The sequence below is a fragment of the Bathymodiolus japonicus methanotrophic gill symbiont genome (assembly GCF_019721995.1).
In the GTDB taxonomy this organism is placed as follows: domain Bacteria; phylum Pseudomonadota; class Gammaproteobacteria; order Methylococcales; family Methylomonadaceae; genus Methyloprofundus.
Genome location: NZ_BLYC01000025.1, coordinates 1 through 53,108 on the forward strand (window position 1 = coordinate 1; position 53,108 = coordinate 53,108).

54 protein-coding genes, 5 other RNA genes and 3 pseudogenes are annotated in these 53,108 nt (G+C 36.0%); 19 read left to right on the forward strand and 43 right to left on the reverse strand.

From position 1 onward, the window contains the following. The 14 genes and pseudogenes from K6984_RS21710 to K6984_RS21775 all read left to right on the forward strand — a co-directional run. Positions 1 to 1,020: pseudogene (locus tag K6984_RS21710) on the forward strand (terminase); the annotation flags it as partial. 199 nt (positions 1,021 to 1,219) lie between these two features. Further along, on the forward strand, positions 1,220 to 2,893 hold the full coding sequence (locus K6984_RS21715; RefSeq protein ID WP_420831699.1) for a portal protein: 1,674 nt from the start codon (positions 1,220 to 1,222) through the stop codon (positions 2,891 to 2,893). 4 nt (positions 2,894 to 2,897) lie between these two features. Continuing rightward, entirely contained in the window at positions 2,898 to 3,158 is a 261-nt protein-coding gene (locus tag K6984_RS21720; protein ID WP_221897399.1) for a hypothetical protein, read from the forward strand. Next, on the forward strand, positions 3,136 to 3,810 hold the full coding sequence (locus K6984_RS21725) for a hypothetical protein (RefSeq protein WP_221897400.1): 675 nt from the start codon (positions 3,136 to 3,138) through the stop codon (positions 3,808 to 3,810). The genes K6984_RS21720 and K6984_RS21725 overlap by 23 nt, the downstream gene beginning before the upstream one ends. Before the next feature lie 3 nt (positions 3,811 to 3,813). Continuing rightward, positions 3,814 to 4,812, forward strand: coding sequence for a major capsid protein (locus K6984_RS21730; RefSeq protein ID WP_221897401.1), 999 nt, complete (start codon positions 3,814 to 3,816; stop codon positions 4,810 to 4,812). Positions 4,813 to 4,824: 12 nt separating this feature from the next. Further along, positions 4,825 to 5,280, forward strand: coding sequence for a hypothetical protein (locus K6984_RS21735; protein WP_221897402.1), 456 nt, complete (start codon positions 4,825 to 4,827; stop codon positions 5,278 to 5,280). Beyond that, on the forward strand, positions 5,280 to 5,522 hold the full coding sequence (locus tag K6984_RS21740; RefSeq protein WP_221897403.1) for a hypothetical protein: 243 nt from the start codon (positions 5,280 to 5,282) through the stop codon (positions 5,520 to 5,522). Before K6984_RS21735 ends, K6984_RS21740 begins: the two co-directional genes overlap by 1 nt. A 214-nt stretch (positions 5,523 to 5,736) precedes the next feature. Beyond that, the gene (locus K6984_RS21745) at positions 5,737 to 6,156 is read left to right on the forward strand and encodes a phage connector family protein (RefSeq protein WP_221897404.1); all 420 of its coding nucleotides are present in this window, start codon (positions 5,737 to 5,739) and stop codon (positions 6,154 to 6,156) included. A gap of 2 nt (positions 6,157 to 6,158) precedes the next feature. Further along, complete coding sequence (locus K6984_RS21750) at positions 6,159 to 8,243, forward strand: phage tail protein (protein WP_221897405.1); 2,085 nt, start codon at positions 6,159 to 6,161, stop codon at positions 8,241 to 8,243. Then, positions 8,236 to 8,676 carry a hypothetical protein gene (locus K6984_RS21755; protein WP_221897406.1) on the forward strand — a complete coding sequence of 147 codons (441 nt, stop codon included), beginning with the start codon at positions 8,236 to 8,238 and terminating at the stop codon, positions 8,674 to 8,676. Before K6984_RS21750 ends, K6984_RS21755 begins: the two co-directional genes overlap by 8 nt. Beyond that, positions 8,676 to 9,149 carry a hypothetical protein gene (locus K6984_RS21760; RefSeq protein WP_221897407.1) on the forward strand — a complete coding sequence of 158 codons (474 nt, stop codon included), beginning with the start codon at positions 8,676 to 8,678 and terminating at the stop codon, positions 9,147 to 9,149. Before K6984_RS21755 ends, K6984_RS21760 begins: the two co-directional genes overlap by 1 nt. A gap of 5 nt (positions 9,150 to 9,154) precedes the next feature. After that, positions 9,155 to 10,783 carry a hypothetical protein gene (locus K6984_RS21765; protein WP_221897408.1) on the forward strand — a complete coding sequence of 543 codons (1,629 nt, stop codon included), beginning with the start codon at positions 9,155 to 9,157 and terminating at the stop codon, positions 10,781 to 10,783. Positions 10,784 to 10,786: 3 nt separating this feature from the next. Continuing rightward, positions 10,787 to 16,654 (forward strand): hypothetical protein, encoded by a 5,868-nt coding sequence (locus tag K6984_RS21770; protein WP_221897409.1) that lies wholly within the window; start codon positions 10,787 to 10,789, stop codon positions 16,652 to 16,654. A 2-nt stretch (positions 16,655 to 16,656) separates the two neighbouring features. Further along, complete coding sequence (locus tag K6984_RS21775) at positions 16,657 to 17,163, forward strand: hypothetical protein (RefSeq protein WP_221897410.1); 507 nt, start codon at positions 16,657 to 16,659, stop codon at positions 17,161 to 17,163. Here K6984_RS21775 and K6984_RS21780 read toward each other — a convergent pair. From K6984_RS21780 to K6984_RS21815, 8 genes are all read right to left on the reverse strand, one after another. Continuing rightward, positions 17,160 to 17,504 carry a hypothetical protein gene (locus K6984_RS21780; RefSeq protein WP_221897411.1) on the reverse strand — a complete coding sequence of 115 codons (345 nt, stop codon included), beginning with the start codon at positions 17,502 to 17,504 and terminating at the stop codon, positions 17,160 to 17,162. The two genes, K6984_RS21775 and K6984_RS21780, sit on opposite strands and share 4 nt — an antisense overlap. Positions 17,505 to 17,516: 12 nt before the next feature. Then, a complete protein-coding gene (locus K6984_RS21785; protein ID WP_221897412.1) occupies positions 17,517 to 17,768 on the reverse strand; it encodes a hypothetical protein in 252 nt (83 codons plus the stop codon). A gap of 96 nt (positions 17,769 to 17,864) precedes the next feature. After that, complete coding sequence (locus K6984_RS21790; protein ID WP_221897413.1) at positions 17,865 to 18,452, reverse strand: hypothetical protein; 588 nt, start codon at positions 18,450 to 18,452, stop codon at positions 17,865 to 17,867. Positions 18,453 to 18,456: 4 nt separating this feature from the next. Further along, positions 18,457 to 19,248: a BstA C-terminal domain-containing protein gene (locus K6984_RS21795; RefSeq protein ID WP_221897414.1), complete on the reverse strand. Its 792-nt coding sequence runs from the start codon at positions 19,246 to 19,248 to the stop codon at positions 18,457 to 18,459. A gap of 577 nt (positions 19,249 to 19,825) precedes the next feature. Further along, a complete protein-coding gene (locus K6984_RS21800) occupies positions 19,826 to 20,176 on the reverse strand; it encodes a hypothetical protein (protein WP_221897415.1) in 351 nt (116 codons plus the stop codon). A gap of 455 nt (positions 20,177 to 20,631) precedes the next feature. After that, positions 20,632 to 21,414 carry an RHS repeat-associated core domain-containing protein gene (locus tag K6984_RS21805; protein ID WP_221897416.1) on the reverse strand — a complete coding sequence of 261 codons (783 nt, stop codon included), beginning with the start codon at positions 21,412 to 21,414 and terminating at the stop codon, positions 20,632 to 20,634. Continuing rightward, positions 21,414 to 22,262 carry a hypothetical protein gene (locus tag K6984_RS21810; RefSeq protein WP_221897417.1) on the reverse strand — a complete coding sequence of 283 codons (849 nt, stop codon included), beginning with the start codon at positions 22,260 to 22,262 and terminating at the stop codon, positions 21,414 to 21,416. Before K6984_RS21810 ends, K6984_RS21805 begins: the two co-directional genes overlap by 1 nt. After that, on the reverse strand, positions 22,259 to 23,191 hold the full coding sequence (locus K6984_RS21815) for an RHS repeat-associated core domain-containing protein (RefSeq protein ID WP_221897418.1): 933 nt from the start codon (positions 23,189 to 23,191) through the stop codon (positions 22,259 to 22,261). The genes K6984_RS21810 and K6984_RS21815 overlap by 4 nt, the downstream gene beginning before the upstream one ends. A gap of 151 nt (positions 23,192 to 23,342) precedes the next feature. On the opposite strand from K6984_RS21815, the gene K6984_RS21820 reads away from it, so the two are divergent. Next, complete coding sequence (locus tag K6984_RS21820; RefSeq protein WP_221897419.1) at positions 23,343 to 23,681, forward strand: hypothetical protein; 339 nt, start codon at positions 23,343 to 23,345, stop codon at positions 23,679 to 23,681. Between the two features lie 37 nt (positions 23,682 to 23,718). On the opposite strand, the gene K6984_RS21825 is transcribed toward K6984_RS21820, so the two are convergent. From K6984_RS21825 to K6984_RS21880, 12 genes are read right to left on the reverse strand one after another with little or no spacing between them, the layout of a single operon-like run. Further along, positions 23,719 to 24,558, reverse strand: a complete 840-nt coding sequence (locus tag K6984_RS21825; RefSeq protein ID WP_221897420.1) for a hypothetical protein — start codon at positions 24,556 to 24,558, stop codon at positions 23,719 to 23,721. Between the two features lies 1 nt (position 24,559). Continuing rightward, entirely contained in the window at positions 24,560 to 25,594 is a 1,035-nt protein-coding gene (locus K6984_RS21830) for an RHS repeat-associated core domain-containing protein (RefSeq protein WP_221897421.1), read from the reverse strand. Continuing rightward, the gene (locus K6984_RS21835) at positions 25,581 to 25,970 is read right to left on the reverse strand and encodes a hypothetical protein (RefSeq protein ID WP_221897422.1); all 390 of its coding nucleotides are present in this window, start codon (positions 25,968 to 25,970) and stop codon (positions 25,581 to 25,583) included. Before K6984_RS21835 ends, K6984_RS21830 begins: the two co-directional genes overlap by 14 nt. Next, the gene (locus tag K6984_RS21840; protein ID WP_221897423.1) at positions 25,939 to 27,333 is read right to left on the reverse strand and encodes a hypothetical protein; all 1,395 of its coding nucleotides are present in this window, start codon (positions 27,331 to 27,333) and stop codon (positions 25,939 to 25,941) included. The genes K6984_RS21835 and K6984_RS21840 overlap by 32 nt, the downstream gene beginning before the upstream one ends. Next, positions 27,296 to 29,680 carry an FG-GAP repeat domain-containing protein gene (locus tag K6984_RS21845; RefSeq protein ID WP_221897424.1) on the reverse strand — a complete coding sequence of 795 codons (2,385 nt, stop codon included), beginning with the start codon at positions 29,678 to 29,680 and terminating at the stop codon, positions 27,296 to 27,298. Before K6984_RS21845 ends, K6984_RS21840 begins: the two co-directional genes overlap by 38 nt. After that, a complete protein-coding gene (locus K6984_RS21850) occupies positions 29,670 to 30,749 on the reverse strand; it encodes a SpvB/TcaC N-terminal domain-containing protein (RefSeq protein ID WP_221897425.1) in 1,080 nt (359 codons plus the stop codon). Before K6984_RS21850 ends, K6984_RS21845 begins: the two co-directional genes overlap by 11 nt. A gap of 10 nt (positions 30,750 to 30,759) precedes the next feature. After that, positions 30,760 to 31,611: a hypothetical protein gene (locus tag K6984_RS21855; RefSeq protein ID WP_221897451.1), complete on the reverse strand. Its 852-nt coding sequence runs from the start codon at positions 31,609 to 31,611 to the stop codon at positions 30,760 to 30,762. 1 nt (position 31,612) lies between these two features. After that, the gene (locus K6984_RS34515; protein WP_263458833.1) at positions 31,613 to 32,473 is read right to left on the reverse strand and encodes a hypothetical protein; all 861 of its coding nucleotides are present in this window, start codon (positions 32,471 to 32,473) and stop codon (positions 31,613 to 31,615) included. After that, positions 32,473 to 32,679, reverse strand: coding sequence for a crAss001_48 related protein (locus K6984_RS21865; protein WP_221897426.1), 207 nt, complete (start codon positions 32,677 to 32,679; stop codon positions 32,473 to 32,475). Before K6984_RS21865 ends, K6984_RS34515 begins: the two co-directional genes overlap by 1 nt. Positions 32,680 to 32,710: 31 nt before the next feature. After that, the gene (locus tag K6984_RS21870) at positions 32,711 to 33,346 is read right to left on the reverse strand and encodes a hypothetical protein (RefSeq protein ID WP_221897427.1); all 636 of its coding nucleotides are present in this window, start codon (positions 33,344 to 33,346) and stop codon (positions 32,711 to 32,713) included. Further along, positions 33,343 to 33,960 carry an RHS repeat-associated core domain-containing protein gene (locus tag K6984_RS21875; RefSeq protein WP_221897428.1) on the reverse strand — a complete coding sequence of 206 codons (618 nt, stop codon included), beginning with the start codon at positions 33,958 to 33,960 and terminating at the stop codon, positions 33,343 to 33,345. Before K6984_RS21875 ends, K6984_RS21870 begins: the two co-directional genes overlap by 4 nt. Then, a complete protein-coding gene (locus tag K6984_RS21880) occupies positions 33,957 to 34,745 on the reverse strand; it encodes a hypothetical protein (protein ID WP_221897429.1) in 789 nt (262 codons plus the stop codon). The genes K6984_RS21875 and K6984_RS21880 overlap by 4 nt, the downstream gene beginning before the upstream one ends. Before the next feature lie 54 nt (positions 34,746 to 34,799). Here K6984_RS21880 and K6984_RS21885 point away from each other — a divergent pair, with 54 nt between their 5' ends. From K6984_RS21885 to K6984_RS21900, 4 genes are all read left to right on the forward strand, one after another. Continuing rightward, positions 34,800 to 35,147 carry a hypothetical protein gene (locus K6984_RS21885; protein ID WP_221897430.1) on the forward strand — a complete coding sequence of 116 codons (348 nt, stop codon included), beginning with the start codon at positions 34,800 to 34,802 and terminating at the stop codon, positions 35,145 to 35,147. Positions 35,148 to 35,160: 13 nt separating this feature from the next. After that, positions 35,161 to 37,521 carry a hypothetical protein gene (locus tag K6984_RS21890; RefSeq protein ID WP_221897431.1) on the forward strand — a complete coding sequence of 787 codons (2,361 nt, stop codon included), beginning with the start codon at positions 35,161 to 35,163 and terminating at the stop codon, positions 37,519 to 37,521. A gap of 281 nt (positions 37,522 to 37,802) precedes the next feature. Beyond that, a complete protein-coding gene (locus tag K6984_RS21895) occupies positions 37,803 to 38,678 on the forward strand; it encodes a hypothetical protein (protein WP_221897432.1) in 876 nt (291 codons plus the stop codon). A 133-nt stretch (positions 38,679 to 38,811) separates the two neighbouring features. Further along, positions 38,812 to 40,422, forward strand: coding sequence for a hypothetical protein (locus tag K6984_RS21900; RefSeq protein WP_221897433.1), 1,611 nt, complete (start codon positions 38,812 to 38,814; stop codon positions 40,420 to 40,422). Positions 40,423 to 40,578: 156 nt separating this feature from the next. On the opposite strand, the gene K6984_RS21905 is transcribed toward K6984_RS21900, so the two are convergent. From K6984_RS21905 to K6984_RS22015, 23 genes and pseudogenes are all read right to left on the reverse strand, one after another. After that, a complete protein-coding gene (locus K6984_RS21905; RefSeq protein ID WP_221897434.1) occupies positions 40,579 to 42,285 on the reverse strand; it encodes a primase-helicase family protein in 1,707 nt (568 codons plus the stop codon). A gap of 257 nt (positions 42,286 to 42,542) precedes the next feature. After that, complete coding sequence (locus tag K6984_RS21910; RefSeq protein ID WP_221897435.1) at positions 42,543 to 43,889, reverse strand: DEAD/DEAH box helicase; 1,347 nt, start codon at positions 43,887 to 43,889, stop codon at positions 42,543 to 42,545. 84 nt (positions 43,890 to 43,973) lie between these two features. Then, a complete protein-coding gene (locus K6984_RS21915) occupies positions 43,974 to 44,168 on the reverse strand; it encodes a VRR-NUC domain-containing protein (protein ID WP_221897436.1) in 195 nt (64 codons plus the stop codon). A 146-nt stretch (positions 44,169 to 44,314) separates the two neighbouring features. Beyond that, the gene (locus K6984_RS21920) at positions 44,315 to 44,512 is read right to left on the reverse strand and encodes a hypothetical protein (RefSeq protein WP_221897437.1); all 198 of its coding nucleotides are present in this window, start codon (positions 44,510 to 44,512) and stop codon (positions 44,315 to 44,317) included. A 21-nt stretch (positions 44,513 to 44,533) separates the two neighbouring features. Continuing rightward, an RNA gene (locus K6984_RS21925) (hammerhead ribozyme type II) lies at positions 44,534 to 44,608 on the reverse strand. 3 nt (positions 44,609 to 44,611) lie between these two features. After that, a complete protein-coding gene (locus K6984_RS21930; RefSeq protein WP_221897438.1) occupies positions 44,612 to 45,091 on the reverse strand; it encodes a hypothetical protein in 480 nt (159 codons plus the stop codon). A gap of 578 nt (positions 45,092 to 45,669) precedes the next feature. Beyond that, complete coding sequence (locus K6984_RS21935) at positions 45,670 to 45,909, reverse strand: hypothetical protein (protein ID WP_221897439.1); 240 nt, start codon at positions 45,907 to 45,909, stop codon at positions 45,670 to 45,672. Then, positions 45,906 to 46,949, reverse strand: coding sequence for a DUF2800 domain-containing protein (locus K6984_RS21940; protein ID WP_221897440.1), 1,044 nt, complete (start codon positions 46,947 to 46,949; stop codon positions 45,906 to 45,908). The genes K6984_RS21935 and K6984_RS21940 overlap by 4 nt, the downstream gene beginning before the upstream one ends. Before the next feature lie 2 nt (positions 46,950 to 46,951). Further along, complete coding sequence (locus K6984_RS21945; RefSeq protein ID WP_221897441.1) at positions 46,952 to 47,347, reverse strand: hypothetical protein; 396 nt, start codon at positions 47,345 to 47,347, stop codon at positions 46,952 to 46,954. 98 nt (positions 47,348 to 47,445) lie between these two features. Next, positions 47,446 to 47,847, reverse strand: a complete 402-nt coding sequence (locus K6984_RS21950; RefSeq protein WP_221897442.1) for a hypothetical protein — start codon at positions 47,845 to 47,847, stop codon at positions 47,446 to 47,448. Beyond that, positions 47,844 to 48,050, reverse strand: coding sequence for a hypothetical protein (locus tag K6984_RS21955; RefSeq protein ID WP_221897443.1), 207 nt, complete (start codon positions 48,048 to 48,050; stop codon positions 47,844 to 47,846). The genes K6984_RS21950 and K6984_RS21955 overlap by 4 nt, the downstream gene beginning before the upstream one ends. Then, a complete protein-coding gene (locus K6984_RS21960) occupies positions 48,047 to 48,322 on the reverse strand; it encodes an SEL1-like repeat protein (RefSeq protein WP_221897444.1) in 276 nt (91 codons plus the stop codon). The genes K6984_RS21955 and K6984_RS21960 overlap by 4 nt, the downstream gene beginning before the upstream one ends. Before the next feature lie 109 nt (positions 48,323 to 48,431). Continuing rightward, positions 48,432 to 48,641, reverse strand: a complete 210-nt coding sequence (locus tag K6984_RS21965; RefSeq protein ID WP_221897445.1) for a hypothetical protein — start codon at positions 48,639 to 48,641, stop codon at positions 48,432 to 48,434. A 48-nt stretch (positions 48,642 to 48,689) separates the two neighbouring features. Further along, positions 48,690 to 48,863 (reverse strand): hypothetical protein, encoded by a 174-nt coding sequence (locus tag K6984_RS21970; RefSeq protein ID WP_221897446.1) that lies wholly within the window; start codon positions 48,861 to 48,863, stop codon positions 48,690 to 48,692. Positions 48,864 to 49,498: 635 nt separating this feature from the next. Then, positions 49,499 to 49,560, reverse strand: an RNA gene (locus tag K6984_RS21975) — hammerhead ribozyme type II. Positions 49,561 to 49,563: 3 nt separating this feature from the next. Beyond that, entirely contained in the window at positions 49,564 to 50,316 is a 753-nt protein-coding gene (locus K6984_RS21980) for a pentapeptide repeat-containing protein (RefSeq protein WP_221897447.1), read from the reverse strand. Positions 50,317 to 50,408: 92 nt separating this feature from the next. Further along, positions 50,409 to 50,470: hammerhead ribozyme type II (locus K6984_RS21985), an RNA gene on the reverse strand. Between the two features lie 79 nt (positions 50,471 to 50,549). After that, positions 50,550 to 50,786, reverse strand: a complete 237-nt coding sequence (locus tag K6984_RS21990; RefSeq protein WP_221897448.1) for a hypothetical protein — start codon at positions 50,784 to 50,786, stop codon at positions 50,550 to 50,552. Between the two features lie 19 nt (positions 50,787 to 50,805). Then, positions 50,806 to 50,867: hammerhead ribozyme type II (locus K6984_RS21995), an RNA gene on the reverse strand. A 69-nt stretch (positions 50,868 to 50,936) separates the two neighbouring features. Further along, a pseudogene (locus tag K6984_RS22000) lies at positions 50,937 to 51,206 on the reverse strand (pentapeptide repeat-containing protein); the annotation flags it as partial. Between the two features lie 74 nt (positions 51,207 to 51,280). After that, positions 51,281 to 51,342, reverse strand: an RNA gene (locus K6984_RS22005) — hammerhead ribozyme type II. A 121-nt stretch (positions 51,343 to 51,463) separates the two neighbouring features. After that, positions 51,464 to 51,641: pseudogene (locus K6984_RS36960) on the reverse strand (pentapeptide repeat-containing protein); the annotation flags it as partial. An 821-nt stretch (positions 51,642 to 52,462) separates the two neighbouring features. Then, positions 52,463 to 52,987, reverse strand: coding sequence for a hypothetical protein (locus tag K6984_RS22015; RefSeq protein WP_221897449.1), 525 nt, complete (start codon positions 52,985 to 52,987; stop codon positions 52,463 to 52,465). Positions 52,988 to 53,108 lie beyond the last annotated feature (121 nt).

Consider the following 53,108-nt stretch of genomic DNA (forward strand, 5'->3'; position numbering starts at 1 on the left):
GCGTTTGCTGGACTACATGGAGCCACATCAAGTCCATGGTATTTATTCGATGAAGCAAGCGCAGTACCTGATAAGATATGGGAAGTATCAGATGGTGGTAAGACAGATGGCGAGTCATTCCACTTTGTATTCGGAAATCCTACAAGAAGTTTTGGTCGTTTCTATGATTGTTTCAATTTACTTAAACATCGGTGGATAACTTACACTGTAGACTCAAGAGACTCTGCAATCACCAACAAGAAATACTTGCAGACATTAATTGAAGATTGGGGAATTGACTCGGATTATATTAGGGTCAGGATATTAGGATTATTTCCTAGCGCATCAGATCTACAGCTTATTCCAACAAAGAGCATAGACAACGCTAAGGGACGTAAAATAAATAATATAGGTGATGAACCTATTATCATGGGAGTTGACGTAGCAAGGGGTGGTAATGACTTCTGTGTGATACAATTAAGACAAGGTTCAGACGCAAGGAGTTTTCCAAAGATTAGAATACCTGGCTCTGTTGTTAGAGATTCCATGAGATTGATTAATATAATATCTGAGATGGCAGAGAAGTATAAGCCAGATATTATCAATGTAGATGCAACTGGAATTGGTGGACCAATAAATGATAGATTAAAGGAAATGGGATATCCTGCACGTGAGATACATTTTGGTGGTTGTGCTACAAATAGCAGTAAGTTTGGCAATAAAACATCTGAGATGTGGTTTAAAGTAAGGGAATGGCTAGCAAATAACGGATGTATAAAGAATAATGACTCTAACCTTGCATCACAATTAGCTGCTAGAGAATACTTCCATGATACAAAAGATAGGCTTGTAATAGAGTCTAAAAAAGATATGAAAGACAAGAAAGGCTCACCAGATGATGCGGACGCTTTAGTCTTGACTTTTGCTACTAACATAAAAGCAAGAACACAAGATAACCAATCACATGATAACAAGTCCAGACTAAATAGAATTAATAAGCCGGGACAAGTTTTAGATTATAATCCATTATTCAGAGGATAATATTATGGGCGGTAGTCCACCACCAGTAGTACAGCCACCAGAAGCACCACAACAGTCTCCATTCTTTCAGTTAGGAAGAACTAGCTCTAAGAATAAGAAAAAGAGGAGGGGACTTCAGCATGGCAGTTTAATTACGGCTGCACTTGGTGATGTTACACGAGCTAATGGCGATGATAAGAAAACATTATTAGGTAGCTAGATGGTTGATTTAACAGAATCACAAAGGATAATAAAACGATTAAAGTCGTTGCAATCTATAAGACAGCCGTTTGAAGATGATTGGCGTGATTTATCAGAACAACTTTTTGGTAGTTATCCTAAGTTTGATGTTGTCAGCAAACGTGATTCTAGGGAAGAAGTAACAACTGTCATTAATAACACAGCAAAGCGAGCATTAAGAACGTTAGCTGCTGGACTAATGTCTGGTGTTTCTTCTCCTGCAAGACCATGGGTTAATTTCGTTACCTCTGATAGAGAGTTAATGGAGAAATCAGAAGTAAGAATATGGCTTAGCCAAGTTGAGTATCTTATTTCACAGGTAATGTCTAAGAGCAATATGTATAGTTCATTGCATAGTGTTTATTATGATTTAGGTTCTTACGGAACATCAGCTATTGGAATTTATGATGACTATGACGACGTTATCATGACTGAATGCTATGAGATAGGAACATACTATATAGACATAAATTCAAAAGGAATGGTTGATACTTTCTATAGAGTATTCACTATGACAGCTAATGATATTATCAATAAGTTTGGTAAGGACGCATTACCTGATAGCTTTAAATATTCATATAAAGATGACTTGGATACGTCAGAGTTTAAGATCATTCATGCTATAGAGCCGAATAAAAACATGAAGTCTAGCTCTAAAATGTCTAAGCATAAAGAATTTGTGAGTACTTATGTTTATTATGGTGTTTCATCAGTATCAGAGCCTATAAGTGATTTAAGGAACAATAAAGTATTAATGACCTCAGGTTATGACCAGTTTCCTATTATGTGCGGAAGGTGGCATGTATCCCCGGGTAAAGTATATGGAGAGCGTTCACCTGGCATGTTATCCCTAGGTGATATGAGGATGTTACAACGTGCAGAACGCAATAAGTATCAAGCACTGGATAAGTTAATTAATCCAGCGTTAATGAATGCTTCTACTACAAATAATATAGGGAGTGGTGGACTAGAGCCTGGACAGATAATACAAGTTGATAATACAAAAGAAGCTGGTTTAGTTCCTGTTTATAATGTGAATTATGACTTACCAGCAGTTATCAACGATATATATTCTATTGAAAAGCGTATTGATAGCACTCACTATGTTGACTTATTCCAGCAGATGTTACAGTCAGATAGAAGAGAAATGACTAGGGCTGAGGTTGATGTTAGATCAAGTGAGACAATGTTGTCATTAGGTCCTGTTTTAACTGGAATACATAGCGACTTACTAGGAAATATAACTGATCGGGTATTCAATATATGTGCTAAGCATGAGATATTGCCAGAAGCACCAGAAGAGCTACAAGGAACATCCCTAGAGCTTGAATATATATCTACACTAGCCAAAGCACAAAGAGCAGACGTATCGGTCACTGTAGAGAAAACAGCGGCATTTGTTGCAGGGTTATCGGAGTCATTTCCTATGGCACGTCATAAGTTAAATGCTGTGCAAGCGATTAATGAATTTAGTATTGCTGAGTCTAGCCCACCTAAAATGATAGTATCAGATCAAGATGCTATGAAAGCTTATCAGCAGGAACAAGAGCAAATGGCTCAACAACAACAACAGCAGATGGCATTAGAAGCTGCTAAAGTTGCACCCGGTGTTGCTAAGGCAACTAATGAAATGAAACAAGAAGAAGAGGTTTAGAATATTGAAAGAACAAGATTTAGAACAATCAATCATTCAAGATTGTATGAAACAAAAGATAGTTAGGGAATTTTTATCTATATTGCTTAAACAGGTTACACCGCATTATAAAGGACAAAACCCTGATTTTATTATTGCTTGTCATAATAAGAGGGCTGTTGTAGATACTATTACTGAAATAATTAATAACAATGCTCCTAGTGAGTATCTTAAATTTCTAAATGAAGAGGCTATAAAAGATTATGACCGAAGAATCAGTAAGTAACGAATCACAATCCACAGAAACAGAATCTGTATCAGATAATGCTAATGATGATTCTAATTTATTAGATACTCAAAAAGAACCTGATACATTCCTTAGTGATGATGAACAGTCTGAGGAATCATCTGGTGATGATAAAGAGACAAAGGAAGAATCTAAGGAAGAAGAGTCTAAAGAAAATGAAGAGTCTAAAGAAGAAGATAAAAAGGAAGAAGAGTCTAAAATTCCAGAGTCTTATACATTAGATGGTGGTGGTGAATTTGATGATACATTCATGAATATTATGCAACCTGAATTAAAGTCTGCAAATATAAACAATGAACAGTTCAATAGTTTTGCTAATGCAATGACAGCTTATGCTGAAAAGCGTAATAGTGAGATGAAGGAAGAGACTAAGGCAGACCCTGATTTTCAAGGTAAGGACTTTAAACCTAAAATAGCTATTGCAAACAGTGCCATAAAGCAGTATGGTGGCAGTAAATTACTGGATGTATTAGTTAGCGCGGGTGTTGCTAACAACGTTGAAATAATTAGAGCTTTCCATAAAATTGGTAAAACAATTAATGAAGATGGCGCGCCTATTAAAGGTAGTGTTCCTAAGTCTAATATTGACATGGCACAGATAATGTATCCTAACGAAACGAAAAGGAAATAAATTATGGCTACAATCGGTAATACGTTTGGAGATTTAGTAGACATGTATCAACAGAACGGTAGTATGAATTCTACTGTTCCTGTTATTAACATGCTAACAGAGCATAATCCAATGCTCATGGATGCTATTGCTATTGAGTGTAATAGAGGTTTAGGGCATTTACACACAGTTGTAACTGGTATGCCAACTAATAGTTGGGGTCGATTATATAAAGGTGTTGGTTCTTCTAAATCTGGAAAGATTCAAGTAACAGATACAACTGCATACTTGCAAGCAAGATCAGAAGTAGCTAGTGATCTGTTAATGTTAATGCCAGACCCAGCTTCATATAGACTTAAAGAAGCAACATTACATTTTGAGTCAATGAAGCAAGAGGTAGCAAGCAAGTTATTCTACGGTAATGTTGTTGGTGACCCAGATCAATTTACTGGATTTGCTCCTAGGTTTAATGATAAGTCAGCTATTAATGGTGATCAGATTATTGATGCAGGTGGTAATCAGAACAAGAATACAAGTATATGGTTTGTAACATGGTCTGATACAGCAGCAGCTCTTTTATATCCTAAAGGAACTATGGCTGGTGTTCAGCATCAAGATATGGGTGAGCAACGCGTACTAGATGCAACTGGATTGCCATACTATGTTAAAGAGGATATGTTCCGTTGGGATATTGGTCTTTCTATTGAAGACTGGCGTTATGTTGTCCGTATTGCAAATGTAGATATTGATGCTGTTAAGGCGGGAACTATTGATATTTATAAGTATTTAAGAATGGCTCACTATAGACACTGGGGAAGAACATCACCAATGGGTAAGACAGCTATTTATTGCAACACAGAGGTTCTTGAGTTATTAGATGCACAGAACACTAACTCAACTACAGGCGATAATTACATTAGATTAAGACCCGGTGAATTAGATGGTAAAGAAGTAATGACTTATCGTGGTTATTCTCTTAGAGAGTCTAATGCTTTGTTAAACAATGAAGCTAACGTTACATAAAGGAGTAAACAAATGATATTTTCAGAACAATCTATTTTTTCATTCAAGCAAAGTATACCTTTAGCAAATGATACAGCTTCACATAATGTTGATTCAACTAACACGATTGATTTAGGTCCCGGACTTAAACCGTTTAGGGTTAGAAATAATCTACCTAGAGATATTGGTCAAGGTGACCCTATCCCTATTCAAGGTATGATTGACTCAATATCACCTAACTTAACGACAAGTTTTCGTTTAATACTTATGGCTTCACATGACAATACTACTTTTGTTGAAGTGCAAACAACCTTCTTATTAACGAAAGCTGGAGATCAGTTAAGATTCAAAGAAGTTCCAAGAGGGACAAGAAGGTATCTTAAATTTGTCTATCGTTATCAGAGTACAACTGCGCCTGGAGCGAATAAGACAGCAGTTATTACATCTGGTCTAGGTACTGTTAGTGGAACACAAGGAGTAATAGCATAATGCCAGCTTATAATGTATTGCAAAAAGGATTTATTAATGGAATGCTTTATTACCCAGAGCATCCAGAACGACATACTCTTGTAACAAGAGTTAAGTTTAAGAACCCACCAGACTGGTTAGAACTAATAACAGATAAAAAGAAAATCACTAAAGCATTAAAAGAAAATGATGATTTGAGTGATTTACAAGAAGATTTAAAAGCTGGTGTTAAGATCAGTGGTGATGGCATTGAGACTTTATAATTGATTTCTCCTATTGATATATCTAATAGAGCATTAGCACAAGTTAATGAGTCTTCTATAGTTGATATAGAAGAGGACTCAATAGAAGCTCATGCATGCAGACTTTACTATGATGAAGTACGTAGAAATGTTATTAGTGATGGTAATTGGGGATTCTGTAAAGATATTCGTGAACTTAATTTATTAAGTAAAGATGACCCACTCGGATGGAATTTTGTATACAGATATCCCTATTGATTCTATAAAGTTATTAAATCTTTTCATTAAACCTAATAATTTAAATTATAGAAATAACCAGAATATTCATAATAGTCATAATGATATTTACTTTGAAGCTGGAATTAGGTCTGGCGTAAAAGTGTTATTAACAAATATTGACAATTGTTTTGCTAAGGTTCTTGTTGACGTTATTGATGAAAATTTGATGCCTCCTTTATTTATTGAAGCGATGACTTGGCGTTTATCATCTTATATTGCTGTTCCTATACTTGGAGTTGATAAGGGTAGATTAATAAGAAATGATGCTATGAGTGCATATAGTTCTGTGTTATCTATGGCATTAGAAAACAATTTTAAGGATAAACGATTACATAATAAAGAAACTGGAGGTATACTAGAAGCCAGGGGTAGATAAACATGAGAATGACACAGAGAAATTTCACAGCAGGTGAAGTTTCAGATGAAGTATCACAACGAGCAGACCTTGATTGGTATAACTCAGCACTATTGAAATGCGAGAATGCTTATATAAGGTCACAAGGTGGTGTTTATAACCGTGAGGGAACATACTTTACTGGTGAGATAACAGGACCAGACCTTCAGAACGTAAGACTAATTCCTTTTTCATTTAATAAGATTGAGTCATTTATACTTGTATTTCATAAAAATAAAATGGAGGTTATAGCTAATGATTCGTTCATTAAAATAGGAAATAACAGATTTTCTCTTCCACATCCTTTCGACAATCCAAAGACAATATCATATTCTCCTTTCGGAGATACTCTAACATTAACAGATGGTAAGCAGATTCCTCAGTTATTGAGCAGGGATAGTTCAAATGTATGGTCTATTTCCCCATTAGATTTTTCAATTCGTGTAGATAAACCAAGTAGCATAGATCTAGTGTATCCATTGGTAGGTCCTAATAGAAAAGGATATGCTTATGCAGTAACAGCAGTAGATAATCAAGGAAGAGAATCTCTTGAAATATCTGCTAGAACAGGTAATGTCCCTGCTTTAAGTACTATTCTACCTGTTGATATTCATATTAAGTCAGTTCATACTAAAGCAGATATACCTACATTTAATGTATATAAGGCATTATCTGAATTTGCTAATGTATATGGATTTATAGGTTCAGCAACCAACGATCATACTTTTGGTGATGGTACTGTTGGTGGTTATTTCCAGGACTTCAACTATGCTCCTGATATGAGTCTATCACCACCTATAGATAACTATCCATTCAATAATGCTGGTGATAGACCTTATGCTTGTGGGTTTTATCAGCAGAGAAGGATTTTTGCATCTACAGACAATAATCCGCAAGGTGTTTACTGTACAGAGGCTGGTGATATTGAGTCTATGAGAAGTTCAAAGCCTAGTCAAGCTACCGATGCTATACAGCAAACAATAGTATCTGGAACAGTTAATATATTCCGTAATATAATTGACTTAGGTGGCTTATTATTACTGAGTGCTGAAGGAGAGATAAGGATAACAGAAGGTCAGGACTTCGTATTAACGCCACAAACTTTTGGTTCAAGACAAGTATCTGCTTATGGTTCATCATCAACACGCCCTGTTATTGCTGACCAGAGTATTATAATGACACAGGAGCAGGGCGGAAGACTTATAGCTTTTGAAACGATACAGCAGTCTATAGATAGAACAGATAATCTAGTAGCAAGTGATCTTTCTATAAGGTCTAAACATTTGATAGAAGGTAAGAATATAGTTCAAATGTCTTATGCAAAAGAACCTTATAAGATTATCTGGTGTGTTCTTGATGATGGAACTGTAATTGGATTAACATATGACAAGGAAAATAAAGTATGGGCTTTTCATAGGCATACTACAGATGGATATATACAGTCAGTTGCTAGTATTCCAAGGAATAATATAACAACAACTTATTACGTTGTTCGGAGAAGAATAGGTACTGCTGATAGATATTTTGTAGAAAGACAGGTTGCTCGTGAAGATAAAGATATTAATAATTGTTTCTATGTTGACTGTGGTCTTAGTTTTAATGGAACTACTCCTGTTGACAATATAAGTGGACTATCCCATTTAGAGAGTGAAACAGTTACAGTTCTAGCAGATGGTAATGTGGAGAAAGGACATGTTGTTTCTGGCGGTGCTATAAAGTTAAGGAATAAGGCAAAGGTAGTACACGTAGGATTGCCTTATGAGACTACTTTACGTAGTATGCCTATAGCAAGTATAAATTCAACATTAAAGGGTCGTAAAAAGGCAGTCAATGCTGTTCATCTTGAGTTATATAGAACTAGAGGTGTTATGGCAGCACAAACAGGAGGGAAGTTCACTACATTAAAGCCATCAAAATATAGCGACATAGGTAGTGCAGCATTAAAGACAGGTGAGTTTACATTGAAAATAGCTAATAATAGAAATGAAACTGGAACTGTTGATATTAAACACGACTACCCATTACCTTTTTGCCTTCTATCACTAACAACAGAGTTTGATAATGAATGAATTAACTGTATTGCCTTCTACATCAGAACACTTTGATTATATTAGAGATAATCTTACAAGTGTCTGTCGTTCTATATCATTAAGTTGTGATGATTTAGGTTACTTTTATGAAGATACTGACCAAGAAAGTTTAGATAATAATAGAGCATTCACTTATCTAATTGAGGATGAACCAGTTGCTATAGTTTCTCTACCTGATAATTCAGATACAGATGTTTATATATGGGCTATTTTTACCGATAGAGCATCAAAGAATAAATATAGAATGATTAGGAATTGCAGACAGATATTAGAAAGATTAAAGAGTCAGTTTAATTTTATTAGAACTTCTTGTATGTCTGGAGATGATAAATTGTATAAATGGCATTTAGCTTTAGGATTTAGAGATATTGATACAGATATTAACGGCAATCATATTATGGAGTTAGTGTAATGGCAGAGTATGCAGCAATTATTATTGCAGCAGTATCAGCAGCAGCATCAGTTGGAGCAGCAGCATCATCGGCTGTGCAGCAAAATAAATCTGCAAAACATAATGCTGACATGCAGAGAAAGCTTGCTACAGAAAAAGAGAATGCAAATGTTAGAGCAAAGGCATCATTAAGATTAAAAATGAAACAACAGTTATCAACTCAAAGAGCAACTGCTGCTGCTAAGGGTGTGTCTCTTGACTCTGATACTTCGTTATCTATATTTGAGGGTACCGAATTAAGTAATCAATTTGAGGAGGAACAGTTAGATTATAATACAGCTAGTCAAGCAAGTTCTTTACGTTCAAATGCTGGTTTAGCAAGATTTGAAGGTCGTAATAATGCTATAAGTACAGGAATAAGTGGTGGTGGGAAATTTCTAGCTGATGGATATACTGTTGGTAGTAAATGGTACAACAAGACTAAAAGTAAATAATAATTATGCCTTTAACTATACCAATAACAGAACTTCATGAGACTAAATTCAATCCTGTATCAGGACGTAACTCAGTTGCTACTAATGCTTTTGTTAATCCATTAGAAGAATTTAGTAAGGTATTAACTAAAGAACAGCAAATTAAAGATGAAACTGACGCAAGGAACGCTGTAAATGCATACAATACCAATGCAAGTCTTATCGGATATGACCCTGAAAATGGTTATTATAATGAACAAGGCAGTAATGCTGTAAGTCAAGCTCCTTCATATCTTGAGAAGTTAAAGTTAGCACAAGAGTCTAATGGAGAGGAGTTAAATTATGCTGCTAGACAGCTATATAATGAACAGACAGATAAGTCATTAGTTAATGAGCAGGGAAGTATATTAGAGTATTCAATGCGTCAGAACAAGATTGCTGAGCTTGCGTCATTAGATAATCAAGCGACTAATGCTCAGACTCAAGCAGAGAGATTCTATGCAGACCCTAAGAAACTAGCATTACAGAATCAAGATGGACTGCTTGCTGTTATGCAGAAGGTAGATAAAACTGGTGGTGATTCAGAAGCAAGAGAAGATGCAATTAATCAATTCCAAGATACTTTCTATTACAAGGCTATGAACTCAGCACTATCTAATGGTGATTCACCTGCTGCTAGAGAGCTACTAGAACAATATGATGGATGGCTAACATCAGCTCATAGATTTGATATTAAAAGTAAGCTTGGAAAATTAGAAGAAGTAGATGATGAAAATGCAAATCTTGCTTATGCTCAATCATTTGTTGACTCAAACTTTCATCCAGGAGCATCTATATCTAGCAATGTAAATAGAGCAAAATATATTAAAAATCCAGAAGTAAGGAAGTTAGCTGAGCAGATGATGCGTAAGAAGAGTACTGATTATAAGCAGGATAAAACACAAGCTGAACTTAATGCTTTTTCGGAGGTATCTAAAATGGTTGAGGGAGGTCAAAGTGCAAGCACTATACCTAAAGCACTGCTAGCAACCATGAATCCTGCACATAGGCAATATGTACTTGATATTCCTCATTGGGGAAAAGGTAATGGAGATCTTAGTGCTATTTTGTCATCTATGCCTACAGAACAATTAAGAAAACTTGATATTAATGGACTTATGGATATTATAACGAAGGGAGGTTTAGATATAAATGGAAAGGGATTTGAACAATCACTTAAAACAATTGATGATACACAGAAAGGAGTATTAACTCTAAAACAAAAAACTCTTGATAAAGTTATGTTGAATTTTGATGCAACAGCTACAAGTGTTGGTATAAAAATTAAAAGTAAACAGCAAAGAGAGTCTTTTAAATCTGTTTATAGAATGTTAGGAGGAAATTTTGCAGATGAATTAATTGAAAATAAACTAGAAGAAACAGGAGAAGGAAGACTTACTAAAGATCAAATAATTAATATATCTTCAAGAATTGGTTATACATATCCTGATATAGGAACATTTTTCGATGGTGAAAGTAATTTATTAGAACTTCCTATGCCAATATTAGCTTCTATAATATATACCGCATCACAGAGAAAAACATTAAAAGGTGAAACTTTCGAAGAAAAGTTAGCAAGAATATATGTTAATGATTTTAAAGGTAAGGATTTATAAGCTATGGCAATGAATGTACCAGAACAAAAACCATTACCACATTCTAAGTTATCGACTCATGTAAATAAGATAGTATCTGAACCTGAAAATATAGATCAAGAGAATATAGAGCCAAATCCAAGACAGAGTCTTTTTCCTAAGAACTCAACAGATAATGATGAAGCATTCCAAGAAGCACATGAAAGTGGAATAAAACGTGATCTTGAAGAAAGCACTCAGGAAGAGGCACTACATCAGTTAAAGAATATTGAAGATTTCGACCCTTCATGGCTTCAACGTAGATCACCTGATACTGATTTTCCAAACAATAAGGATGCTGAACTTGCTTTAAAAGCACAAGTAGATATAAGGACTGCACAAGAAGACCCTGAATTTGCTACGCAGAGAGCCTTAGAGATCGAAAACGATAGGAAGCAACTATCAGCACCAGTATCTAATGCTATTGTTCGTAACCCTCAGGATACAGGTATTCTGCGTCCAGACTTTGATAAGCTTGATAGGCTGTATGAGTATCTAAATCAGAATGAATATTTATCAGGAGATACAAAGGATAGTTTTACTGAAAAAGTTACTACTGCTTATAGAAAAGGTGAGGCTATTGTAAATGATTCATATCTAAGTAATCAGGTTCGCAATACTTTATCTGCTGGTATGCCTATAACTGGAGAATTAAAATCCAAGTTAGATCAGTCTCAATTCCAGATGATGGCAGGAACAAGTGATGGTTCTTTATTATCTAATATGGCTGTTGCAACATCAGAGATATTACCTCCATTAATAGACTCTGCTCTATTTGCTGGTGTTGGTGCAATTGAAGGTGCTTCTATTGGTTCCGTGGTTGGTTCAGCAGTTCCTATATTAGGTACAGCATCCGGTCTAGGTATAGGAGCAAAAATTGGTGGAGCTATAGGGTTCGCAGAAAACACCTTTAATCAGACTTATGTTCCGGCTGCTTATGCTTATTCAAAGATGAAGGTTGAGGGTCAAACATTAGACCCACAAATAGTGAATACAGCAGCAACACTAGAAGCATTAGTTTCTAGCTCATTAGACCTTGTTCCTACAGCATTTTTATTTTCATCAGCAAAAAAGGCTGCTGGTTCTTTTGGTGCTTCAAATATAGCAAGAGAAGTTATAGAGAGCGCATTAAAAACAGATTCAGGACGTAAGATATTATTTGATGCTGTAAAGGATATTGGAAAGGCAACAGTATCTGAGTCTATTGTTGAGGGTTCACAAGAAGTAGTTATGACATTGTTTGGTGAACTTGCAAAGCAATGGACATCAGAGAAACGTGGTGGAAGTTATGACTCAGGTGATGTTGCAGAGGAGTTATTTTCACAAGAAACATTCGATAAAGCTATTGATGCAAGTAAACAGGCTATGCTTGCAACACCATTGCTTGTTGGTGTACCTACTGTTATTACATCCACCAATAGGGCAATGCAGTTACATTCAAGAGTTAATCACGAGCAACAGGAACAACAGACGCTAGACAATATAATTGACTCTGTAAGCGAACTTGAAAGTAAGAACACTAACCCCGGCAGAGATGTTGTATCTGATATATTAAAAGAATCTAGCAATGATACTGTTTATCTTGATACACATGACGTTAAGTTAGTTATTGAAGAACTAAAGCAGGATGGAGTAACACCAGAAAACTCTACATGGTTAGGTGCAATAAATGATGCCATACAGGATGCTGAAAGCTCAGGTTCAAAAATAGAAGTTCCTACTGTAACTATGGTTGATAATCTAAAACAGAAAGGAGGTGATAAGTTTAGAAACTTAATGGCACTTAATCCTGATAGTGCATCACCTTATAGAAGAAAGAAATTAAACCAAGAAGAGGCAAATTTAATAACACAGGAGTTAGATGCTGCAATAGAAGAACAAACAAGACTTGAAGACATAAAGGTTGTAACTGATACTGTGCTTGGACAACTTAAAGACACTGGTGTTCTATCAACTAATGCGGCTAAGCTACTAAGTCAGTTAATACCTGCATGGGCTGATACCATGGTTCAGGGTACAGACACAAAAGCATCTACAATGATAGAGCAGTGGGGGCTTAGAATAAAAGGTGCTTACGATGGACTTAATGAGTCTAATATAGATAATGCTCAAGGACTTTATAATACTGCAACAAGGACTATAACTCTAGGTAACACACAAGACCTATCTACATTTATTCATGAGACAGCACATTTCTTCTTCGATGTTGAGCAGACACTTGGTGACGTATCAAGAATACACCCTATGTTTCCTGCTATGGCTAGGGACTTAAACATATCTGAGTCTGATATTTCTAATGCTATTAAAGAACCTAATTCAAATAGTGAGAATTATGTAAAGGTTCAAGAGTACTTTGCTCGTAAGTTTGAGTCTTACATTATGAAGGGTGTTGCTCCAAGCCTACAACTAAGGGATGCTTTCAGGAATTGGCGACAGTGGATGCTGTTCACTTATAGTGGAAGTAATCTAGTGAATGAGTCAATAGACCCTGAAATACAGCAGGTGTTCAATTCTATGTTAGCCAAACAGCAGATGGAAAAGTCTATGGTTGACGAGCTTATGTACAATGACCTTGCGACACAAGAAGCTGGAGAAGTAACTGATAAAGCAGATTATAATAGACAACGAGCTAAAGATAGAAAGAATGCTATTCCACTAACAGAAGAGGAATCACAGACAAAAGGTATTCAAAAGATATTCAGGATACTAAAGAAGAGACAGACTAAAGAGCATAAGAAACAACAGGTTGAAGCAAAGGATCAGGCAGAAAAGAATGTTGATGCAGACCCTATGCGAGTATTAGTTTCAAAGATAAAGCAACAAGGAATAAAGTTAAACCGTAATGAAGTTAAAGACTTATTGGGAGTCACTAAGTTACCCTCAAACTTTACAGGTCTAACAGAAGTTAATGGAAGTAGCATTACAGATATAATAAGTCTTTTAGAGATAAATGGAACACCAGAGCAGATTGTGTCATCCATTAGTGAAATGAATACAAGAGAAAAGGATATAAAAAATGAAGCAGAAAGGATAACCTTATCTAAAGATGATAGGTTATCAGATGAAGCACTATATGCAGAAGCAGCTAATGCTGTTAGAAGTGGAGAGCAAGCGAATAAACTTATATCAAAATTGAACGATATAGATGGTAAGTTAGGAAGACAAAAAGACAATAGAAATGCTATTAAGCAAGCAGCTATTGACGCTATCTATACAATGAGAGTAGGTGATGTAAAGACATCAACATTTCATAATAGAGAAGTTAATGCTGCAATGTCTTATACAGGTGCAATAAAAGATGGTTCATTAGATTTTGCTGCTCACCATGCAAAAGTTAGGTTGATTAATTTCTTTATGGCAAAGGAAGCAACGAAGATTGAATCTGATAGTAAGTCTATTCCTAAGAAATTAAGTAAGTACAAAAACAAAAAGACATCAGCTAAGATAGTTAATGCTGGTCATAGTTTCTGGGATAGATTATCTGTGATGCTTGCTCGTGCTGAGATAATACCAGAAGAGTTAGCAGCAGATGGTATTAAGTCTTACTCTGCATGGTTAGCATCTAATGAGCATGGAAAGCCACCACAGGTACTATGGCAGGATAAGGTAACACCTATAAAGGATATGACTGTTGGTGAGATGTACGCATTAAATGATGCTGCTCTTTCACTTATACGTGCATCACAGACTGCTAATGATGTAATTGTTGGTAATGAGATTAAAGACTTAAATGAAGTAGTCTCTAAGATAAATGCTGAAATGGATGCTAACAGAGGAGATTTAAATCTTTCTTCTAGAGTTGGTGGAAAAGATCATGTTGTTATGGATTCTCTGCGTAGTATGCTATCAACAATAAGCATTACTCCTTGGATTATTAAAACACTATCTAATCCAAAAGGAACTGTACAGTCAGTTATGCAACTTGTATTTGACAAGCCTTTAGTTGATGCGTTAAGAAGTAAGAACTTGTTATGGAAAAGTCATGTTGAACCAATAATAAGTAATAATAAGTACAATAGCAAAGAGTTTGTAAATAGAATGGCTAGCTTACATACAGTAAACTCTTTAGCTGGTAATGAGCATTTTAACGGCACTATGACAGGAGATAAGATGCTGTCCTTTGTACTTAACCTTGGTACTCAGAAAAACATGCAGAAGCTACTACAAGGCTATGGAATCATACAGAAAGGAGAGGTCGCATCAATAAATCATCCTGTTGTAGTAGAGATAATCTCTAAACTAACAAAGACTGAGGTTGAATTTGTTCAGAGTATATGGAAACAGATGGACTCATTATTCCCTAAGCTGTCTGCTGTACATAAGGAGTATAAAGGAATAAGCCTTGTTCGAGAGGAAGGGATAGAGATGTCAACTCCACATGGAAATTTGATGGGTGGATACTATCCACTTAAAAGAAACAAAGATGTTCATGATACAACAAAAACATCAGATACTGATTCATTAATGAATGAAGATTTTAATGATAATTTATCACCATCAACTTCTTCAGTGCATGAACGTACAGACTCAGTGTACGCAGTTTCTTTAGATTTAGAAGGTGGTATATTCGGTCATTTCAATAAGGTAATTCAGTATATAAGTCATTATGGTGCTATTGATAGCATCAATAAAATAATGAGCGATAATAAGTTCAAGAAAACATTCGAGAAGTCAGCAGGTAAATCTGAGTTAAAATCGTTACAGTTATGGCTTAAAGAGGTAGCTAATCCTAGCGTTCCTGAAAATCAAAACTTTGCTGATAAATTACTTAAACATACTAGATATGGAATGACTGTAGCTATTCTTGGTGGCTCTATATTCAGAACAGCACCAAAACAGTTACTTGGATTATCAGCGGCATTAGGTGATCTAGGTCATGCAAGTATTATTAATGCTTTCAAGACTCTAGCAACTCAAAACTCTTCTGCTCTTATTGCTGATATGAAAGAGTCTAGTGCAATTATGCGTGATAGGATAGAACATAACTCTTTTGATAGAGACTTAAATGAATTAAAAATGTCTGTACGAGGACAGAGTGGACATCTATCTAAATTCAATGATGCTATGATGATGCCTATTAGGGTTATTCAGTTCTATGGAGTTGATGTTCCTGTATGGATTGCAGCTAAACAGAAGTCTTTTGATGAGTCTATGTCTAAGGGTGTAGATGCTGATAAAGCAAATAAAGACGCATCTATCTACGCAGACTCAGTTGTTGAGAGAACTCAAGGAGCAGCAGGACAGAAAAACTTAGGGTCATTGTCTAGGGCTGAAAGAAATGAGTTGGCAAAGCAACTAACACAATTCATGACACCTATGCTGGCTATGACAAACAATATCATTGATTCAGTTAGATCATCAAGGCGTGGTAGCATATCACAGGGTGAAGCTGTTCGTAGGATGTTCTATGTGGTTATGTACCCATCATTAATACTTGCTGTAGCACAACAAGGTAAAGATGAAGTTGACGACAATGATACAGATATAATAGAGAATATAGCTAATGAGACCTTAATGAGCATAACAGGTTTAGTTCCTTTAGTTAGGAATGCGGCATCATGGGTTAAAGGATATGGTGGAGGACTTGGAAGTATTGAGACTCTAAGTAAAGGTGTGAGTTCATCAGCAAATCTTTCTACTGAGTTGTATAATAGAGCTTTTGACCCATTTGAAGCTAATGGTGAGTTTAAGGAAAAAGATATAAAGAACATAATTAAATTTGCAGGTATTATGGCTCATGTAGGTGCAACTCACCAGATAACAGAATCAGCATTTGGACTTGGTAAAGCTTTAGATGATTGGGATAACAAAACGAAAGCTCAAGTAGCTAAATTAATTATGACGGGAAAATAGATATGTCAGTAACAAGAACAAATTGTGTATCGGGTCCATATATTGGTAATGGAACTCAAACGTCATTTCAGTTTGGATTTAAAGCCTGGAAGAAAGAAGATATTATTGTCTACTATAGATTTAACTCAGGACCACATTCTGGTAGACAAGTGATAATAAATCAATCTGATTATGAGGTGGTTTTTAATGCTTCCGGTATTGGAGGAACAGTTAATGAAAGGACTACTTTAGCTCCATCGATTGGAGATGAATTACAGATTGAAGGTAACTTTGCGCGTAATCAGTTATCTGTTTTTAATAACCAAGAAGCTTTATATCCAAAGACTATTGAACGTGCTTTGGATAGGTTGACATTAATAGCTCAGTACTTGAATAGAAAGGTTATTAAATGTATTCATTTACATACTATGACAGATGATACTATTAACCTACAACTCCCCCCACCAGAAGCAGGGAAAGTAATAGGTTGGAGTGCAGACGGTAAGTCCTTAAAGAACTATGACCGTTAATGATTAGTACATACTTCCTTTTCAAGTGTTTTAATAGATGTAATTACAGTTGGAAGATAAGTACAAACATCTCCTGATTTTTTAATATCTTCTAGAACTTCATGAAGAGACTTAGCCCATGCTGTACCTAAAGATAAAGGAGTTGTAATATCTTCTGGAGGGACTGGTGGACAATAAGTCTTATCAATTGCTTCAAGTAGTGTAATCAAGATGCAAACTGCCTTACAGGCTTGGTCAACTGTAATCTCTACATCTTCTGCAACTCCTTCAATAAAAGACTCAGGAGCTAAGCATTTGATAGCGTGTTGTACTGTTTCAATTTCTGATTGGATATTTTTCATTTTATTTCCTATTTAATATTTATTTTGTGAATTAATCATGTTATGTATTTCATGAACTGATTCTTTCACTTGAATTGTATCTTTAATATTATTAAAATTAATCTCTGATCCTGGATATTCTGCTCCAAATTTCTTGTCACTCATAAGTTTTCCATCTGTAATAGAAAATATACTACTTATGATTAAACATGTTTTATGTTTTGAGTAAACAATATTTAATTCATTGTAATGTGTTGCTTTTGTAACTAAAATTGATTGTTTCATATAAATTAATACTCCTATTTTAATAATTGAGTTAATCTGTCTCTTCAGTACAGCGTAATTAATCACTGTAGACGCCATCACGGCGTTTCGACTTGGTTAGCAAAGACCATAGTTAATTCTACATGGTGGATATTTGGTTGAATGACTAGCTTGGTAAATAATAGCTTGTAAGTCAACTGGTGATAATTTTGTATATATTTCAGTATATGGAGCCATTATTATTTTAGACCCAGAACCATCTTCCTCTATATATTCAATTTTGTTTATATTAATTCTGATACCCATATTAAAAATATTAGGTTTATAATCTAGTATAGATATAAAAACAGGTGTTTCATATAAACTAATATATGAATTATCTTTTTTAACGCATGAATCCTTTGATTTATTACAGTCATTACTTAAAATAATTTCCATTAAATTTTCTAATGAAACATTGACTTCTATATTATTTACTTCATTTAGTGCGCTCATAAAATATATCGCTTGATAAGCAATAGTATATTCTATATATAGTATCTCATTTACATTTAACAACCTACCATCAATAAGTTTGAAGTTTGGAGCATGAACTGTCTGAACGTATCGTGAACCAACTGTGTCATCTGCAGGTATTGATGATGGTTTTGATATAACTATTGATGATGTTAAAGCAAGTGCTAATGCAATTAATAATTTATTCATAATTTTAGTTAAGACTTTTTGGTTTTGATGCGCAACTTAGTATACTAATAATTTCATCTGTAGATACTTTTTTTCTCTTTAAGTATTCATGTAAATGATTAACTATATATTCATTTTTAAACCACCATCTGAATTTCTTTAGGTGTTCAAATGAATAGCAATATGCTTTTTGTGGATTTGATTTTGATTGATTATAGCTTTCAGGGTAAAAATGAAGGTATTTTATTTTTACATCTGAACAATTATCATCTAAACGATTATGTTTATAAAACTTAGACCAAGTTTTACCAACTGATATATCAGGTATAGCATTCTTAGGAAATCCAATATCTGAGCAATGCAATAGGTGAATTAGTTTAGTGGTTTCTTCAAACACACTGAAATACCCATCTGGAACAGAACCTTCATTACATAACATTCTATCAAGAATATGTTTGTCGCGTTTAATTGCATTTTCTTGTTTAGTAGATACGTTGAAGTAGCTGTCCTCCATTTCCTCCCACAAGTCCCACGCTTCATCAGTCCGAAGTAGTTTAGATAATCTAGCACAACCTCGTTCAGTCCATACTTGTAATCCAGTATTTCCTTTATAATCAAATACTTCCCCAAGTGTACTAGTAGTACACTTGAGATCTTCATGACTTACATTGAAAAAATGCTTACCTTCAATAAATTTTTCAGGGTTCTTTTGTAGGTTTCCTTGTAATGTATTCTTAGAAGTACCAAGAAATTTAGCTAGAACATCAAGAGTTGCAACTGTTTGGTTATTGTATTGTGGTGCTGTTAATTCTTTCATCTTTAATCCTGTTTTTTAATTGAGTACATATTATACCACATTCAGTTGGCTAGACATCGACAACCAGCATTATCTATTCTAATACCTTGAAATCCAGTGTCGCACTCTAAGCTATTGATTATTAACTACTTAATGCCTTACCGCGACACTGCGACACTGGATTCCAGAAACTTTTATTTTTTTTATTTTCTTGTCGCAATTAAGGGTCAATATCAATGACTTATCTAATCCCTTAATGATCCAGTGGAATATATTTCAGTGTCGCAGTAGTGGCGCAGTGTCGCGTTTTTGTATAATTATTGGTCAATTAGCGCGACACTGCGCCACTACTGATCCACTAGATTTAAGTGCAGTGTCGCACTCTAAGTTATTGATTGTTATTTATTTATAGAGAAACGCGACACTGCGACACTGAAACACCAAAGACTTTTATAATTTATAATTATATTAAATACTGTGGATTATAAGTATTATATTGTCATATAAGTCATTATATTAATTATAACACTGGTACTTTTTTCTTTCCTAGGAGTTTTCCGGAATCCAGTGTCGCAGTGTCGCGGTAGATTCCGAAAACCTACTTTTTTGCTTCCCATTTAATTTTAGTTTTATACTCTATGTAGTGGTCAATAAGTTCAGCTAGCATATCGTTTTCTGACTTACCGTTTTGGTTTGCTAGTAGTCTTATCTTAGCTTCATTCTCTAAAGTATTAAGTGATAATATCGAGTGATACTCTGCGAGCTTTTGAGTCTCTGATTGTGTTAATAGTGCGTTCTTTCTTTTAAGAGTTAATTCTTTGAAGGTTAGCTTATCTACAGTAACAGTTGTCTCTATCATTTTCTTGTACTCTGCCTGGCTGACGCTATCAGAGAAGTATTCCTCAAGTCCCATCCGAGCATTCATCTTTAATGATCTTGACATAGACAATAGCTGTTTTGCCTTGATCTTATTAAAGGCTGTATTGTCGTAAACCTCGACCCTTAACTCTTGACCGGTACCTGAGGACTTAATTACTGATACAAGCTTCTTAGTAGGGTCTAGTGGGCGTTCTGCTATAGAGAATGGAGCTATTGACTCTTTGTTTCAATAATGTGTCATCTTCACTTGATGCCATTTCTGCTGTAAGACTTTCAATGCTATCTACATAATTACTAGCAATCATATTACCAGTAGGGTCTGAATGAGTGATGATATTACCTGAGCCATAATTGTAATGGCTAGAGTATTGCTTCTTGCTGTCTTGAGTTAAGAACCTACAGGTCGTATGGCTTAAATGACGCGATTCTAGATAACTTAGGTTGCCTATATCATCTCTATCGATAAACATCCCAGCATGGCTGATACAGGGGGCTAATAATAATGCGTGGTATAGTTTCATGTGATTACCATTTCATATAGTGATCGACTAGTGTGTCTAAAATATCGCTATAGCTTCTTCCTGAATGCCTTGATATTTTTTGTATCTCAGTCTTTGTTGATTTATCTACATAATGCAATGTATCCCTGAACTTCTTGTGCTCTATAATATCCTCAATAGTTGCAGTGTTTCCTTTCACTGCTGCTACTACTCTTTTATACTCCATGTTGTTGTAGTACTTTGAGTTCTTTATTAATTCATGCAAATCGTATGTCTGTATTCTTGCTCCATGTAATTGCTTTTCTACTTGTTGCGTTACAGTTATGTTCATTGACTTATCAAGTGATATTAATTCCCTTGCTTTGCTTTTGTAGTAATCGTCCTGATTATCCTTTTTAAGCAGAATACCTACCTCGTCATTACTTGCCATGATGGCGTTCTTTATATTAGTTACATTAGCTCCTCTTCTCTTAGCTTTAACTTTCTTTTTATTTTCTGATATGAGTAAATCTTCTGGTTCACGTTGAGCCATCAGTTCATCATCACTTGTTGTCTGTTCATCTATTAACTTATCTAAATCAAAGCCAGGCATAAACATATTACCTGTAGGGTCTGAACTAGCGATAACATTCCCAGAACCATAGTTATAATGGCTATAATACTGCTTATAATCGTCCTGAGTGATGAAACGAGCTGTACCGTGGTTGATGTACCTATTACCTAGATACGTTAAGTTATCGATAGGTTGATGCCCTAGAAACGCACCTGACGTTATAATAGGTGCAAGCACAAGTCCTGTTATATCCATTATTCCCTACCTAGTAATTCATTGATTAATCGTTTTTTCATTTCTAGTGGGTCTACTTTATTTACTCTAGCTAAAGCATTTATTGTATCTTCTGTTTCAGGAGTATTATATTTATACAGGGCATGCTCTGCATTATGGATAATATCCTTGTCATACTCCTGCATTGTGTGTGATGTCTCTCTTTTCTTTGCATCAATGAATGCTCTAATCTTTCTTTCTGCAACACCCTCATATATTTCTTTCTGATATTCAGGTGATGGTACTGTAAGGAATCGTTCTGGCTGATTAACGAGTGCTGTAAGCTCAGCCTTTGATTCCATTGTTAATGACTGTCTGAATGAGAACAAACCTTTAGCCTTTCGAGTCGTGAACTGTTTTAGTATCTCTTGGTATTGTCTTTTGTTCTTCTCAACGTCAACCATAAGCACATGATGGTTATGTGCATAAGTTTCTTGCATCAGTTGTTCATACTCTGCATGAGTTGTTGCTAGGTTTCCATGGATAACTTCATTGTCAAACTTTAATGACTTAGATAGTAAAGGAACTTCTAATCTCACTAAATCTTCTTTGACAACTATTTCTGCATCTTCTACTACAGCCACTTGAGCATTACTTATCACATTCTCTATCTCCCACATCATCCCTGTAGGGTCTGAATAAGCGATAACTGAGCCATCCCCATAGGCATACTGGCTAGCATATTGTTTTGCTCTGTCCTGAGTAATAAATCGTGATGTGCTATGACTCATATATCTAGCGTTTAGATAACTAAGATTGCCTTCTGATTGATTACCTAGGAAAGCACCTGTCGTTACTATAGGTGCAAAGACTAATGGTATTATATTCATCTTGGTTTTGGTGGTGGTTTAGGTTGAGGTACAGGTTTTGGTTTAAGCTCGCTATATATTTGTGGTGCAAACGAGAGTCCTCCAAAGAATATAAGCTCCTTACCACTCTTTATGAGACCAATAACCCTTTTAGCCATACGCATAGGGAGTGAGTCTTTCTTTTCAGGTTCTTTATCAGTAGCCTTGTCTTTGTCGCTATCTTTCTCTTTATCTTTCTCAGCATTATTTTCCTTCTCGCTTTTATTTTCATCACCTTTAGTTTCAGTTCCATCATCATCTGGTGGTTCAGAGTCGTAACCTTCATCTGTTTCATGTTCTGGAGATTTCTCTTTAAAAGAGTTATCGGTTTCTTTAGCATCTTTATCACTATCCATTTCTCTTGGGTCATTTTCTTGGCTATCAAGATTCATATCTGAACCTGTCTCTGCGCTTTGCATTCCGTCGGACGAATCGACACTGGTTACAATTTCATTGGCTAGAGACTCTGTATTATCTACTGCGCTTCCGGCTGTATTTGCTGCGCTTGATAACCCTTCTGCTGTTGATGCAACACTTTCACTTGTTAATGCAGTGATCTCATTTACTTCACCCTCAAGCAATGGAGCTGCTGCACCATCAGATACAATTGTTATAATTATTGTTGCACCTATCCCTAGTCCAGCAATAGCTTCTGTTATGATGCTTGCAAGGCTGAATGCCTGTCCTGTAGGGTCTGAGTACTTTATTGGATTCCCTCTGCTGTAGTCGTAGTGAGAGTATCTTTTCTTTAGAGGGTCTTGAGCAAGGAACTTACCAAGCTTATTGGAATAGCATCTGTACTCCATGCACGTTACGCTTGTTCCGTCAATACTATCTTGATCTATAAACCTTGCCGCCATAGATGGTTGCATTGCTATTAAAAGCAAAGAACCTGATATTATCTTATTCATTGTTTTATATAATAAAGTTTATGTTAAATGTAGTCTATTGATATTTCACCTTGTACCATTCTTGGAATGTTAGTTATAATACTCTGCTGTTTTGTAGAGTATAAATATAAGACAGAATAAATAATTAAATTAATTAAATATAGGAACAAATATGAAAAAAGTAATAACAGCATTGGTAGCATCCTTTATCATGTCATTATCTTTAAGTGCTTTTGCTGAGGATGATGGTTACCATTACAGATACTCATGCGCAGAATCAGACCCTGAGTTTAAAGAAGTAAAGCAGATTTATATCTATAACCATAATACATTATATATGGCTGATGCAAATTCTTTCATTGCTGACACAGAAAACTGTTCTGTAGTTGCATTTATTAATGATATTTCTCAGGATAATGAGTGGGTCTTTAATGATTTTATGAAGGAAGTATTTGATGAAGCTAGGACTGTTGATGTACCAACCTACATAGAACTAAGACTTAATGAATAAAATAAATTAGTTCTCTACATTGATGACAAGGACGTTGTCAATGATGTAGTAAGAAGTAAAGCCCTGTAAATCCACCTCCAAACACAACCACACCAATACCCGCTCCAATCAAATAGCCCTTAGCTGATTCTAGTCTTGAAGCTCTTCTCTCTAGTCCCTCCTCAATCATTCTTGCACGAACCTTTGCTTTTACCTCTTGTCCAATATCAGCACTCAATGACTCTCTAAATACTTTATACATACCTGAAGTGTTCTTTGGTCTATATCTTGCTGAGTTAGTCTCTAATGATATTTTATCCTCTATATTATCAAGAGTTGATTCATGCCATCCTATGCCCTTGCTTAGTGCATTCTTAACCTGTTCATTACGCATACCTAAATGACCTTTACTATCTTTATAGTCTCCTGAGCCTTCGCTTTGAGTACCTTCATAGTTTCTATCTGTCTGTATCCATGAGTGAATATCTACCTCACTTGATGACCTTCTATGTGAAATATCATTATCTGCTTGTATGTATCCACTATCAGAGTCCTTTGCATTGCGTTTTTTATTACCAGATTTCTGTTTAGTTATATCCTCAGTTATTAATTTACGTTTATCTTCTAATGGATGTGATTCGAATACATCAAGGAAACCACTAGCATCTCCTGCCTTCATATTCCCTGTAGGGTCTGAACCATAGATAACTGAACCATCACCATATACATATTGGCTAGCATACTGCTTCATAGCATCTTGAGTAATGAACCTCGATAACTTATGGTTATGATACCTGTTATCAAGGCTCACCAAATCCCCATAATAAGGACGGTCAAGAAACTGCGCCCCTACACTTATTGACGGAGTTAAAAGAAAAGGGATTATTTTTTTCATCATACTAAGTACAAGGGTTATCTATAGTTCTAACACAAGGAGGAGGAGTAGGTGCAGGTGCTTTCTTATTACCTACAAGCTCTACAATACCGAATATAGCGCCACCAGCAACACCTAGAATTCCAACACCTATAAGCACACGATTACGTATTTTATGATTTGTAGGCGCGTCATCATATTCATACTGGTCATTTTCAATACCAACATTATTAAACGTGTCATATCCATCTGTTCCACTAGATGGATTACCAGCAGCAAGTCTATCGGTTTCAATCCTGTTGAATGTTGCGCCAGAATTAAAAACAAAGCCATCTCTCATTCCAGTTATTGCAAAACCACTTATTGGGTTATTTTCAAGAAGACCAGTCCTACTGTTAGCACTTCTACCACTGCTACCACTCTTATTAGAGCCAGCACGACCACGTCCTTGTCTTTCATTATGTATCTGTCCATGATCTAGTTCATCAGCTCTAACAATGACTAGCTTACCTTTATCTAAAGAAGCATCCGTAGCAGGCTTTGTTGGGTCTAAGAACTCTGTCAAAGGATAAGTTTCTTTAGGACCATTACTAGATTCAATAACGGCTTTACCTTTAGATGAACCAGTCTTACCAACCCTAGCAGATTTTTGAAATGGCTGTTTTGGTATAGCACCCTTAACATCTTCTTTATTAATATTTCCTTCAAGTGTATCAGCCACGTCTTCAAGAACTTCAATTACAGCAGCAGCTTCACCACCTTCTGCACCTCCAGGGTGTTTTTCTGCTGGAGCTATCTTTTTCTTCTTATCACCACCAGTAAGACCATAAGGGTCTGAACTAGCTAGAGTATTACCATTTAAATAGTTATAGTGTGAATGATATTGCTTAAATCCATCCTGTGTAATGAAACGCCCCAGAGAGCGCGAATAATGACGCTCTCCAAGGTGTGACAAGTTATGTATAGACTCAAGACCGATAAATCTTGAGCCTACATATTCAGCATTACAGTTGAATGAATAAGCAAGGAATATTAAAAGTCCTAACTTATTTGATTTCATGTGATGTTCCGTAAGGTTCATACTCGAAGTTTGATGTTGGCTTAATAGTTGAACTGTCAATAGTCATTAACTGACTGTTCAAATTATCAGGGATAACATAATCACTTGTTCCATCAGGATTAACAACTAATAAAGACTGCTTAAAAGCCTTGATACGTTTAACTGTACCTTGTTTACGTATCTCGTAGCCGTTATCAAGATAATATGCCAAGTCATCACTTACTTTGATCTGATTAAAATAACCAATGTTAGTGACTGACGTTCCATGAGTTATGCGTTCAAGTCTACCACTAGCTCCATACTCATAAGTCTCTTCACCATCACCTAACAGTCTTCCGTTAGCATCATACTTGAAAAGTAATAGGCTTACCTGCAATAACACCAGTTGCTAGTCTATTTGTCTTAGCTTCCATAACAAACGTATTAGCACCATTTTGAAGCAAGTTGTTATTAGCGTCATACTTGTACACTAACTTGCGTCTTGCGTTATCAGCAGTGACTAACCGGTTAAGTGCATCATAAGTGTAGGTAGTATCATCACCATTGTTTGACTTGGATACAATATTACCTGCTTTATCCCATGAGTACTTAACTACAGATACTGTCTTACTACCACTAGCAGAAGAGTCAACAAGAGTGCGACCCCAGCCATCAATAGTTTTAGTCATTGCCAGTTTCTTACCGTAAGAGATAAGTAATGGCTTAGAGTTAATACCATAGTTGCTAAAGCTTACTGTGCTTTTTTCTGGAAAAGACTTATCAGTTGATGCTTTATATTGAAAATTGCTCAACTCACCAGTCTTGTTATAGCTGTAGTTCACTAAAGACTTATCAGGGTAAGTAACAGAGAGTGGATATCCACCGTCATAGTATGTGTAGGCATAGGACTGTAGGTTTTTACCTGAAGAACTCCACACCTTATCTGATAGATGACCATCTTTGTTATAGTTCATATCAACCTTAACAACACCATCAGTCATACTTGTAAGCATACCTTGGTTAAATGAACCTTTAACAGCTGTGTCCCATGTGTAATCAATAACACTGTGTTGACCAACATCTGTACGTACACGATTAATGATTCTATCGTGAGCATCGTATGTATAGTCATTAGAAATACCACCTCGTGTATGCTTAATAAGCTTACCAGTTGCGCTATAGGTATAGTTCTCTTTGCCAGAATCAGGCGTTACATTCTCAATAAACTTTCTATTAGAGTCATAAGCTTTTGTAGATACAAGACCACGATAGTCAACCTCATTAACCAGATTACCTACCATGTCATAAGTACCAACAGTGCTTGTTCCATCGGCTTGAGCATTGGTTTTAGTACGCTTAACAAAGTCATGTGATTGAGTGTTTCTCACCACAACATCTTTAGACTTACCTGTAGGGTCATTAGCTTTATGAGTAACCGTAGCAACATCTTTAGAAAAGCTATGTAAGAACTGATTGATTCTATCACCTCTCACTTCTTGGGTTTTAATCCAACGCTTGTCATAAGATATTTGAATTACTTGAGCGTCTGCTTTATCAAAGTAAGGAGCAAACTTAGCTACAAGTTGTCCTGAGTCTGAGTCAAAACCAAGCTCACCACTGGTTAGAAGCTTATTGCCATTAGTTGTTGTAGTGTCTTTCCATACAGATGACTTGCCATCAACGTAACTCTTCTTGGTTAATACGCCTTTTGCAACAAAATTATCAACCGACTTGAATAGACCCTTCGTCATCAGAGCCAAAAGATACTGAGCTTACAGTGAAGTCATTAAGTTTTGTATTGATAACACTACCAAGACTATTAAGGTCATGTGTTGTAACAGCTCCATTAACAGAAGTGCTGCTCACTTTAGTTGCGAATCGTGGGTCAACAGTTGATAGAGTAACAAGTCCACCTTGATTCTGTTTAGATACATAACCGTTAGCATCGAAAGTTAAGTCTGTAACAACAAGGTTTTCTTTCTTAGGATACTTACCTGTTAAGTCGGTATAGTCTTTAGACTCTGTAGTCTGAATGACATTACCTTTCTTGTCATATACTAAACTCTTGGTTGCATAACCTTTGTTCTCACTTGAATAGACCATATCCATAATAGGATTGAATAGTCCATCAGTTGAGTACTGAGTTAATAACAAGTCAAGATCAGCATCTATTCTCTTATATGGAGCGTTGAATGCTTTATTACCTGCAAACGCATCACACTGAGTCTTATCAGTTGTAAACAGTGTTCCTGTCTTATCACCTATTGTAAAGATAGACTTACCACCATCATTAACTGTGTAACGGTAGCATTTAAACAGAGCTTCACCTCCAAGATATTGACTTGAACTCCATAATGGAACTCCCCACACACTATCGACTCCGTATGTGTATGTCTTCTGAAAGGCAATAGGTGATTCATTACCACTGTTTGAGTCCTGATAGGTTGTGCTTACCATTCCACTTTTATAGACAAGTGATACAGCAGGGTCTACCTTAGGATAACGTGGTATAGAGTTATAAGTGCTCTCCTTCTGAGTGAATGCAACACCAGTACTTAGTTGTCCAACTGTTTTGCTTAATATCTTTCCTCTTGTAGGATACGTATTAGAGTATCTTGACAAGATAAACTTATCTAAAGACTTGATAGACTCCTGAACTTTTGAGTATCCAGAGAACATCCAATCATGTCTATTGTAGATAGGAAACATATAGTCAAACGTATGAGCTACAGAGTAACCATAAGATGTACCTTTATTCTTAGTCTCTGAATAACCAGATGCTACCATTCTAACTTTACTTAAAAGTATGTTTGGATAGGTAGGTTGCTTAATGTTTGCATAGTCAACGAAAGGTGATAACTTCTCATAGTCAATGCCATAAACAAGTCCTGCTCCATTATCAATACTAATAAGCTCTTGTCTTGGTGGCTCGATAGTATTCATGAAAACACTAACATCTACTTGACCAGATTGCTGTGTAACACTTACTATTGAAGCTAAAGGATTATCACCCATACTTGATACAACATTACGAGTATGCGCTCCAAACGGATTGGTGCTTTTTCCTTTTGCAAAGGTATTACCTGTATGAATGAATGTATCAAAGTAAGTTTTTGTTGGGTCTTTAGGGTCACCATCTCCACCAAGATACTTTAATATATCTGGCTGACCATCACCATTAATATCAACAAATGTTGTATTGTGTGCATTTGCTTCATCTTCTCCAGCTTCTGTTAATGTAAACACTTGAGTAGTATTATCACCAACACCAGAGCCAGAAAGCATATCCCCGAACATATTACCTGTGTTCATGTAGATATTACCTGTAACTGGTTGAGTCTTGCTAAAGTTGAACTTAACTAAATCACTTAAACCATCATTGTTAAAGTCCAAGAACTTATAAGCTGGTAAGTCTTTCCAGTCTCCAGCACTACCCAGTGCAATATCCTTTGTTGAACCTCCATTAGGTGCAAGGAATTTACCCTGTCTATTATATAAAGGAGTGGCTAGGATACTGTCATCTGATTTTTTAAGTAAGAAGAAGTCTGATAATGTATCTTTGTCATAATCAGCAAAGTTGATTGACTGATCTACAGTAGGAATAACAGTGTTCTCAATCTGTCCATTAATGTCATCATGAGTAGGAAACCCACCAGCAACAGCAGCATAGTGAACAACAATATCATAAGTTGATGTAGGCTGATCTGTATGTGGCATCATAACTACAATGTCATGTAGTCCATCACCATTAATATCACGCCCTGTGTAAGTAGCTCGCATCTTACCTGTATCAACATACTTATTGCCTAGGTTCTGGACAATAGGGTCTGCATCAAAGTTAGGCTTACCAGCAGAGCTAAGGAAAGTTTTAGCATAAGCAATACCATCATCACCTTTAATTATCTTAACAAGGTCGTTTAAGCCGTCACCGTTTTTATCAAAAGCCATGAATGTAAAAGCATCCTCAGACTTATCAGTTGGTGAGAATCTACCCAACTCCATTCTGTCTTCTGCTAATGTAAGCTTGCCATCCTTATCACCACTAGCGAAACTGAACATAGCATTGTTGTTTTCATTACTGATAATACCAACACCATTATATCCCATCGCCGTATTTGTCCATAATAACGACTTTAACTCCATTCCAATCCTCACCATCAGATGGCATTGTTACAGTGTTATTAGCTACAAAATCAGGAACTCCGGGCTGATAGTCTTTATAGCCAAAAGTATGATCTAGGTATGACTGTTTTCCATCACCTGACGTTTTTGTTAGCTTGGTTAGCGCATAAGTATCAGAGAACTTGTCATACACAGTAGTCATGTCATAGTTAAAGACTGCTACACCTTTTAAATCCTGAGTAGTAATCTTTGATAATACTTTATCTGGTTTGAATGAATAACCACCCAGTCCAATTCTCTTTTGTTGTCTGTTAGTTTCAGACTTTGCAGTGTAAGTGAACAATACTTTTCTTGAGTCGCTCTTGTCTGCATTAAAGAAGTAATCTATTTCAGCAGGATACAGTACGTTTGTCTTGTCGCTAGGCTCGTAAGTGTAAGCAACTTGATTACCAAACTTATCTGTATGGGTTTTCATTCCCCAAATAAGAATGTCTTTGTTCTCAAATTGAACTGTTGAGTTAGCATCACCACCATAAACATCTATCGTTCCATCTGAGTTCTTAACCTCAAAAGAACATGGACCATCACCACACTTACCTTTAGCAGTGATAATGTATTTACCCATCAATTCACTTTGATATTGTGATTCATCAGCTCCATAATCACCTGCAATTACAGATAGTCTTGAGCCACTAAGGCAGAAACGATTGACTGCATAGTTATCAACACCCATGTTAATCATGATGTTAGACCACTTATTGTCTTGTCTCTTATTAAGTGAGCACATGCGGATAGCTGGTGAGCCATTTAAGCTCCAACCATTACCGACATAACTACCACCTGATTGTGAGTTATAAGACAATGATAAGTTAGGTTGTAATTTTGCTTTTACTGTTTCAATAGGAATACTGTACTTAGCAGCCCCCTTACCATCTACAGTGAACTTGCCTTTAATTGGCATATAAGGCGTAAAGTCATCAGCCCTTGATTGATACTGCATTGCCAGCAAAGGTATTGCTGAAAACAGTAGTAATATTGATTTTATATAATTCATTTATATTAACCTATTTAATAGTTATAGTTCCTACACTTCCAGAAGCTCCTGACGTTCCAGAAGCTCCTACTATTTGTCCAGGTGAACCAGACAGTCCACAATTCCTTGCTGTCTTAGAAGCTCTACCTATACCGCCTATATTACCTATACCATACCAATTCCCCTGTCCATATTTACCACCTTTAGCTGGGTAAGATTTACACAAAAATAAAGAGTTGTAAGCTGGTGGGACAGAGATTGTAACAACTCCACCGTCTCCACCATTGCCACCGTTACCACCGGAACCACCAAGTCCACCAAGTCCACCAGCGCCACCATTACCACCATTACTATTATAAGCAACGCATCCTGTATATTTACCACCATCGCCACCGCGACCACCATCGCCACCAAGTCCACCATCACCACCATTACCTCCGGCACCTCCAGCACTAATAGCGGTCATTCCATTCATAGCTTCACCGGATATTGCAGTGATCGTTATATTAAGGTTAGGGGAAGGTGAACCTTTCTCGCCATTCATTCCTTTTGAACCATCAGCTCCATTAGCACCAGCTCCACCATCTCCTCCGGGCGTTCCAGGCTCTCCACCACCGGATGAACATGTGGCGTTTGCTCCTGTTCCACCATGGTTACCATCTCTACCATGCTGTCCAGAAGCTCCATCAGCTCCTTTCTCACCAATCACTCTAATGAAAGGTGCAGCAGGATTTCCAGAGATAACAAGACTATCAATAGTAACAAATCCATCAGCTCTTACTTCAATGTAGCCTCCATCTTGAACAGTTACAGTTCCATAATGCTCGCTTACATGATCTCCTGTTAATACAAGTGGTGACTTCCCACTAATTACTTTATCCATTTTAAACCTCTGTTATGTTTATCTTACCAACAGCACCAGAAGTACCATCATTTCCATTTGTTCCTACTGTTTTTCCGGGCATGCCTGGTGTTGAACCTAACCCAAGACCATCTCCTCCGCCATCTATACCACCAGCACCACCTTGTCCTGCTAGACCTCCTCGTCCACCTAATCCAAGATTAGAGACTTTAAGTTCTGCACTGACTTTGCCTGTGTTGCTCTTAGGTACATAGACCGTAACATCTCCACCATTCCCTCCATTCCCTCCTGCACCACCATTAGCCCCATTACCACCATTACCGCCATTACCACCAAGACCAGAGTTGCAATGCTGAGTGCCACACGGCTGAACAATTCCACCATTGCCACCAGCTCCACCAGTCCCTCCTGCACCACCTTTTGAACCATTCGCACCTGAACCTCCTCTACTTTCTACTGAAATATCAATACTGTTAGTGTTTGTGATTGCTTTAATATCAATAATAACGGTAGGAGCATCAGCACCATTTAAACCACTCTGACCGACACGACCACAACCTGCATTACCAGCAGTTCCACCGTTAGCACCCTCTCCTCCTGCAACATCAACAGTTAGACAAGTACCTCTATCACCTACTCTTCCTTGCCAGCCATCACTACCATGCTTGCCATCTAGATACGGTGTTGCATCAACTCCATAAACACGTATGGTTGGCTCTGTTACTGACTTGATTACTAATTCATCAATGATTAATTTACCGTCTGCGCTTACTTCAATATAGCCACCATCATCAAGTGTAAGTTGCGATAGCCTTGCATTAACAAGGCTACCCCCTAACTTGAATGGCTTATCTTTAGTAGCCGTTATGCTAGGGTATGGCATTATTCATCACCAAAAGTTACATCAATATCTTCTGATTCATCAAGACTAATGCGCGCACTAAGTACCTTACTATAAGCTTCCATAAGTCTTAACTGCTTAATAATAAGTCGTTGCTTAAACTCTGGTAGTTGTTCGTATCTTTCTGTTTCCGAGAAGTCTGTTAATTTTATGATTTTCTCGACTAAGATTTCTTGTTCTGTAATCATTCTTTCTAGGTAGTGCATCATATTTTGTACCTTACTTTTTAGTTAATAAAATTGCTATCAGTCCACCTGCAACTATGAGCTGTAATGCAACAACACCAATAGTTATTCCAGCTTTAGTGCGTGCAGACCATTCTTTGTTCTCTTTCTTTACATTTTCTATCTTAACCTCTTTAGCGTCATAAAACTCAACATCTAATGATGTTTGTCTTGCCACTACCGGTTGTCTCACCTCCTTAGTTACTGGTTCTCTTTCAACGGTTATGCTCTCGAAGTCTCCAAACGAGAAGCTTATATTATCTGGCGTTATAATACTATTCTGTATGGTTGCTTTTGTTGCTTCATTAGGTGCATCAGTATGCTGTAAATCCTCAATTACTCCAGCACTTTCACTAGCTATTACATCATCAAGAAGTTTTATTGCATCGTCAACTACTTTATAGTTAATAGTTCCTGTAGGGTCTGATTCAGTTATTGGATGTCCACTACCATAGTTATAGTGGCTTGGGTATTGCTTATCAATGTCTTGCGTTAGAAAGCGTCCAGTTGCTAGTGACAAGTGTCTATGTCCCAAGTGAGCCGTTGACCCATCAAGCTCTTTATCAATAAACCTTGGTGATGCTATAGCCGTATTAGTCATGATAAGCAGTAAAGCTATGGTCTTCTTCATAAACTTTTAAGGTCTAGTGCTGCTAATATAATGCCTACAGTACCACCAATGGCTAATGCACCTATAACTACACCAAGTATTATCCTTCCATGTTGTGGCTCTACTGTTTTTGTGATTGTTACCTTGACCTTTTCAGGATTTCGTATGGTCATATCTTCTGGATGGTCTGCTTTAAAGTGTGGGTATATGTAGACTCCTTCTGCATAAGGATTTACATATAGCATGTTTGAAGTGACTATAATATCAGGTGAATTGCTGAGTAGCTTGCTATCTATTTCAGGCATTAGCTTAACTACATTCTCCATGATAGCGTTGGCTTTATCTTGTCCAGCTTCATTCAATAAGTCTTGGAAAACCTGTGTGAACTCTTCTATATTGAATAATCCTGTAGGGTCTGAATGAGCGATAACATCCCCAGAGCCATAAGCATAGTGGCTGGAATATTGCTTTTTAGGGTCTTGAGTTAGAAACCGTCCAGTTAATAATGAGTAATGTCTGTGATCTAGGTGGTAAACATTATTTGTATGATCTCTATCTATGAATCTTGGTGAGCTATAAGACTTGAAAGGTAGCAGGGTTATGCTTGCTATCAATAGATATGCTAATACTTTCATTTTCTATTCTCACAATTAGTGTGTCTACAAGGAGGGATATCATGACCATTTTTACCGTGGTCATCAGTTACAAGAACGTATATACCATAACTAGCGACACCTACAACAGAAGCAATAACCGCGGCAATTGCAACTTTAACTTCTGTACCAATTCCACTGTTAAGGTCACGAGCATTTTTATCTGTTATTGTTGAGTCACGTATCCCATCGGGTGTAATGCTTATAGTATCTATATCATGCTCTCTGTATTTTGCCTTTTCTCTCTTCTTGAACTCTTCATTTGCGTCAAAGTCTTCATAGCTTGTGTGTTTCTTATTACTATCATCACTTTCAGCCCCGCTATCCCTTGCATAGCCATCATAAAAAGACTCATCTTGAGATGGTTTTGGGTTCTGCCATACTGGTTGAGAAACTATATCATCTACAGTTGTTAGTTCTTTAGAGAATCTATCTGGCATTAGCTTGATTATCTTCTCTTTAATTTTAACTGCATCCTTCTCACCCATTGCTGTTAAAGCATCACCAAGGCGTTCTGAGAACTCTGCAAAATCGAATACATTTCCTTTTGGGTCTGAGTGAGCAATAACTAATCCATTACCGTAGTTGTAGTGGCTAGCGTATTGTTTCTTTATATCTTGAGTTAGAAAGCGTCCAGTAACTAAGGATAAGTTACGTTGTCCTAGATGGGATACATTAGAAGTCATATCCGAATCAAGGAATCTAGGGCTTGCGTTTGATATTAAAGGAATTAATATTGCAATTAAGCTTAAAAATATTCTATTCATCTATATTATTATGTATATAATGGATATAACTAAACCCTATCATAAAAGAAAGTAATGGCAAAATTATTTATTGAAACTTATTCTCGTTTGAGTGCTGCTTATGGTTCACCTATGCCATTAGCTCAGCAACCACCTATGCGAGCCACTGAGCTAACTATTCCTACTAATGCAGCAACTCAACCAAGCTGGGTAATTAATCGTGGTGAGTTAGTTTTAAGGGTATTACCTCGCGCTCACTGTGCTATCTTTCTAAGAACTTGGGCAGAAGGTACAGCAGAAACTACAGCAGTCGACCATCCACTAACTACACACACTGAGAACGCATCAGAATACATATCCATGCCAGTTAGAGAAGGTAATAATTTTAATTTGAAGCTGTTTGTAAGGAACGACTTGTCTTAAAGGAGTATATATCATGGCAGTATTGAATATTACAACCAATAAAACTAGAGCTGAGATGGTTACTGAGCTTACTAACTGGGCTAGTGCTACCAAGGTTGGTGGAAATGACTATGTATGGTCATGTACAGATCATATCTCTGTTCAAGCAGAGATAGATATAAGTGGATTTACACTTCTGTTTGCTAATGACCTAAGGATTGTTGCAAACCCTGGGGGAGTAATTACCGTATCAGGTAATATATTCAATACATACACTAGGAAAACATCCATATATTTAACTCATACAGCATCCTCAAGAACAGCTTTTGAGATGGTAGCTGGAACTGGACGATGGGTAGGAAAAGGGGCAACATTTTTACTTGATGGTGGTGACCTAGCATTTGATAGTGCTACTTCTGTTACACAGTTATATGATGTGGATATAATTGGTATAAGGACTACATACGCTACAGAAGCAAGACTGGGTGTAGCACCTACTGGTGAGATTAACTTATTAAGTGTAACCGGATGTTCACTTCGTTTTAGGACTGGTAGCACTTACGGTAAAATATCAATGAATCCAGATGGTAGGGGGTTTATTTCAGGTGATAGACTTAACTCTACTAAGTTACTGGTTAATAGCACAACACTTGATGGTTTTGTTGTTCAGTCAAGTTCAGCAAGAAAGTTCTCAGTACAACCTTATACTGGCTCAACTTATACCCTTAACTTTAAAGATGGTTCAGTAGACCCAGACTTTCTGGTTGGTTATCCACAAGCATCTACAGCTATTTGTCAAATACAAAGAACCATAACACTTAAACCTACAGATACAGACAATAACAATGTAAGTGGGTTCAAGTATAGAGTATCGTCTAATAGAGTAGTCAATCCCGGTGGAACTGTAACAAATAACCACACTATAATTGAAAATCAAGATGGAAATTATAATTCAACGTATGTATTAACTGCATGGAGGGGAGTTAGACCAACTGGAAGTGGAACATATAATTCATTTAGAGATCAGACTATTGATAAGGATATGAGTGTTCAATTCAGAAAGTATGGATTAAGGGAGGCTTCATTCTCAGCTAATGAATATAAATTTGCTTTTAATGCTCCTGCTATTATGGCAAAAGATGAATTCACCAGCACTAACGCAGTCATATTCACAAACTATGCCAACGCCTCACAGTTCTACGACTCTATGCGTTCAGGAGCTGCAACCCACTTCACAATACCAGAAGATTTTATCACTACAGATGGTAAGGTGATAACCATTAAAACTGGCTGGAAATTAAAGCGTTCTGCAACTGCAACTGCAACTATTGTCGATCCAACACCTAAAGAGATTATACTTGATAAAGATAGTTTCATTGCAAAGTCAAATACAGGTGTCTTTCAATTCGATACCTTTGCTGGCTTTGTTGATGATACCGTTGCAGGTCATACTAACATGCGCTTTGCTAGAAATGATGGTAAAGCTAATCTAGTTATAGAAGTGGATTGTCAACCGGGTGTTTCAGACCCTAGTGTTGGTGTATGGCCATTCTCTCTTGACCCCAATGTGCGTACTGGTATTATTTATCAACAAGTGACAGGAACAGGGACTCAAAACGTTACATTCCTTGTAGACCCTGCTGTAAAATACTACGGAATAGCGAAAGGACATAAGTCTAACCAGTCAAAACCTTTTGTTATTGAACCTACAGGAGCGTTAGGAGCTACAGCAAAAATTAGTCTGTACCCATTTCAGAAGCCTAATGGCGATAATATACTACCTAACACATTAACAACTGCACAGACTAAAATTGCAGATATGTTTATTTTTGACTCTGGTCATGTAGATATTAGATTAGCTTCGGACTTCGCATCCGACCCAAGATGGAGTGCAACCGATAAGATATGGCAATTCACAGCAGATGACTTCATACCCATTGCATGGAAAATGGATAAGATTCTAACTGCTAAAGAATATCTATTAATGCCACAGATAATATTCATTAATGAAGGTGTATTACTGGTTAGTTCTGGTGCTTCTGCCGCTATACTTGAACAAGATGCTACAAACACAGCTACAGCAGGTGGTGAAATGAAGATGTCATTAACCACTATGAGTGTAGGACGCATAGGAGATACAAATGCACGAAATACTTTTATTGATAATTCCAATGGTACTATTGACGTTAGAAGCGGTACTCCTGTATCAGTTAGTGTCAATGGTGGTTTTACAGCATCGTCTGCAACAAAACTGGATGAAACGCATCAAAGGTTAGCACTTGACCCTGCAAAGCCATTAACTTCTAAACCCGATGGCGGTATAACATCTACTGGCATTACTATAACAGCCGTAACGACTGCGGATGATGAAGTTGTGCAGACAAGGACAACATAATGCCTGACGTTAATAACTCTAAAGCATTAGCAACTATAGGCGTAATAGCGAGCGATAAAGCTATATCTATGGCTAGCTTAGGGTTGTTCGGTATTTCATCACCAACTCCACCACCTCCTGGCATTCATGAGCTTATACCGCCAGGACTTTTAATTAATGTCGGAAGACTAATGAGCTAAGGATAAATATTATGATAGTTAAACATACACCACCATCAGGAATTTCACACATGATAGAAGCTGTGGTTCCTGCCGCTAAAGATGCTGATAACCCTGGTGTTTATGATTCTAGTTCAAACAAAAATGCCTGGAACTTTTTCAAGCTTCTTTATTTCTAGCATATCAGGAACAGATACAACATCAATAGATATGGATTTATATCATACTACTGGTGGAGCTCTGACAACTCCTTCTGTCTATGCTGATTTCCCAAAGCTTTTTGCAGGTGATAGCTTTATTAATAATGATGAGGGTAGATACGAGCAAAATGGTTTTGTTATGTACAACTCATCTTCATCAGAAGTAATAGTTGAAATAATGATTATGACTAAAGGAACATTCAGAAGACCTGGTTCTGGTGGGGGTGGTGTTGCTAAGCATGTAAGCATTGATGGAACAGCTAACGTAAAAGGCAATGTTGGTATAACTGGTAAGCCAGCTATAAGTATTCCAGACCCTGTGACTGTAACAGGTAAAGTATCTATTGATGGTGATATGCCATCTAAAGTTAAGATAGATGGTGCTGTTGCTCTCGCTCCTGATACAGCGGTTACTATTAAAAGCCCTGTAACTGTAACAGGTAAGGTATCTATTGATGGCACGCTACCGTCAAAAGTAACAGTTGATGGAGCTGTGGCATTAGCACCTGATACAGCAGTCACTATTAAAACGCCTGTTACTGTTACTGGCAATGTAGCAACAACAATAACTGGTAAACCTACGGTTACTATCCCTGACGTTGTTAATGTAAAAATGTCGTCCGGCTCTATCAATGTTGACCCTGTGCCTGTCGCTACAAACTTGCAGCCCACGACTGTTGTAGTAGGCACAACAATTATTAAGTTGATCGGTGCAAGACCTAAAAGAGCGAGTATGTCTATTCAATCAGATCATGGGAAACTCAGGTGTTGTGAAAATTCTATCAACTACAGATGCTAAGTCTATTTGTGGAGCATTAACGCCTAACAGTTCAGCATCGTTTTGACTTTACAGGTGAGCTGTACGCGGTAGCAGACCAAGATAATCAGACTGTTTACGTTTCAGAAACTTACAATAAATAAGGTAACTAATCATGCCAAGCTTTGCTAGCGGTTCAAGTGGCTCTCCTACATGGGACTCAATCTCAGACTTGAAGTCTATTCCTTTTGGAAATGTTACGTCGACTTTATTCAGCTTTAATAACTCAAAACCGATAGCATCATCAATCGTTTATATTGAGTGCGTAGAAGATGATATTGGCGACAGCAAAACTAATGTAGGGCAATATAGAGTGGGTGACAGAATTGTTTGTCCTACTCTTTTTTGCGTTAATAACGGTTCAACTACTAAGGTCGTAAATCCACAAGGTGGTGCTTTAACTCTACCGCGATCAGCAGGCGGTGACCTTGCAGACAAAATCAGTGGAGTTTTCACTATTAATACAACCAATGCTAATAAATATAAACTACGGTGTTTTGCTAGCCATAGTTCATTGCCATTGAAATCTGCTCGTCCATTCTTTGACGTTAAAATACCTGTGACTAATGCAGTAATGAATGCTCAGATAAAAAAGGATGGATTTATCACTATCCCGCATACTGAAGGCATAGCACCTGATATCGTAGAGATTAACTTCATCGTATTAAAGGCGTTCAATGGATGGGTAGTAGGCTCTGTTATACCGTTGAAACATATAGGCGGTGCTCAACCCCCATTATCAGGAATAACAACTGGCGTATGGACTGTAAGCGCTGATAAAACTAATGTTTATCTTGGATGCTCTTCTACATCTATACTTATCGCTTCAAATGATGGCAAGCATACTATTGTTGATTTGTTAGGTACAACGTTCTGTAGTATGGAAGTATGTGTTAGGAAGAAATACCCTAATCCTTATGGCGTTACATTCACCGAGAAAGCCATTAATACAGTGAACGACATGCAGAGCGAGAAAATTACAGCACCTACTAATAGTGGTGAAGTATTAAGCTACGACATGATACTGATTAATAACGGTACAGGCGTTACAGCATTCACCAAGGATGAAAAGATATATCTTAACCAATGTGGTGGGTCTATAAAAACAAACTTCTCTGAGGTTAGCAGGGCATTGACTTACGACCCTAAAGATAGACTTGTTAAGATGCTATCTACTCCACCAGTTAAAGATAAGTTGCAGTTCGCTTTATACGATAGAAAGACAAAAAAAGCTTTCGACGTTATGACAGATAAAGGTGGTGCAAACTGGACGTATGTTTTCAGGTGGACGTATGAGAATAACAACACACCTTATGACATTGATACTAGCTGGATGACTCTTCCTATGTACTCAATGAGTGAGCCACACTCTGTATGGGCATCTCAGGCTCTGAATGTATTTAATGGTAAGTTTATCGTTAGTTCAGTTGATATTCTAGTAAGAATAAGAACAGACTTTGCTACAGCAGCAATGCCGGCATTATCAACTTGGTGTACATCTAGCCTAAAAGGTGGCGCGCAGGGTGAGACAGAAGGAATGATTAAAGCATGGAATAACTTCTCGATTACTTATGACAATACTCATTTCAAGATTAATGATGCAACATCTAAGGACTGTATGACGCTACCTAACTATCTTAGCAAAGGTGCTCACCCAACAGATAGTGGACTAACATTCGATAATGCTATTGGACTTGTTGAATATAGAATAGTTGGGTACAAATGAAAAAACACCCTATATAAATTTAGGAATCTATATAGGGTGCTAAAACAGGAGTGATTACTGTATGAGACAGTAGGTTTATATTATACATATTTTTCTTTAATATACTAAAGAAATATTAATAAATATTAACTTTTCTTAACTTTTCTTAACTTTTCTTTAAAAATCATAGTTATTTTCTTCCTCAACATCATCTTTAGGCTGATAAATACCAGAACTAACTTGTGATATATGAATTTCCATCCTTGCATAATCTTTCTTTAGTTCTTCTCCTAATTTATCCTCATTCTTTGACCAAAAACGCGTGGATAATGATTTAATTCTAGGTCTCTTATGTGTAGTAAACATAGATTTATCTGCTTGTAATAATTTCTTTACATGATTATCTTTAACTCCATTAAAACTATCATTATCTGAATAAATATCTATCAACCTAACAAGCTGTTTTAGCGTGAAAGACTCTACAGGAATATCATTTATTATGTCATTATAGTTTTCCTGTGCTTCACTAGTAGAGTTCCCAATAAGTCTTGCTCTTGACTCATTATGGATTGAAGTCTGAAAGTTAAAGTCTTTTAAGTCTAAACCTCTCAAATAGGTGTTCAACTGATTAATACCTCCTGTTTTTATCCAGTCATAATGGATATTTGTTACTTCAACTGTCATTTTAGGACAATCAGTATCAAATACATTAATCCTTCTATCCTCCTCAGTTAGAACAATTGCATCATGATGGTTAGACATAAAGAAAAAGTTTGTGAACACATCAACCGTATCTTTTCCACCATACTTCCTATTTACCTCAAGAGTGTTTTCTGTTAAGTAATCCCTGATCTTATCTGATACAGCATACTGTTTAGCTCCTTCTTCTCTTACCTCCTCAATAGCGCATAATATCGACTCATGAAAAAAGTCTTGGAACTGTCCTGCTGAACCATCACCACTAAGAACACTTAGCTTTGTCTTCTTAATATTACGTGAACCTATAATTGCACTTAGGCATTCTAATAGCCAACCTCTACCTGTACCATGATTACTTGATATATGAAGCGGTGTTACCTTACATCTTTTATATGGGAATTGAATAGTATAGGCCATCCATCCTATAAACCATTCTCTATCCTTCTTATCTGGAAACAAAAGCTTCATACGATTAAAGAATATATCTAGCTTATCAGTCCCTTTATCCTCTTTCAGTTCTGGCATGTGAAAATTATTAACCCATTGAATGCCTTCGTGCTCATACATTCTTTCTTTTCCAGGGTAATAGCGCACACCCCTTGCACTTAATCTATCTTCATGTTTTAACCAAAGTTTAGATAAGTCATGAAACTTTCCTTTTCCGTTTTCATCATTAGTAAATAGAGTCTCATTAGCCCTAGAAGAGTTAAACTCTTTTAAGCTACATAGAGACTCATGTGCTGGCATTTCAAGGTCAAAAACACCATCCCCCTTCTGTATATGAACATATCTCTTAACATATTTATCTAATTCCTTATAAGTTTTTTTAACAATATCTAAATCTTTGTTTATATTAGTTACAGTAGCCAAGTTATTACTTGCAGGACGTTCATAAGGCTTCATGTCCGTATCCTCTTTAGTTAGGAACGCACAGTCTATAGATGTTATTGACTGTTCATCTGAAAGCCCTACTTCCTTTGCAACTACTAATAGTTCATTCCTACACACTTCATATAAATCTTCTCTACCATTAACATAAAGATATTGAAAGCTTAATGCAGATGCTTTATTTAGTTTTTTACTTCTGTGGTTTCCTTTTGATACAATTACTTCTCTTAATTGCTTTTTAAGCATTTCATCAACATGATTATCTTGACTATCTAATTCTTCTTCTCCTGTTTTCATTATTCTAGTCCTGTTTTCATTTATTATTATTGACCAATATATTCATCACTATACTGTTCAGCCTTTCGTTCTCTTTAAATATAAACTCTGTAATCTTCTCTCTAACTAAATACGAAATTCCTACGCCGTTATTTGTACAGACATATCCTCTAGCTTTTCTAACCGTTTGGGTAGATAGTTTTGTAGACTTCATTATATATGCAGGTGAGTAGCAATCTAAGAAATCTCTAATCTCTTTATCGTTCAAAAGTCTCATTTTATTTATACCTCAGTTGTTTTATAAGTTTGTTTTGTATCTCTGATTTTTTTTTCAATGCAGTCATAACATAAGTATCTAACTTTCCTTTAGCTATAATATGTATTATGCGTACTTTATTTTTCTGTCCTTGCCTGTATAGCCTGGCATTGAACTGCTCATAAACATCTAATGACCAGTTAAGCCCAAACCATACGACTATTGACCCTCCGAATTGTATGTTTAATCCATATCCAGCACTAACCGGATGACCTAACAACATCTTTATCTCACCCTTGTTCCATCTATCTATCTCCTTGCCTGTTCTTGATATAGTTACAGACTCTTTAAACTCACTCTGTAGCCTTTCTAAGTCGCTCTTGAAGTTATATGCAACGAGAATATTATCGTCCGGATAATCATCTCGTATCTGTCTTAAGGAATTTATCTTTTCATCATGAATGATATGATATTTATCATCCTCATAATAAACCGCACCATTACAAAACTGTAAAAGCTTATTGCCAAGAACTGCTGAGTTTGATGCAAATATATCCTTTCCGCTATCTAACTCATAAACAAATGTCTTTGATAGCTCTTTATACATTCCATTAATTTCTGGTGTAAAGTCTATCTCATAGGTAATATTTTCACGTTCAGGCAACTTTATATGGTCTTTTGCTTCCATACTTATACACACATCTGATATTAATTCCTGTATCTCACCCATTGCCTCAGGCTTCAATAAATAAACATGCTTACAGTAATGAGCTTGCGTGCAAAATCGTCCCCTGAATGTTGTTATATTCTTACCTAGTCTTTTACCCCCATCTATTAAGTAAAGTTGTGACCATAAGTCCATATGTCCATTAGGAGCAGGTGTTCCACTAAGTAACAATAAGCTGTTAAATGAGTCGGTTACTTTCTTTAATGCTTTCAAGCGATTAGACCCATGTGATTTAAATGACGTAGATTCGTCGATAATGCACATATCAAAACCACGCATTAAACCGTTTTCAGTCATCCATTTTATATTCTCCCGGTTAATTATATAAATATCTGCTTTCTGTTTAAACTTATCCATTCTTATGGATGGTGAGCTACCGGTGCAAATAACCACTTTTAAGTGCTTTAAATGCTCCCATCGTTCTGCTTCCTGCTTCCATACTGTATTACATACCTTTAAATGCCCTATAATCAATACTTTAGTTACTAGAAAATCATCTAACATGTCGCTTGCAACTGTTAATGATGTAAGTGTTTTGCCTAAACCCATATCAAGAAAAAGACCGCATTTCTTTCTGTCCTTTGCATACTCTATAGCATTAACCTGATATGGATGAAGCATACTCCTGTTAAGTAGTGTCATTATCTGCTAAATTCATTATGATGCTTAAATATTTGTACTGCGTAATCATAATCATTAACCAGATAACAATACATGCCATACTTACTACATAATTTTTTCCATGATATGCTTCTGAGCTTCACTCACAACACCTTTTTTTGTCTTGAACTCTATAAATAATGCTTTACCATCTTTATAAAACACTCTATCTGGATACCCTTTTGAGTATGTCTTAACATTCCCCCATCCCTTACTCTCCGCATAATCACATACTTTCTTTTCAAGTTTAGATTCTTTCATTTTAATTTCCTGTTTTAGTTAAATATCTTTTGCTATCTCTTGGATAACATAGTCCTTGCAGATAGGTTGTATGGTATCTTTTTTGCACCATATATTTAATGCTAACGTTTCAACTACAGTCTCGCCCTTATCTCTCAAACTATTCATTAATGAATCTGATACGTCCCAGAACTGATAATCTGAGTAATATTCATTTCCATATAATCATATTCAAAGAAATCCAAGAAACCAGAGAAATCATAAAAGTTTAAGTTATCATAATTAACTGAATCAGTGACCATTGTAGTTAAGCATGAGAAAACATCATTTTTTACTATTTCTTGTGCTTTTTCTAAAGTATTCATTTTGATTTCCTGTTTTATTTAGTTAATCTGTCTCTTCAGTATAAGGCGATTAGTCCTTATAGACACCCCAAGCTATTAACCTGGAGTGTTTCGACTTGGTTACTCTCTATGGCAGTCAAATGTATAAGTGATTACAGGCTCTTCTTTCTTTAATGCTTCTGGTGGATAAGGTGGGTACACCTTATGCTCTTTCACAATGCACTGGTCGGTCTCATGAGAGTCTGTGTCAACAACATAATGATCTGCTACACAATTATCTTCATTTCCCTCAGTAGAGCATGGATGCCACTTGACAGTATTATCAAATGATTGATGCTCTTTAATTCCAACATTCACCCAAGTACCTGTTATTCCCCAAGCGTATGTATATCTATATTGAGTTCCTCCAGGTCTCAACTGCTGACTCTCACATATAAGAGTTAATCCAGCATAAACCCCAAAACAACCCCATGCCGACCAAGTTACATTAATAAACTTGTCTGTGTCGTTTACGATTCTAATGCTACCGCCATTTGCACTATGTGCGTTGAATGATGACAGCATTAGCCCAATTGCTACTACTTTTAATAGTTTGTTCATATTATTTCCTATTGTTAAAATGGTACATCTTCAAATTCATTATCATCACTACCTAAGTCTTCAAATTCATCTACGTCATTACTTTCACCAAACTGATCTCGCCATGCTCTAAAGAACTGAACACCGTTTAAAAGTTAGCTAAAATTTCGTTTACCTCCTTTCTTATGGTTTGAATACCAAAGCAGATATTGAAGCATTGACAATAGCACCCAGCATATATAATGCTCGTCTGATACTCCATATTGAGCTTCTTTATTCGTACTGTATTCATCTACTAGTAAGTCTTTGCTATCTGTTCTTTGCCTTTGATAACCCAATTACCTAGTGTCTTCTGGATAGGCTACGTCATCACCATCTCTGATAAAAAGTTTTATTACTATGGATTAATTGACCCTTAATATCACCATTGTTTTCTTCTTTGCAGTCTTCTATCATTTTTTGAATAAGTGCATAAGTTGTCACGTATCTTTTTATCAAGTAAAAATGTGCATTGATATTTAGCTTTCTTCTCCAGTCTTAAATTACAGCTTTTGTCGAAAATTGATGGGTATGAACATCTTACGTTTTTAATTAACATTTTATTTTTCCTCTTTTAGTAATTGAATTTCTAAGCGTAACACTCCAAAATTAGACTCCATTAGCTCACGGTCTAAACGCCTAAAGCTGTCATAATATCCGTGCTTATATGGGTCAATCTTATTTCTATGAAAATCCTCGTCAAGGTTATCTTCAAGATCATATATTTCTTTTTTAATCTTAATTATCCTATCCTCTAATATATCTATTTCATATTTAATCTCATTAATATCTACTTTCATGTTAAATCCTCAAATTCATCAGTTAATGACTTACGCTTGTCTGATTCTTTAGCTAGCGTAGGCTTGCCACTTGTTCTTATTGTCATGCCATTCACTTCCTCCTTACTTAGTAACTTTTCAGCCTGAGATAGCGTTATAGGTTTATTTATGAATGCCTTATCTCCTAGCTTTTCTTTTAATTCAATTAGTCCCTCCTCTGTAAATTTTCTATTAGTTCTAGCTTCAACTATTTTATAGCCATCGAAGCTATTGCCTTCGTTGATTGACTTGAAAGCATAATCTTTGGCTGTTTTTATTGCCATATTGATTAGCTTCTCATTATCTAAAATATATTTTAATGTTTCATCATCTCCTGAATTATCAATAACGTTAGTTGTTATGCCTAAGAACTCTTTACATTTTATCTTTGCCTTGCACCATTGACATTGCTTTAATCCTGTAATCCTTGGCGCATTAGCATCAATAGTTGCCATTGATGCCTTCTTAACCTCTTCACCGAACTCTAACAGTTCATCTATTGTGATCTCATACGTTGATATATTATCCATTCTAGGCTGAAATATATGGATGATGATGTTATCTATCGACCACATGCAATTAGTGGTCTGGTAGCATCCTAAAGCGTACAGCATTAATTGCTTGTTCTCGAAAGCATCAACCTTTATGCCTGCACCATACTTAAAGTCAATTATATGAACAGTTGATTCTTCAAGGTCAACAATCATTGCATCAACTGTTCCAAACCCATCCTCAACATAATAAGAGAACTCTACACGCTTCTCTATATATAATGACGCTTCATCCTTTACTAGGCTTCTTACATAATCGACATATGACTTGCAATAACTAACCATTTCATCATCTTGTTCTATGTTATGAGTAATATCACCCATGAGCATAGACTCGCACATCTTATGCGCCCTTGTTCCCTCTTCTGAATAAGTTGATGATTGGCTTTCAATACCTTGTTGTGCTTTTATGCTTCCAGGGCAATTCATCCATGTATCAGCTCCGGACGCTGATCTAAGTGCGTGCTCCATTTCTATTCTCCTACTTCTTTAATTAAGCTCTCAATTCCTGACTTTATCTTATCGAAATCTTTAAACGAACTAATATCAGCCATCTGTTTTACTCCTGCACTGGTTAATACTGCTTTAATATCCTTAGAATCTGCTTTTCCTGCTTTCACAAGTCCAATGGCATAAGTCTTTAATTCTAAAACCTGATCTATTAATGAAGCACCATCAACTTTTACTATTGCTTTATCATCGTTAGACTTAGAATCGGATATGGCTTTTAACTCTTCTGCTGTTCTTTCTATCTCCTGTTTAATAGGTATGTTAGGGATTAGTCCATTTTGTTTATGGCTAATTATTAATAATTCCGATAACTCTTTGATTGAATCATTCAAGTTATTTATTGATTGTTCTAAACTCATTTTATTTTTCCTGTTTTATTAATATAATCTGTCTCTTCAGTATAAGGAGATAATTCCTTATAGACGCTTCTCAGCGTTTCGACTAGGTTAAAAGTATTCTACTTAATCATCACAATAAGCTTTGTAAGATTTATTACTGCATACTTAGAGTTCTGATCTGCCATGTTCATTGCAGCACTAGCAACCTCGTAATCCTTTTTAGTAGCCTGATAGAGCTTAACGGCTGCTTTATAGTCAACAACAGTCTTTTTATAGTTATTAAGAGCATCATCATGAGCTTCAATATAATCTTTATTAGCGTATATTACTGGTACACGATCAACCGGTTTACTCTTGAATGAGCAATAAATCAGGTCTAAAATCTCAGGGTGATATTGTTTTAATACCAATACTCCAATCGACACATTAAGGATAAGTGCGCATATAAACAATGGAATATAAACCTTAATAACATTTATATTTTTTATGACCTTTTTATTTTCTAATTTATTTGTATTCATTTTCTTAATCCTTTTCTAACAGTTTCAAGCCTTTGTTGTGCGTAGTAAGTTCCTGAATGCTTGCTTGCAACCTCAAGTAAATCGATTGCCATATGAGTTAAACCCAAAGATAGGTAGTGCTCAGATAACTTTACTAATGAGATGTAATCATTTCTTCTAGCTTTATCAATCGTATATGCTAAATATTCTTTTTCAATTCTCACTTTAATGCTCCTATTTTAGTTAATTTATTCTTATAAACTTCATGCCATAACATAGCTAGCTCATTATCTTCATAGCAACCGATACCATGAAAGTTCATAATTGAGAAAACTCTAGCAGCCTCAATATCCCCATGTTCTGCAGCCATCTGAACATATTTATATTCAAGATATGGATATTCACGGTCTCTATAGTGTTCTGCCAATTCATTCATTGCAGACAAACCGCCATTATCTGCCTCCTGTTTAAGCTCTTCTAACTCTTCACTATTCATTTTATTACTCCTTTGACGCTAAAAGCCCATTTTGCTGAATTTAAATCGCTGCATGTTTCGCATTCATGACATTTTTTACATCTTTTACACTCTATACAAAAAACACATATTACGCATTCAGAACAATTATCACAATCATGGCAATCAGTACATTCATAGCATCTTTTACATGAGACACAATCATAGCAACCATGACACTTAACGCAATAAGAACACTTAACGCACTTAGAGCAAGCATGGCACTTATAACAATCAACGCACTTAACACAATCAGTGCAGTTATAGCAATTAACGCAGTCCACACATTGGAAGCAATCAACGCACCCAATACAGTTTATATTCCCTTGCGCGTCGGGTTTTCTATCTTTCATTTTATTACTCCTGTTTTAGTTAAATCTCTCAACCGTTTATTTTCTTCAAATAATAATTTATTCCTTGCTCTTAACTTATTATTATCAATCACAAGATAACGTTCATCATTTTCTTTAACTTCTTTTAGATCATCATCTACTTTTAGAGCTTCATCTAATAGCTTGAACATACTACGTGCATGCAAAATTGGATCAGTTTTAACAAAAGTATAATTTTCGTTAATGAATGGAGATGAATCTATTTCATTTTATTACTCCTGTTTTATTTACAGATAGACTGACGAAACTGTAAAACATGATTGTAAACATGATTGTAAAAAGCATCATATTCAGCTGGATAATTTAATTTAATAGCCAATACTATGATTGAAGTGATTAAAATAGATAGCCCAATGCAAAAGAATATAATAAAAACACATTCTAATAGTTTATTAATCATTTTCTTACTCCTGTTTTAGTTTAATAATCTTGATTTTAAAAGTTCTTGGTGCGATTTAATTAATTTCCACTGTTACCATCGTTATTAGATTTAACAATGGATATTTCACTCTTTAAGTTTCTGCAATACTCACAGTCCACACAATTAAAGCAATTATTACAAATCTTGCAATCCTTACAACCTACACAATCACTGCAACTTTTACAAACCTTACAATACTTACAGTTCACGCAACCATTGCAATTATTACAAGTAGTGCAGTCAACACAATTTGTGCAATTAAAACAATTTATACAATTAATGCAGTTTATATTGCCATTCTCGTCTGGTGTTCTATCTTTCATTCTATTATTCCTGTTTTATTTAGTTAATCTGTCTCTTCAGTATCAGGAGATAATTCCTGATAGACGCTTCTCAGCGTTTCGACTTGGTTAAAATATTGTTACTTCGTCTGTGATCGCTGAGTCAATCTGTTCTTGTGTGTAATTAGCGCCATTTAAATCAGCACCTATTAAATTAGTACGTATCATATTAGCATCTATTAAATCTGCATCTATTAAATCTGCAAATCTTAAGTTAGCACCTCTTAATTTATCACCTCTTAATTTAGCACCTCTTAATTTAGCACCTCTTAATTTAGCACCTCTTAATTTAGCACCTCTTAAATCTGCATCTATTAAATCTGCACCTATTAGGTTAGCACCTCTTAAATCTGCATCTATTAAATCTGCATCTATTAAGTTAGCACTTCTTAAGTTAGCGCCTCTTAATTTAGCACCTATTAATTTAGTAAATCTTAAATTAGCATCTATTAAGTTAGCACCTATTAAGTTAGCACCTATTAAGTTAGCGCTATTTAAATCTGCACCTCTTAAGTTAGCATCTATTAAGTTAGCACCTCTTAAGTTAGCACCTCTTGAATCTGCGCCATTTAAATCTGCACCTCTTAAGTTAGCACTTCTAAGATCTGCATCTATTAAATCTGCATCTATTAAGTTAGCACCTCTTAAGTTAGCACCTCTTAAATCTGCATCTATTAAATCTGCACCTCTTAAATCTGCATCTCTTAAGTTAGCACCTCTTAAATCAGCACCTCTTAAATCAGCACTTCTAAGATCAAGACCTCTTAAATCAGCACTTCTAAGATCTTTACGATTAATACTAGATTCTTCAACTGGTGACACTTAATTTGTGGGTAATAAATAATGTCCCCATAAATGCTTTTTAATATCAATTTTATTTATCATGCTCATTTTCTTCTTCCTGTTTTAGTTTAGTTAATCTGTCTCATCAGTACCAGGGGATAATTCCTGATAGACGCTTCTCAGCGTTTCGACTAGGTTAAATATCTTTTCAATTAATCTCTTACCTTATTCTCAATTTCCTTCTTATAGCACTTATCTCTATAATCAAATCTTTATACTGTATTGCATAACCTCTTGCTAGTTTTAGCATCGATCAATTCTGCTTCTAACTCTTCTATAACGTCAAACATCCTTTGATCTATTTCTACGTAGTCTTCTACTCTATGACTTAGGAGTTTTAAATTTCTCTCTAATGAAATCCTTAATTCATCATATCCTAACTTAACAGTAATAGAACTCTCTACTAAGTCATAGAAATGTGCTTTTTCTTCAATTGTTATTTTATTCATTTTATTTGTTCCTATTTAATATAATCTGTCTCTTCAGTACCAGGGGATAATTCCTGATAGACGCTTCTCAGCGTTTCGACTTGGTTAGAATATTGTTACTTCGTCTGTGATCGCTGAGTCAATCTGTTCTTGTGTGTACTTAGCACATCTTAGATCAGAACTTGTTAGATTAGCACCTGTAAGATTAGCACCTGTAAAATCAGACATCATTAGATAAGCTCCTAATAGATTAGCACCCCTTAAATTAGCACCCCTTAAATTAGCACATGTTAGATTAGCACCTCTTAGATCAGCACCTCTTAGATCAGCACCTCTTAGATCAGCACCAGTCAAGTCAAAACATCGTAGATCAGCACCTATTAATTTAACATCCCGTAGATCAGCACCTCTTAGATCAGTGTATTCAGATGCTGGGGATATCTCAACCGAGTAAATAACGTCATCGTATCTGTCTTTTTATCTCTACTATTTTCATTTTATTTATTCCTATTTAATATAATCTGTCTCATCAGTACCAGGGGATAATTCCTGATAGACGCTTCTCAGCGTTTCGACTTGGTTAAAATATTGTCGTTTCGTCGGTAATACAACATTTTTTCTGCCTTTGTGTGTAATTAGCGCCATTTAAATCAGCACTTATTAAATTAGTACGAAATCAATATGCAGCATAATCACATTAAATCAGCACCTCTTAAATCAGCACCTCTTAAATCTGCATCTATTAAATCAGTAGCACCTCTTAAATCATGCATCTATTAAGTTAGCACATCTTAATCTGCATCTATAATCAGCACCTCTTAAGTTAGCACCTCTTAAATCAAACCCTCTTAAATCAGCACTTCTAAGATCAAGACCCTCTTAAACTCAGCACTTCTAAGATCTTTACGTTAATACTAGATTCTTCAACTGGTACACTTAATTTGTGGGAATAAATAATGTCCCCATAAATGTTTTTAATATCAATTTTATTTATCATGCTCATTCTCTTATTCCTGTTTTAGTTTTAGTTGTTGTGGTTGTTGGCGTTTTCTCTTAAGTTGTGTCTAGTATACCTTATTTGATTTATAAGTCAAATTTTTATTTATATTTATTTTAATTGCTTATTCTATTGGTATGTCAACGCCCAGCTATTGAAATCCAGTGTCGCACTCTAAGCTATTGATTATTAACTACTTAATGCCTTACCGCGCCACTGCGCCACTGGATTCTAGAAACTTTTATTTTTTTTATTTTCTTGTCGCAATTAAGGGTCAATATCAATGACTTACAGTGCGACCACTGGATTTCATTTCAGTGGCGCACTAGTGGCGCAGTGGCGCACTTTCGTACAATTATTGGTCAATTACCTGCGCCACTGCGCCACTACTGCGCCACTGGATTTAAGTGCAGTGTCGCACTCTAAGTTATTGATTGTTATTTATTTATAGAGAATTGCGCCACTGCGCCACTAGATATGAAGAAACTAATATAATTTATAATTATATTAAATAAGTTAAATAATAAGTATTATATTGTCATATAAGTCATTATATTAATTATTACAGTGGTACTTTTTTCTTTCCTAGGAGTTTTCCGGAATCCAGTGGCGCAGTGGCGCAGTAGATTATGAATAATAGCTTATTTAGTTCCAGATCATGGAGGGCTAGATCATAAAACTGGGCGTTATCATCTAAACGTCACTCAATCACTTCAATGCTGTTCTTAAAGTTCTTTTCATGCAATATCTTTAATATCTCTCTATTGCTGTGAACTTCTTTGCTCCTGAATTGGATAGTATGCTTTTTAAATTTAGTGATAGATATATGGATATAACCTAGTTGATTAAGCAGTAATGCTTTGTGATAGCTACTAATCCTCGATAGTCTTACATTCCTTTGCTCTACCTTGAGCCAGAATAGTCTCACCGCTAGAATGCCTGGTGCTGGCATAAATGGCTGTATTCGTTCTATAGCCTTAGCAACTTCTGGTTTTAGCTTGTGATGATTATCACCATAAGCACATCGATATCTAATGAATTGTATCGGATGATCTACGTACTCTATTCTTACTAATGCTCTCTTGATGTACCAAGTAAGCACATGACGTGCATCAATAGACAAACTACTGTCATACCTAACCTCAAGTATTAACCTATCAACGTCGTGCGTTGTGGTGCATTTTCTTAGCTTTCTCTTCATCACTTCTAATATTTTAGTACTCATTCTATATTGCCTTTATGTGCTCATGGATTAATGGCCTTGATTGTATCTGATTCTATTATTTGAGGTTAATCAATAATATGCTTATTGCTTGTACTACATTATTAGCAATGGCTAATGTTGT

What these genes read in the sequence shown, in the direction of transcription:
- K6984_RS21715 (WP_420831699.1), top strand. Translation starts at nt 1,220, where the DNA reads ATGGTTGATTTAACAGAATCACAAAGGATAATAAAACGATTAAAGTCG.
- K6984_RS21725 (WP_221897400.1), top strand. Translation starts at nt 3,136, where the DNA reads ATGACCGAAGAATCAGTAAGTAACGAATCACAATCCACAGAAACAGAA.
- K6984_RS21730 (WP_221897401.1), top strand. Translation starts at nt 3,814, where the DNA reads ATGGCTACAATCGGTAATACGTTTGGAGATTTAGTAGACATGTATCAA.
- K6984_RS21735 (WP_221897402.1), top strand. Translation starts at nt 4,825, where the DNA reads ATGATATTTTCAGAACAATCTATTTTTTCATTCAAGCAAAGTATACCT.
- K6984_RS21740 (WP_221897403.1), top strand. Translation starts at nt 5,280, where the DNA reads ATGCCAGCTTATAATGTATTGCAAAAAGGATTTATTAATGGAATGCTT.
- K6984_RS21750 (WP_221897405.1), top strand. Translation starts at nt 6,159, where the DNA reads ATGAGAATGACACAGAGAAATTTCACAGCAGGTGAAGTTTCAGATGAA.
- K6984_RS21755 (WP_221897406.1), top strand. Translation starts at nt 8,236, where the DNA reads ATGAATGAATTAACTGTATTGCCTTCTACATCAGAACACTTTGATTAT.
- K6984_RS21760 (WP_221897407.1), top strand. Translation starts at nt 8,676, where the DNA reads ATGGCAGAGTATGCAGCAATTATTATTGCAGCAGTATCAGCAGCAGCA.
- K6984_RS21765 (WP_221897408.1), top strand. Translation starts at nt 9,155, where the DNA reads ATGCCTTTAACTATACCAATAACAGAACTTCATGAGACTAAATTCAAT.
- K6984_RS21770 (WP_221897409.1), top strand. Translation starts at nt 10,787, where the DNA reads ATGGCAATGAATGTACCAGAACAAAAACCATTACCACATTCTAAGTTA.
- K6984_RS21775 (WP_221897410.1), top strand. Translation starts at nt 16,657, where the DNA reads ATGTCAGTAACAAGAACAAATTGTGTATCGGGTCCATATATTGGTAAT.
- K6984_RS21780 (WP_221897411.1), bottom strand. Translation starts at nt 17,504, where the DNA reads ATGAAAAATATCCAATCAGAAATTGAAACAGTACAACACGCTATCAAA.
- K6984_RS21785 (WP_221897412.1), bottom strand. Translation starts at nt 17,768, where the DNA reads ATGAAACAATCAATTTTAGTTACAAAAGCAACACATTACAATGAATTA.
- K6984_RS21790 (WP_221897413.1), bottom strand. Translation starts at nt 18,452, where the DNA reads ATGAATAAATTATTAATTGCATTAGCACTTGCTTTAACATCATCAATA.
- K6984_RS21795 (WP_221897414.1), bottom strand. Translation starts at nt 19,248, where the DNA reads ATGAAAGAATTAACAGCACCACAATACAATAACCAAACAGTTGCAACT.
- K6984_RS21805 (WP_221897416.1), bottom strand. Translation starts at nt 21,414, where the DNA reads ATGGATATAACAGGACTTGTGCTTGCACCTATTATAACGTCAGGTGCG.
- K6984_RS21810 (WP_221897417.1), bottom strand. Translation starts at nt 22,262, where the DNA reads ATGAATATAATACCATTAGTCTTTGCACCTATAGTAACGACAGGTGCT.
- K6984_RS21815 (WP_221897418.1), bottom strand. Translation starts at nt 23,191, where the DNA reads ATGAATAAGATAATATCAGGTTCTTTGCTTTTAATAGCAATGCAACCA.
- K6984_RS21820 (WP_221897419.1), top strand. Translation starts at nt 23,343, where the DNA reads ATGAAAAAAGTAATAACAGCATTGGTAGCATCCTTTATCATGTCATTA.
- K6984_RS21825 (WP_221897420.1), bottom strand. Translation starts at nt 24,558, where the DNA reads ATGATGAAAAAAATAATCCCTTTTCTTTTAACTCCGTCAATAAGTGTA.
- K6984_RS21830 (WP_221897421.1), bottom strand. Translation starts at nt 25,594, where the DNA reads ATGAAATCAAATAAGTTAGGACTTTTAATATTCCTTGCTTATTCATTC.
- K6984_RS21845 (WP_221897424.1), bottom strand. Translation starts at nt 29,680, where the DNA reads ATGGGATATAATGGTGTTGGTATTATCAGTAATGAAAACAACAATGCT.
- K6984_RS21850 (WP_221897425.1), bottom strand. Translation starts at nt 30,749, where the DNA reads ATGAATTATATAAAATCAATATTACTACTGTTTTCAGCAATACCTTTG.
- K6984_RS21855 (WP_221897451.1), bottom strand. Translation starts at nt 31,611, where the DNA reads ATGGATAAAGTAATTAGTGGGAAGTCACCACTTGTATTAACAGGAGAT.
- K6984_RS34515 (WP_263458833.1), bottom strand. Translation starts at nt 32,473, where the DNA reads ATGCCATACCCTAGCATAACGGCTACTAAAGATAAGCCATTCAAGTTA.
- K6984_RS21865 (WP_221897426.1), bottom strand. Translation starts at nt 32,679, where the DNA reads ATGATTACAGAACAAGAAATCTTAGTCGAGAAAATCATAAAATTAACA.
- K6984_RS21870 (WP_221897427.1), bottom strand. Translation starts at nt 33,346, where the DNA reads ATGAAGAAGACCATAGCTTTACTGCTTATCATGACTAATACGGCTATA.
- K6984_RS21875 (WP_221897428.1), bottom strand. Translation starts at nt 33,960, where the DNA reads ATGAAAGTATTAGCATATCTATTGATAGCAAGCATAACCCTGCTACCT.
- K6984_RS21880 (WP_221897429.1), bottom strand. Translation starts at nt 34,745, where the DNA reads ATGAATAGAATATTTTTAAGCTTAATTGCAATATTAATTCCTTTAATA.
- K6984_RS21885 (WP_221897430.1), top strand. Translation starts at nt 34,800, where the DNA reads ATGGCAAAATTATTTATTGAAACTTATTCTCGTTTGAGTGCTGCTTAT.
- K6984_RS21890 (WP_221897431.1), top strand. Translation starts at nt 35,161, where the DNA reads ATGGCAGTATTGAATATTACAACCAATAAAACTAGAGCTGAGATGGTT.
- K6984_RS21895 (WP_221897432.1), top strand. Translation starts at nt 37,803, where the DNA reads ATGATTCTAGTTCAAACAAAAATGCCTGGAACTTTTTCAAGCTTCTTT.
- K6984_RS21900 (WP_221897433.1), top strand. Translation starts at nt 38,812, where the DNA reads ATGCCAAGCTTTGCTAGCGGTTCAAGTGGCTCTCCTACATGGGACTCA.
- K6984_RS21905 (WP_221897434.1), bottom strand. Translation starts at nt 42,285, where the DNA reads ATGAAAACAGGAGAAGAAGAATTAGATAGTCAAGATAATCATGTTGAT.
- K6984_RS21910 (WP_221897435.1), bottom strand. Translation starts at nt 43,889, where the DNA reads ATGACACTACTTAACAGGAGTATGCTTCATCCATATCAGGTTAATGCT.
- K6984_RS21915 (WP_221897436.1), bottom strand. Translation starts at nt 44,168, where the DNA reads ATGAAAGAATCTAAACTTGAAAAGAAAGTATGTGATTATGCGGAGAGT.
- K6984_RS21920 (WP_221897437.1), bottom strand. Translation starts at nt 44,512, where the DNA reads ATGAATACTTTAGAAAAAGCACAAGAAATAGTAAAAAATGATGTTTTC.
- K6984_RS21930 (WP_221897438.1), bottom strand. Translation starts at nt 45,091, where the DNA reads ATGAACAAACTATTAAAAGTAGTAGCAATTGGGCTAATGCTGTCATCA.
- K6984_RS21935 (WP_221897439.1), bottom strand. Translation starts at nt 45,909, where the DNA reads ATGAAAGTAGATATTAATGAGATTAAATATGAAATAGATATATTAGAG.
- K6984_RS21940 (WP_221897440.1), bottom strand. Translation starts at nt 46,949, where the DNA reads ATGGAGCACGCACTTAGATCAGCGTCCGGAGCTGATACATGGATGAAT.
- K6984_RS21945 (WP_221897441.1), bottom strand. Translation starts at nt 47,347, where the DNA reads ATGAGTTTAGAACAATCAATAAATAACTTGAATGATTCAATCAAAGAG.
- K6984_RS21950 (WP_221897442.1), bottom strand. Translation starts at nt 47,847, where the DNA reads ATGAATACAAATAAATTAGAAAATAAAAAGGTCATAAAAAATATAAAT.
- K6984_RS21960 (WP_221897444.1), bottom strand. Translation starts at nt 48,322, where the DNA reads ATGAATAGTGAAGAGTTAGAAGAGCTTAAACAGGAGGCAGATAATGGC.
- K6984_RS21970 (WP_221897446.1), bottom strand. Translation starts at nt 48,863, where the DNA reads ATGTTCAAGCTATTAGATGAAGCTCTAAAAGTAGATGATGATCTAAAA.
- K6984_RS21990 (WP_221897448.1), bottom strand. Translation starts at nt 50,786, where the DNA reads ATGAATAAAATAACAATTGAAGAAAAAGCACATTTCTATGACTTAGTA.
- K6984_RS22015 (WP_221897449.1), bottom strand. Translation starts at nt 52,987, where the DNA reads ATGAGTACTAAAATATTAGAAGTGATGAAGAGAAAGCTAAGAAAATGC.